Raw genomic sequence first — 47011 nt, 5'->3', positions numbered from 1 at the left:
TTTTTTTGATGCCCAGTCCAAGCCAATGAGCACTGAGAACTTATCTAACGAGTTAGTCATGACAACCTCCTGAATATGAAGTTTGTTATGTATCCTTTACTCGTCGAAAGTAATATGGATGGCGTTCACTGCATGCCCTGAGTATTCGTTATGAGTAAAGTAACTCATTGCATCGAAGGTAAAGCGGTAATCATCTAATGACTTACGTACAATGTTCGTATGCAATGAGCACATAACCTAAGTTATTTTAATTCAAATAAAGTAGGTTGAATGACCATATTACGTACAGAGCGGACCCACAAATTCTATATAGTCTTATACACACAACCTGTGGTCTATCACGCCACCTGGTCGTCGCGCGCTTTGATAGAAACTCGCCCTTCATATCGAACTTTTGTTCTATGCCGCGGCTTGCAAACTGCGATGTGTCTGCCGTACCTTGTGTTGATACTATCGAACATATTCATCAGAGCGGGATCATCCTGGCTGACGGCTAACAAATCTTGTTGCTGATGCTGTGTATCATGTCAATCAACTAAACCAACGCCACATTTATAGTACCGGGTACCCGATTTAAAAGTTGGGGCACGGCCTCAAAAATTGCGCCTAATATGATCTGCGCACCACAGATGGGAACCTAAAACTGATGGTAAACCGACGTCTTAAAGTAACGGGCATTATCGTGGGGCGACGAGGCGGCGAAAATCACCATGCCGGCACAAAAGCTGTTGTGTTCACGCATTTTTCGTGACGCGGTTTCACCGTGTCCGTACAACGCATTATTCAATTCCAAGTGGAGGGGTTACCCGCTTGCAAACGTTGCGTGTACTGTAAATTTCTTTTTTAGCTGGCCTGACAGTATCCCTTTTATAACAGGCCTCTCTCTAAAGCTCTCTAACAGTATTTTCCATCAAAATCGAAAGGTCCTTACGGATTTCCTTTGCCGGCTATTCTGCCAGTTGCCAGGCGTTTTAGTCAGCACACCGTAAAGTGTGTGTTGATATACGTTTGCTAGCCGTCTTCTTTAATATCAAATTTCTTCGCAAATATCTGATCAACCAGACGCTCTGGCAGCATAGTAGGCAGGGTATAATTGATGAGCTTATTCGGTACAGGCGCATAGCGAGCTTTAGGTTTGTCAGCGGTCATCGCCTCATAAACGACATCGGCGATATCTTCAGTCTCGAGTCCGTCCTCGCCTCCTTCTATCATCACGTCCAGGAAGGTTTTCAGTGAGTCTTTCCACGCGCTGTCTTTATATTGCTCTGCAGCATTTGCTTCTTTTGCTTTTTTCCAAATAGGCGTTTTAACGCTCCCCGGGCCAATTGAAATTGAATCTATACCGTACACCATCAACTCACGACGCAAACTGTCTGTGATGCTTTCCATAGCGTGTTTGCTGGCGGTATAAGCACCCAGAAACGGTGATGGCAGTTCACCACCGACACTGGTTATGTTGACAATGCGTCCGGGATCGCCGTTAAGGCTTTCATCTGTACCTAAAAGGGGGAGAAAGGCCTGCGCCATACGCAGTCCGCCAAATGCATTTACTTCAAAATGCTGGATAAATTCGTCGATATCTTGCAAAGCCAGCGGTCCGAGTTTGGCAATCCCGGCATTATTAACGAGTCCGCCAAGCGTTTGTCCTGCCAGTTTTTCAGTGACAAAGTCTACCGCAGCGCTAATTTGCTCCGGCTTTGATACATCCAGAAAAACGGGCTGTATCTGAGATTCTTTCTCAGTAAGGCTTTTGGCATCGTCCTCGTTGCGCACGCCGGCAAATACTAGCCATCCTTCCCGCGCAAACTTGATGGATATGGATTCGCCGAGTCCTGAAGAGGCGCCTGTGATGATAATGGATTTCATATGACCGTTCCTTAATCAAGGAGTTGAATTTAATTCAGATATTCAGAGATTTGCAATGAGCAGGTAAATTGCCAGGAGGGCTTCTGCACTGAAATAGCCCCAGCTTTTTTCGGAGCCGGCATTGTTGAACAAAATCCCGGTAATTCGGCCAGCTGCGGCGCCGGCATAGAGAAAACCGACCATCGCAAAGGCTGCCGGGAGGGATAAAAATAATGCCCCGAGACCGGCTCCGACAAATAAAGCGCCGTTGGCCGCCCGGATTTCGGTATAGCCCATGTTGCTGCCGTCAGGTTTGAGACCAAGTTTTTTCATGGTAAAGCCGGGAGCGAGGAATCCTACCAGTCCGAGGGCTATAGTAAGCACCATTGCAATAATGTTGAGCGTGTCGATCATGATTTCCCCAAAGTAGTTATCTAGTTGATGTAAAAGGTCTGCCAGACTCCCGGAGATCTGAAGTTGTACCACGCTTCAGTGCAACGCAATCACGGAATGCACGGAGTCAGGCTTGATTGAGTAAACGCTGTTGATAAAACGCAGACATCATTGTTACTGCAATTTTCCCCGGCAAGATTATTCAGGAAGGTCACAAGAGGGGGCTGGAGGGTTAAATATGTTTAATAGGGACATTTGGTCAGTATGACAGAGTGCGTCGGAAGAGACTTTAAGCCTCTTGCCAGTGCCGATAGCCGACCTGGCAGCTTCGGCATAGATATCCGATTGACCAGGGGCATCAGCGAATTTTATTCAGCCTGAGAAAACGATAACGCCATGTCAGCACAATGCCAGTGACCAGGCCGGTTAGCAGCAGCTCACCCATACGGATTTATCGTATGAAATCTAGTATGCACTACAAGTGACGGTAACCATCATCCTGTGTCTCGGGTTCAGTATATTCTTCATGTTTGCTAATTTAGACCCCTTAGCGGAGAAACAGAATAGAACATTTTTGGCATTTTCGAGGGAAGGTTTAAATGTGTGCTTTACATACACAGCTACCGTTCAAGAAGTGAGATGTCACCGGCAGCTGCGGGCACCAAACAGACTGTGAGTTAATGTCTGAGCTTAATCCAATTTATCAGCAACGATTCAGCGAGCAATAATCTATCGAGAGCCGGTTGGAGAGCCCGGCCTTCGCCGGGATGACGGTAACAATTAACCCAACTGCGTCTTACCCTAAGACAACCTCACCTTCGCGAGTTTGACGGCAATGACACTAAGTCGACCTCACTTAAAGAACGAGTAGAAAAACTTTTGCCTTGCCCTTGGGGAGCTGCACGATGCACGCTGGCATAGCGGTTGTCTCTACAACGCTCGTCTGTCTCAATAGTTGCTGTTTTTTGGAAGAGTTCACCACTGAAGTCAGTAATCAATGATAAACAAGCCATTTGCAATCGACCTGCTGGCCTCGGAGATGTCTGGGTGGCACAAATGCAGTTGGCCATGCGCAATGGCGAACTCATCGTGTATGCTGCTTTTCGAAAGTTAACTGGCCCTTTCGATAATCAGTGAAAGTAGTGATACGCTATTTGTACCGTCTCGGCAGCGACAAAATGACGCCTTTCTGACACAGGCACCTATTGCCCTACCAAAAACAAAAATGCGTTATGCCAGGCAGTCAGATGTAGCTGCTAGTCCCCTGGCAGACCGCTGATGTCAAATCCATTTATCTATACCAACAACTCGTTAGTTCAGAAGATATGCGAATCTGGCCGGTTACAGGAAAACGCGCTTTGTGTAATGGGAGAAACGAATTGCAGATGCCGGGGCACCGGCCAATATGGTTCACCCTATTAGCATCTGGTTAGGTGGGGCAATAGTGAACCAGAAGCTGCCCGCGCGGCAAGTCTCATTCCGGGTCGGTTTCAGTCGCATTTTTTTGATGAACATCAGTCTACCAATGTTGTCCTAAGGTTGATGTATTGGCGGATGGGGCACTTTTAAGCCTTGATGTCGACATGGCAACTTGAAAGCCTGCCCTCTTGAACGGTCGCTATTCCTTACTGTTTAACACCCTCCCCGTAACGCTAATTAGTGCTGGCGTGTTATACGCTGTAGTGGTGGTGCTTACCGTCCATGTCGGGTATTCGAGAAATCACACCTCACCCGGTAATTTTGCAACTTATGAAACACACTTTTTCGTCCTCTATTAAAAATAAAAACGCTCAATTTTTAACCGCTAACTGTTGGTTTTTTTTACACTTTTTCTATTTTAACATTTCTTATTTAATATTTTACTTTAAAAATCAAGAACTTGTATAAATGGCGCGCAGATTGCTTTTTTGAATAAAAAACCATCAATAATTACATAGTGTTAATACGCTACCCGCGACAATCATGATTTGAGGTTTGCACCTGCATTCTAAACAAATCTTCGTAGTTGGTTTTTCGTTTCTCGTAGCTGGAAACTGAAATTTGCTAAACGTAATTCACTTACGTCGGCATATTCAACAAGGTGAACAAAAATCACCAGAAAATCCAAAAGGGAGAGAAGATGAAGTTTAATAAAATTCTCACTGGCATGGCGCTCTCAGGTGCCATGATAAGCTGTGTTTTTGCAGCTCCCAGTAACATCATTCAGGTAGACAAAAGCAAGTTTTCTGACGCGGGACCTGCACCAGCAGTAGCCCAATCTCACAATCTCTATATTATTCAGATGCGCGGCGCTCCGGCAATTGCAAAAGCATCTGAACTTGGAGAGTTGGTACCAAGTAACCCTTCAGCGAGCAAATTTGGTAACCAGTACAACCCCACTTCACCTAAGATTTCTGCATACATAAACGCTGTAAAACAAAACCAGCAAAAAGTAGCATCCGATATTGGTAATATCAATATCATCCATAGCTACTCACATGCTTACAATGGCTTTTCAGCCCGTTTAACGGACAGTCAGGTCAACGCCCTTAAAAACCATCCCGATGTTGCAAACGTGTTTAAGGACGAACTTCACCAGCCGGCAACGGCGAACACGCCGGAATTCCTTGGTCTTACCGGCCCAGGAGGTCAGCATACCCTGGGTATAAAGGGTGAAAACGTTATCGTGGGGATCCTTGATTCAGGCATTTGGCCTGAAAACCCGTCGTTTAGTGAAGACTCTCAGGTCCCTGAGCTTTCATACGCTCCCCCTCCTGAGCGCTGGGATGGCGCCTGTGATGAAGGTAGCGTCGGTGAGTTTGTTAATGCCGACGGTGTGGTTGTCTATAATGACGAAACCGCGCCTGCAGATAGTTTTGAGTGTAACAATAAACTTATTGGTGCTCGCTATTTCGGTGCCACCTTCTCTAGTGTCTACGAGATCCAATTCCCACTTGGTGAATTTGCTTCGCCCCGTGATGCTGATGGTCACGGAAGCCACACGGCATCTACTGCCGCGGGTAACCAGGGCGTTACCGCTACGCTTGCGGGAGTGGAGGTAGGAACCGTTTCTGGCATGGCGCCTCGCGCACGGATTGCCGCTTATAAAGTGTGCTGGAACGCCAATTATGTTAGCCCAGACGGTGCCCAGGAGCGCGGCTGTTTCTTTGGTGACAGCATGGCCGCCATCGACCAGGCAGTCGTTGACGGTGTCGATGTTCTTAACTACTCCATCGGTAACAGCAACGCGATAAATTCGCCTGTCTATAACGCAGCACTTCGTGCAGCGGATGCAGGTGTCTTTTTCTCTGCTTCTGCCGGTAACAGTGGTCCAGGACCGGACACTGCCGGTAACATTGCGCCATGGGTTACCACAGTCGCTGCCTCCACTTATGACGGTGAATCTGCATTGGTGGGAACAGAACTTGAGGTAAACACTGGTATCTTAGCTGGTCAGACGTTGTTCTCTATCCCCGCCGACATCGGCGCAGCCATTCCTGAAGAAGGCTTTTCTGGTGATTTGGGTCTGGCTGAGCCACGTCTTGCATGTGAACCGCTTACCACTGATCTAACAGGTCAGATTGCGCTAATCGAACGTGGTGTTTGTCCATTTGTTGATAAATTCGACAATGCAGTCGCTGCCGGCGCTACCGGGGTTGTTGTTTACACTGATGATCGCACACCTATTGCTATGGGCGGAGATGACAGCTTCGATATTCCGGGCGTTATGATTACTCGCGCTGATGGCCTGGAGCTGGTTGACAGTGTGAATAACGGCCCAACCAATATCACCATGACGACTACTTCTGCCTCTGGAACGGCGACAGAGGTAGGCAACATCATGGCAGGCTTTTCTTCACGCGGCCCGAACCCGCAGACCAACGATATCATTAAGCCTGATATCACAGCCCCAGGGGTAAGGATCCTTGCGGCAACCAGCTCCAATCAGTTGGAGTTTGGCGGAAACGTAGATGGCGAGTCATACGCGTACCTACAGGGTACATCAATGTCCAGTCCACATATTGCCGGTCTAGCTGCACTGTTCGCCGGGCAGTATCCGGATTGGACACCGGCTCAGATAAAATCGGCTCTTATGACAGCTGCGCGCCAGAACATCGTGAAAGAAGACGGTGTGACGCCTGCTGATCCGTTCGATTTTGGTGGTGGTCACGCTGATCCGGTTCCGGCAATGAACCCAGGACTTACCTACAATGCAGAGCTAGGCGATTACTTGGCCTTCCTGTGTGGTCAGGGCGAGTCAGGTCTGGTCGAAACGCTGAGTGAGCAAACCTGTAGCGAACTTGAGGCTTCTGGCTTTTCTACCGATGCAAGCCAGTTGAATTACCCTTCAATTGCTATTGGTGAGCTTTCAGGAACCGAAACTATCTACCGTACCGTCACCGATGTGACAGGTGCAGGTGGTGCCTATTCGTTCAGCATTGATGCACCTGAAGGTGTAGAAGTATCCGCAACGGCTATCGATAGCGACGGCAACGCGATTGGCGACGGCATGCTGGAAGTGCCTGCAAATGGAACCGCGGCCTATGCACTTACGTTTACTACTACTGATGATACGATACCTGAACAATGGGCATTTGGCGCATTAACGCTGGAAGGTAACAATGGTATTAACGTGCGCAGCCCAATTGCCGTGCTCCCTCTTCGTGAAGCAACCATTGATGTACCTGAATCGCTGTCTCTGCAATTGAGACGTGGTCGTGCACCAATCTATGTACAAACCTTCTACACTGGTGATTTCTCGGTAGACTATCAGGGTCTGACCCCTGCCGCAGGATTAGCCGGTACAGCAATTTCACAACCCGGCGCGTTTAATTTTAACGCAAATCTGGCGACATCAACCTTCCTAACCATAGATGAAGGTACATCGCTGATGAGGTTTACATTAACAGACGACCTGGTGAGTGCAGAAGGTGCAAATATTGACCTTTACCTCTACCGCTGTGTTGATTTTAGTTGTAACCCTGTAACGTCCTCAACCGGCCCAACGTCAAATGAAGACATCACCGTAGTCAACCCTGTACCGAACGATCCGAATGATCCAGGCGCGTTATATATCCTTTTTGCGCAAGGTGTGGATACATTAGGTGCACCTTCTGTCGACTACACATCGCTGGTATGGATCGTTGATCAGAAAGAAAGTACAACCCGCGTGAGCGCATCACCCCGAGCCATCGCTAATCGTTACCAGAATGTTTACCTTCTATCCAGAGGGTTGGACCCTGACCAGCTGTATATGGGCACCATGACATTTTATGACAACTCAGGCGAATCACAGGGTACAACCATACTGGAAGTTCAACCTTAAACAACGAAGCCGGGGAACACGCGCCTGTGCTCCCCGTTAGTTTTATAAAAAAAAAGGAAGTATAATATGCAAGTTTTTAAGAAAATGTGTATCAAAGCGGTTATTGGCTTGGGCGTGCTGTTCACAACATCATTCAGCGCAAACGCAGCGCTGATTTCGCAAGACGTTCTTGACGTTTTCACTGGTGACAAACTCGGTTCCGTTACCGTCAGACTGAATAACAATTTATTCGATACAGGTCTGGTCAGCAGCGCCTTTGGTGATGATGTGGAGGTTGTCGACTTTGAGTTAGGCGATCTATACTCATGGGGCGATGAGCTGGATGTTATTTTTGCCGATGTAGATATTGATACCAATGATCTGTCTGCCGGTATCCAGTTCCTGAACCTGGATTCCAATGACGTGGGCTTTGGTCCTTTCACCTGGGGCTACCAAATGAACTATGAGGCGTTTTTTGGTGATGGATTCCTGGATATTTTTCAGGTTAGTGATGGCACTCTCGTCGACTTCTACACTATCACACTCGGTCAGGCAACCGTGGTTCCTGCTCCCGCCACCATGGGGTTAATGATACTTGCAGCAGGCGCGATATTTATTCGACGCAGACGTCTGGTTTAAGCAAACGAGTCTTTTTAAAAAACCCGGTTCGCCGGGTTTTTCTTTTAGTACCACAGGATAAAAAAACCTGCTCTTCAATATGCTGTTAGTACATCCTGTTGGATTGACATGTCTTCGAACGTTGTACAGTGCACTAGCCTTTTCACCCAACGGACCTTCACAAAAGCTAATAGTTATTGCGGAACTACGGCGGAAAAGTATCGATCAGATTATGTATGTTGGTAGCTGGAGACGAAAAGGTGTATTAATCGATTAATTTATCTTTGGAAGATAACGGACGGCACCGTGTTGCAGACAACAGTGTTGAAAGTAAAAGACCACAAAGCGATCAATGCTGATAAATGGACTTGCGCTTTCGGTGAAGCTGTATTACTGACAAATAAAAACTACCGCCCGCTGCCTTCCGTTTCCTAATGCTTGTCTATAGTTTGATTCCCAGAGCAATAACGTACTTGTCCTGATGTCTAATTTGGACCAGCACCTCTGCAAGGCGTAGTGTCGCAACTCGTTACTCTAGATTTTTATTGGATGGTGGAAACGTTCAATGTAACCGAAGATGACTGTGAACTAGCTGTTGCGTTGGATAGTTTTTTTATTTTAACTAATCATTTTTGAACAACGAGAATGAGCGCACAGCTAGTATCTTTAATGAAAATGGGTGATCTTTTAATTGCTCGCTCGACGGTTTGAATTATAAAATATAGCGGCCTGTGTTATCCGCTCATCAACCGCATCGTTTACGCAGTTATAAAGCTGTAAAATATCTGGTGGACCAGGGTTTTGCCACCCGAGACAATGTTTTTATTGTAAACATCTGATTATGAAAATTAATTTTGCAAGCTTAAATACGATAACAAAGTTTTGAAGTTTCTGCTCAGGCACAAATGGTATTACAGAAATGCGCAGACTCAGTAACTCTTCCTTTTGCTAAATACCAAATTATTAATGTGAATGGATGACACCAACAAAGATATTGTTGCCACGTTATCGAGAAACTAAAGTCTTAAAAATAAAAGGGCCTACCGGCCCTTTTATAAAGAATCGTGTACCAATTAACCTTGGTATCGACGGGCCCAGAACAGGCCAGCTAGCATGATTAGCACGATGCCAAACGTCGACGGTTCAGCAACATTGGCCGATACCGCTGTCGCGTTCAGCGTGTAATCAAAAGCGCCTAAGCTGAAACCTTCATTACCGCCCACTGCCAGCGTGTAAAAACCACTTCCTACTATGCCTGCGTCGAGTTCATTATTCCCCGCCCCAGGCAGGAATGAATCGGTCCCGGTGAGGTATGTCAGACTTTCACCGGCAAAGTCAAAAAAATCAGCGCCGTTATTAAACAGAAATCCAGGATCCATCATAATTTCGCCCGCATATAAACTCATGCCCATGGATGTAAAAGCGGTATTCAGAGAAAAACTGAGATCCGTATCGGAGGACAGCTCAAAGGTATAAAAATCAATGGCTGACGTATCCCCGCTCAGCCAACCACTTTCACTACTTAGAATACCCGAAGCTGACCCCGGTACGCTTAATGACATTATTGCGGCATTTGCCTGAACCGCTACCAATAGTGACGCTAATAAAACTAATACTTTCATAACTATTCCTTATATCTCGGGGCAACAATACGGCCCAATATTGTTTTAACGATGATAAATCATCTTATAGTGCGCCGTTTTCCCATGGCCCAGTAATCGCGAAGGTTACGCCCGGAGACTGAATATTGACGAACAACCAGCGGCCGTAAAAACACGCCCCACACCATTCCCGGCTGGTGAAGCTGCGACGGTTAGAACCATCAGAAGAATCTCCAACATTGTCGGTGAAACCTGAAGCAACCCCTGGGTATACTTCATCGATAACAGCAAGGTCGCCCTGATCCAGGAAGATACGGTTTTCGCAAAATGTGAAGGTTTCGCCGCTTTGGGTCAGACCAACTAACCGTTTAGGATCGGAGCCGCCATCTTCACACATTAAAATGCTACCCCTGGGACTTACTGCGATATTGTCTGGGCCATCAACCTGCGATGTGCTGGTTGACTCAAAGACAACTTTAAGTTGCTGACGGCGTGGATCAAAACAAAAGATTTGACCCAGATTTGCCGCGCCGCCAGATGTGGAGACAAAGTAAATTTTTCCATCGTCATACCAGCAGCCTTCGCCCCGCTCGATGATGGCTGCATTAGTAGCCTGATCAAAGCAGCTTTCATTAAAAGCATCAGGCTCAGGAACTTCTTGCCAGGTCACATCGTACGTGGTGCCTTCAACCAGACCGCCGCGCAGGTCAAGACGAGGAGTATCATTGAGCACCATGGCGTAGAGTGTGCCACCTGATTTGAGATTTCCCCACCCACCAGCTGGTTCAAATTTATAGAATGCAGAACTACCGCGATCTTCCGTCATATAGACAATACTGGTTGCAGGATCGACGGCGACCGCTTCATGTGTGAAGCGACCCATTTCACGAATAGGGATACCGTCTGAAACGCCAAAACCTGGCACTTCAAAAATATAACCATGGGGGATATCCTGCGCATACATATAGGTTTCTTCACATGAAAGCCAGGTGCTCCACGGAGTAGGACCGCCCGCACAATTGCGGATCGTGCCGCCCAGGCTGTTGTAAGAAGACAGAAACTTACCGTTAACCACATCAAACAACACGTTCGTTGTTCCACCATATTGCGCAGGATTGTAAACACCACGTCCCCGCAAGGGTTCACATTTATGTCCTTCCCCTTCGCTAAGCTCGTGGTTGCGTACCAGACAAATCACGTTTTGCTTTGCTGCAACAACGGCCATACCATCGTGATCAGTGGGGGTTGGTGTGCGATCGGACTGAATCTGTCCGGTCCAGCCATATGAGGTATATTCAAAACCTTCAGGCAGTGCCAGTAGCTCTAGACCTGTTGCTTTGCACGCTTTCGTCGTAAGCGGACCGTAACTGGAGGAAAATGGTAGTGTTGCGCCTTTGGCAGATAAGGAAGCCAGTGCTGTACTGGCAGCGACAACAGAGCCGCCTTTAACAAAATCGCGGCGGTTGACCGCCGGCTGAACAGCATTAATTTCGTTTGAATCTTTAGACATTTCTTTCACCTGTTTAATTCGTTTTTAGTGGTTGGAACCCTGTACCTCCAGGGACGCCTTCCCGGTCTTGCTAACTACTAAACTAAGGTGAAAAAATGACAGTTAGTCGTCATTTTATTGACGATTAAGCGAACAAAATATGACAGTTTTCTGAACAAAAAATTCAAGGTAACCATACATATATATTATTAGTGAGAAATCATCAAACAGCAGCCGTTTCGTTTTTTGCGGCGCGTTTTTCTGTAAGCGAAACGAGATAAATGGAGACTTCATAGAGCAAAATAATTGGCATACCAAGCGCAATTTGCGATATTAAATCCGGTGGCGTGATAAACGCAGCGAATAAAAAAATTATCACTATTGCGTGACGTCGGTAGTGTTTGAGCGTGTGTGATGTCAATAAGCCCGTTTTCGCCAAAACGAGGACCAAAACAGGTAGTTCGAAACTCAGTCCAAAAGCAAGAATAAGTTTAATCACCAATGACAGGTATTCGCTGACTTTGGCTTCCAGTTCGACCCGAATGACTTCATTGCCACCAGCGGTCTCAAAACTCATAAAAAACTGCCAGGCCATCGGCATGACGACGTAAAATGCCAGCGCCGCGCCCGCAGTGAAAAGCACTGGTGTCATCACAAAAAGCGGCATAAAACTTTTTTTTTCCTGCTCATACATTCCGGGTGCAAGAAAACGCCACACCTGAATAAGTATAAGCGGAATTGAAAAGAATAACGCCGTGAAAAACGCCAGTTTAAGGTAGGTAAGAAACGCCTCCTGTAACCCGGTATATATCATTCTTCGCTGGTTTTGAGCGCCAAATTGCTCCAGTAATGGCTGTTGCAAAAAGTGATAGATGTCGGTAGAAAAATAATAGCCCAGCGCAAACACCGATATAAAAAAAGCAAGACAATAAAGCAGACGAGTGCGTAACTCGATAAGATGTGTCAGCAGGGGGGCTGAGGAATTATCAATCTGCTCTTCATTCATGCCCGCTTTCCTTTTGTATTTCCGTTTTTGGTTTTGCTTCCTCTGCCTGTCGCCTGGCGTTATCAATTTTAGCTTTACGCTCGGCGTGCTGCTCTGCGCTCATCGATCCGGGCCGGAAATCAGCAGGCAAATTTCTGATATCTTCAGGCAGAAAAGCGCGCCAGCTTTCATCACCAGGCTGGGCTTTGCCGGACACAATATTCACTTCTTTGGTCAGCTGATTCATACCGCCCTGTAAATCGGCGTAAGTTTTCTTCATCTTCCTTATGAAGCGCCCAAACATTTGAAAAAATTCGGGCAGATCTTTAGGTCCGATGATGATGAGCGCCAGTACGCCAACGAAAAAAAGTTCGACCCAGCTCAAATCAAGCATTTTTCTGCTCTGCTGTGACATCTTGCTCAGATGCTGTCTGCTCGCCTGATTTGTGCTCGATTTTTTGCTCTGTAGAAGATTGCGATGAAGTATCAGATTTTTCATCCTGCAGCCCCTGTTTAAAGGAGCGAATCCCAGACGCAACATCCCCCATTAGAGCAGGGATCCTGCCTCGCCCAAATAACAGAATAACAATAAGTAAAACCAGCATTACTTGCCACATACTAAGACCCATACCTGGCCTCCGAATTTGATGTTGTATTCATAGTGGGAGCTAAATATGACTGAACCATGACGATTAAATGAACAATTCGTTAGCGTTTAATTGGCGTGTCGTTCAAACTCGCCGGATTGCTGTATTTGGGTTCTTTAAAAATCAGATTCGGTTGGACAAAAAGCGACAAAAGGTATTGTTTTAAAGCATCCAAAATTCATATGCGCCACTGTCTTATTCTTCGGGGCCAACATATCGGTATAGCGCGCAAGCCCCGCCACAGCAGTTGTATTATTAAAGGTTTTTTGTGACCATTAGAGGACAAAGTGGCATGGCCAAACCTCGCCGAATATTGGCTTTGTTGCAAGGAAATGTGTACCTTATTACCAGTGAGTGATGCACAAAGTAACCAAATAATTCATGACATCGTTAAAAGTTTCTAAACGCTTTGTTATTGCCGGAATATGTGTTGTTAGTTTGGTTTCCTGTACGGGTAAAACGCCTTCTTCAACAACGTCTACTCCGTCGCGCGCGCAGCCCACTGAATTAGTCATCAGTAAAGCAGACTACGAGCAGGCCATGTACGGATTCTGGCTTGGCCAAAGCATTGCGAACTGGACGGGACTGGTAACCGAAATGGATAAGGTTGGCAACGTAGGGCCAATCAAAACCGGCGCATTTTACACCTCAGATGACTGGGGCCAACCCGATACGCCAAGTATCTGGGGCCAAGGTGTACCCAGCGATTTGTCCAAAACTATCGATTTTGTGTTTGCCGAGGACGATGAACCCTGGGGCTCTGACGACGACACCGATATTGAGTATATGTACCAGACACTTCTTGCTGAGCATCAGGCTACACAGCTTAGTGCCCGACAGATTCGCGATGGTTGGCTTAGGCATATATATTCAAGCAAGGAGATTACCCCTTATGGTAAAGACCCAGAAGGTAATTATGAGAATTATCTGTGGGTATCTAATCAGACTGCTTATGATTTAATGCTGGAGGGTGTGCTGCCTCCGTCAACCGGTCTGCCGGAAAATAACCCTCATTACGATATGATCGACGCACAGCTGACCACGGAAATTTTTGGCTTTTTTGCCCCAGGCAGACCGGATCTAGCCCTAACAATGGCAGATCTCCCTATACGTACTGTCGCTTATGGCGAAGCTGCCTCTATCGCTGAGTTCTATGTAGTTATGTACTCGCTGGCTGCTAATTTTATCGGGCAGCACGTAGGTAAATCAGACATTGTGTGGATGGCGAACACCGCCAGATCTTATCTTCCGGATGCAGAATATCCAGCTAAGATGTACGATTTTGTGTTGCGTCACTATCAGCAGGGTTATACGTGGGAAGAAACCCGCGATGCGGTTTACCAACACTACCAGGTTGAGGAGCGGGACGGATACACTATGACGTCCAGAAATTTATACTGTAACGGTTGTTTTGCAGCCGGAATTAATTTTGCGTCCAGTCTGGTCAGCCTGTTTTACGGTGAAGGTGACTATAAGGAAACCGTTAAAATAGCGACCTTAGCAGGTTGGGACTCGGACAACCCAGCTGCTACGTGGGGAGGGATGTTGGGCTTTATACTGGGCAAAGAAGGCTTAGAGGATACTTTCAACCGCTCTTTTTCTACGACATTTAATATCCATCGAACAAGACGTAATTTTGAAAAGGACGGTGTTATACCATTAGCCGATATGGCTGCTACAGGCGTGAAGATCACTGACAGAGTACTAAAAGCCAACCGTATAGCAGGGGCTCAGGCTGATAGCTGGCAGATAAAAAATCCTGTGAATATGCCGCAAAACCACCAGCATTGATTTTAAATCGGTTAAATTTACGGTAATTTTATCAATTAGTCTGAGGTTAGTCGTAACGAACAGCCAAATTGATTAATATCAAAAGCCAGTCCTTGCCTGTATCGAGGCTGGCCGATGAATACGCTTAAACCGGGGCGTAAAGAACCTGTGTTTCAGCGTAGCGCATTGCACTGGGCTGACTAGGTAAGCTGGCCTATCAGGCAGAAACAATACTGTGCAAGATGTTTGCAAAGAAATTCGACGCATATGCATCATTCTTGTTTTACCGACAACGCTACCGGCTGGCTATAACGCCAACCGATATTGTTGGTACTCCTGTCTTCAGGTGTTCATTTTTTCAACCTGTTCTTCTACGGGCTTTCCGTTATCATTAAACTTTGCAATCTCAGCACCGGATGACTTCCATTCCTCGCGCTCTTCCTCAGTTGCTTTGGGCGAAAACCAATCCATATACGCGTAAAATATTCCTATCAATGGCGCCGTCCAGCATGCAAATGCCAGGGGGATATACAGTAAGTTTTCTAAATTATCTCCCGAAATTCCCAGCCCCAGCGCGGATATAACAAATGCCCCGCCGGCATTCCAGGGGATCAGGGGAGACATTAAGGTTCCGCCTTCCTCAACAGCCCGAGACAAGTTCAGCGTAGAATAACCCATGCCGCGGTAGACAGGAGAGAACATCCGTCCCGGTAACGCAACTGATAAGTATGGGTCGCCCGCCACCAGGTTGGTTGAAAACGCCGTTCCCACTGCAGCTATCTGTGTACCCGCAAATGTTTTTGCTTTGCTTTTTATCGAATTGATTATACTTTTCAGACACCCTGTGGTTTCTAATGCCCCACCAAAGGCAAGGGCAATAAATACCAGCGATATGGTCCACATCATGGATTGAATACCACCACGATTAAGCAAACTGTCTATCTCGCTTATGCCCGTTTCGATGGAGTAGCCATTGTTGGCATAATCAAAGACAGACTGCAGGCTCTGTCCCTGCGCAATCATTGCGTATGCGCCCCCTACCACAACACCTACAAATAGCGAGGGTAATGGCGGCAGCTTCCTAAGCGCCAGCCCCATGACCACAAGCGCCGGTAGTAACGCCCATAATGAAATATCAAAATTGGTTTCTAACGTGGTAGTGATACCTTCTATTTTTTCAAAAGACACACTTTGTGTATCAATAACAAAATAGCCCACGCCCAGATAAACAAAAAACGCAATTAACATGGCCGGAATAGTGGTGGCCATCATATTTTTAATGTGAGAAAACACGTCTGTTCCGGTCACCGCGGGGGCGAGATTAGTCGTATCAGACAATGGCGATACCTTATCACCGAAAAACGCACCAGAGACCACCGCACCGGCCGTCCAGTACATGGGGATGTCAAACCCTCCGCCAATGCCCATTAGCGCCAGGCCGACTGTACCAACACTTCCCCAGCTTGTCCCGAGCGACACTGCTACCACTGCACATATAACCATTGCTGCAGCCAGGAAAATCTCAGGGGATAATGTTTTCAACCCAAAGTAAATAATGGTCGGCACAGTCCCGCTCGCAATCCAGGTGCCGATAATCATGCCTACCACAATAAGGACACTTACAGCCGGTAACGCCACATGGATGACTTTGAAAATACCTTCCCGAACCTCTTCCCATTTAAGTCCAAGGTAAATACCCACAAAGCTTGCCAACGCAACGCCAATGGCAAGAGGAATATGGGGCTCGAATACGCCAAAATAGAATATCTGTGTCCCGAGTATAATAAGTGTCAGAACAACAGGCGTTAGTGCAAGTGATAGGCTTGGTGTCGCGTGCTGTTCGTCTTTCATATTACTTCCTTATCGTTGAAACTGATTATTTTTGTTATCGCCGTGCTTAAAAAAGCATGCCTTGAACAGGCGCCATCAAATTATTGATTATCCGTATAAAGTCATATGTACGGGTCTGGTAACGGAATAGATTGAGAAAAAAAGCGACGCGGCAGGTAAATGAGCTTTTCACGCTGTCTGAATAATAGTGACTTTGCAGATAGCTGCCTCTGGTGCGCGTTTATTGCGGCAATCTGATAGGAGGCTGGGATAGATAATCAAGGATCGCCGTTGCAGCTGACCATTTGTCGCTCACTACGGCTTGTTAGTTTGCCCGAAGGGCCCAGACCAATGGGCTGGATCATAAAATTACATTTATCAATATCGCCACCGATATGTTGTCATCAAAATGTCAGGCATCTTTGATAGAGTGGTAAGTTCTGCTTTGTATCGTTAAAAGATGCATTTTCTAATCTCTGGAAGGTCAGCACACTATGCTATTTCGCGCCCTGGTTATCGTCTTCAGTCTGTATCCTGCCTGCTCAGTCTGGGCTACGGATATCATTGCGCATCGGGGAGCATCAGGCTATTTGCCTGAGCATACACTGGAAGCTGCCACACTAGCCTTTGCCCAGTTTCCCGACTACATAGAACAGGATGTTGTGTTAGCCGCCGATGATACCCCTATTGTGTTGCATGATATTCATCTGGAAACCGTTACCAATGTCGAGCAGGTTTTCCCCAACAGGGCGCGTGCAGACGGTCGCTTCTATGTGCGGGACTTTACGCTGGCTGAGCTGCGAAAATTGCAGGTCCATGAGCGCCAGACAAAGGAACATGCCGACGTATTTGCGCACCGGTATTCAGGGTCGACAGCACATTTTACGATAGCCACTTTAGCTGAACATATTGAACTGATACGAGAGCTTAATGCCGCCTACAATCGAAAAACTGGCATGTATATCGAAATTAAATCGCCCCGCTGGCACAACAAGGAAGGTGCTGATATTTCAAACATCGTTCTGCAGACGATTAACCAGGAAGGCTTAACAGCGCCAGATTCACGGCTGGTTTTGCAGTGTTTTGACTTTGCCGAGATCAAGCGTATTCGGCAGCAATTGAATTATAAGGGAACACTGATTCAGTTAGTGGGCCTGAACAGTTGGCAGGAGTCTCAGACTGATTATGACTGGCTTCTCAGTGAGCCGGGACTGGACGCGCTGGCCACAGTAGCAGATGGGATTGGGCCCTGGATCCCGCAAATGTTTGATAAACCTGAGGCAGCGAAGGGACTGGGTGAGGTGCGTGAGTGGGTCAGACAGGCCCAGACCAGAAAATTACTGTTGCATCCCTACACATTTCGCACTGATGCGTTACCTAACGGGATTAGTAGCCAGCAATTACTGCAGCGGCTTTTCAACGATGCCAATGTCGATGGAATTTTCACCGACCAGGTGCCACCGGTGAAAGCCTATCTGGAACATAACCGCTAGCTTTTAGATAACCGCACCACTACCCGACGGTTCAGCGCCCTGCTATCGCTGTTTTTATTCGACGCGATATGACGCTTTTCACCATGGCCGGTAAGCTCAATGCGGTCATCTGATACTCCAAGCGCCGTCAAATAGTCTTTTACATAACCGGCGCGCTCGATAGACAGTTGTTCGTTATTCCAGCGTCCGCCGTAGCTGTCGGTATAACCATCTAACAGAACCAACTCAAGGTTGCTGTCTTCCTTAAGATATTCCCCTATCATTTGAAGACGCTTTTCAGCATAGCTGGTCAGTTCTGTACTGTTTTTTTCATAAGACAGCACAGTGTATGCAATATCATCGAAGCTGTAAGGCAAAAGCTGAGAAACACAATTGACGAACTTTTGATAGGTACCCGAAAAATTACTGGCATTGAGCGCCACCGCCACTTTGTCGTAGCGGTTGTACCAATCTTTATAATAAATCGTTGGCCAATAGCCTTTTTCCAGCTCGCTTAACATGGTCCAGGCGGCTTCTTCCGGTAAATCGCCATTGTACTGTTTGCGCAGTTGCATATTGGCGATTTCGCGTGCACTCTGCCCAGGCATCCACTTAGGAGGCACTGAGTAGACCGCCGCAATACCAAACTTTTTAGGGAGTAATGCCATCTCCATCTCAAATTCCATATTCAGATGTTTCGATGCCACACTGGTAAATGTTGCTTTACCGTAGCCGGGTACCGCATGGGATAATTCACACTGTAACCGGTTTTGCTTGTCCATAAGCCAGTCAGAAGATTCTACTGCCGCTGCATACTGGCGCATGGCAGCGTTACTGCCAAATGCACTGAGTAAACCAAGTCCAAGTAGAATCTTATTTTTCAATCGCATGCCTGTACCATCTGAATAGGTTTCAACTGTCTATAACAATATCGTCAGATTGAACAAAAAGTTTAGCATACAATCCGCACCGCTCTGGTGACTTTATGCCCGGCATGGCGTATGGCTGCAGACAGGGCTGGATATGCAGGTTGATTACTGAGATAATTTTCTTTTATAGCTTACGTTTTCCTTTATCTGGAATAACGCGTCAAAAGAGGTTCTATGGCCGACGAAACTCCCACCCTGTCTACCCGCTTCAGAGGTTACTTTCCGGTTGTGATTGATGTGGAAACCGCAGGGTTCAATGCGGGTACCGACGCATTACTCGAGCTTGCCGCGGTGACGCTGAAAATGGACGCGCAGGGCGTGCTGCATCCGGATCAAACTTACCATACCCATGTCACGCCGTTTGAAGGGGCTAATCTTGAGCCAGCTGCCCTTGAGTTCAATGGCATAGATCCCACCTGCGCATTACGCGCAGATATCGCAGAAACAGAGGCGATGAAAGGTTTATGTAAAATGATTCGTAAAGCCCAAAAAGCAGCAAATTGTCAGCGCTCTGTCATTGTGGCCCATAATGCCAGTTTCGATCAGAGTTTTGTTAATGCTGCGCTGGCCAGAAGCCAGATCAAACGTCCCCCTTTTCACCCGTTTGTGTCTTTTGATACAACATCGTTGGCCGGTTTAGCCCTGGGTCAGACTGTTTTGGTGAAAGCCTGTCAGGCGGCTGGAATCGCTTTTGATCAAAAAGAAGCACATAGCGCACTCTATGATGCCGCTCGTACTGCTGAGCTCTTTTGCTATATTGTAAATCGTTACCAATCACTCGGTGGCTGGCCCTTGACGCCACCTGCTGATTAAGCTTGCGGCCCGACTGCTGGGAAGTAGGGGTAAATGCTGTACACGGCAGGGTTATTGTCCGGATGGGGTGTTGAGGTTACAGCATGTTTTTATACCTGTGACTCATGATCTTTGCCCTCTAAAGATCATCGCAGTTTATTTTCCATACAAAACAACTTCTATAAAATCAAACACTTTTCTTCCAAACAAGAATTTTTATCATCCGCCCTCTTGATCCAAACGTAAATGGCAACTATTATCATTTGCAGTGATTTTTAGGGGATTCAGTCGATGTACGTATGCATGTGCTATGGTGTTACCGATAAAGCAATTCAGCGCGCGGTTGAGACTCACGGTGTTGGTAATCTTCGTGAGTTGCGAGATGTGATGGAGGTAGGCAGCCAGTGTGGCAGATGTATAACAATGACCCAGGAAATTATAGACGCTACCATCGTTGATGAGTCTCTGTTTAAAGAAGTCTGTTAATCGTAATATCAATCATATCATTGCTTAGCCATAGCCTGACCGCACATTTTTAAAAAACAATCGCTAAATTTGCATAGTAAAAACCGCCATTAATGCCTCCAGGCGATGTTGGTGGATATTTTGCTCCCACTTGTTCCCGATAAGGATTTAGTTCAGGCCGGGTATCGAGGATATTCTCTGCCCCCACTGAAAATGTCAGCAGTTCAGTCATCATCCAGGAAATTTCCACATCCAGTGTGGTTACCGCGCCAGAGTAAATATCAAAACCAGCTGCGGCATCCAGATGATCTTCGTAAAAACGCCCAAAGTAGTTTGCCCGCCACAAGCCAGTGAACGTCTCCCAGTGATGCTTAACCGTTAACGTTGCCCGGTGCGCTGGCAGATTATCTTCCAGCATTCTGATTCGCGCCGGTGTCAGGTTTGCCTGAAGCAAGCGCTCGCCCGCTTCTGTGACTACCGGATATAAAGATACCCTCTCTACCTGCGTGTCGGTCCAGTTATACGCCAGGTTGATATTGTGAGTGAATGGCCCGGAAGCCACCTCGTAATGCGCGACAACATCAATTCCCTGTGTGTGAGTGTCAAAATCATTAGTAAAATATTTTGCGGCAGCGTACTGTGATGCATCGTCCTGGCCAAGCGCAAGTAAAGCGATACGATCTGCCTCCGTGAGTGTAATCGCAGAAGTGGTACTGATGCGATTTCTTAAATCGATGTTGAAATAATCCAGCGTCAGATAGAAGGTATCATCGAAAAATGCAACCGCCCCTAAACTGTAATTCACCGATTGTTCCGGTTTTAGGGCATTGGCGCCTAACTGTATCGAAATAGGATGCGTAGGCGGCAGCGTCGCCTGATCTTCCAATCCACTGGCTGCATAAGCGGTGGTTACATTAATTACATTACTCTGCCCTACTGTCGGGGCTTTGAAACCTGTACTGATTGAGCTACGCAGAGCCAGTTGGCGGTTAAGCGGCAGACGTAAGGTTAATTTTCCGTCCAGTGTAGAGCCAAAATCGGAAAAGTGTTCGGCGCGCACTGCAATGCCGGTTTCCAGCGCTGCAATCTGCGTCTCGGCATCTAAATAAAATGCCCAGTTGTGTCGACTCCAATGCCCCGCCGATGCCGGCTGATAGCCGGGGAAACCATTGGAGCCAATACTAAACCCCTGAGATAAACCTGTATCTGGATTAAAAGCATAAGGACCAGCCTGCCATGACTGGGCATCTCCGGCCCGCTGATGATAAGTTTCTCGTCGCCATTCCAGGCCCATGCCCAGATTAATGTCAGCAATCTGGTCGGAGGGTACCTGCAGGACTTTGGTAATATCCAGATTAACCGTCCGCTCTACCTGCGCTACCCCGCCCGGGTTAAACTCAGTAGGGCTGTCCGGCCCCAGCGAAGGGTTGATGGTTTCAGACAATGAATAATCAATAGTGGAGTAGCCTACACCTGCACTAATATCGTAGCTCCAGTGGGAATCTGTCTCACCTTTCATACCCAAAAAAAACGCTGCGTCGTCAATGGTGCCTCCGAAGCGAGGGGTAAATCCGCCAGGATACTGCTCGTTAAACGCAAAACAGTTCTGACCAACGTCAGTCTGATCGTCGGCAATTTGTTGATAGTCTGGCTGGCTCAAGACATTTGGCGTCTCAATAAAAATTGTGGGGCATTCTATTCCATGGTTCAGACCATCCAGATCAGCTACCAGTAGCTGTCGCCCCTGCTCGGTAGGCCGGCTGAATACTCCATCGCGCAGATGGGGATTGCGATAGAAAAACCCACCTTCTATTTCACGGGTTGCAGCATTTGCAAAGGCGTACAACGTTTTGTTTCCGCGCAACGGATAACCAAAATTGCCGGCCAGCTTCACATCATGATTGACCGCCAGCGTACCCCACACCTGCGCGGGCTCCTCAATAAATGGGTTGCCAGCTGCTGTCAATGTACTGGCATCATGTCGCTGCACAGTACGCGAGGTAGCTTGTTGCTGACTGTACTCAGCGGTAAGATTAGCAAAACCGTCGTCTCCTAACGGTAGACCGATATTTCCATGAAGCTGTATCAGTTGCCCGTCTGACTCAAAATATTCACCGGCTTTCACTGACACACTGCCCCCCTGCGCCTCGTCTTTAAGCACAAAATTAATGACTCCGGCAATGGCATCCGAGCCGTATTGCGCTGCCGCGCCATCCCTTAGCACCTCCACCTGCTGCATCGCACTTGCAGGAAGCACAGAGATATCGGGGCCCTGAGCGCCGTCAGACAGCCCACCGCCTAAAAATGTAATGACAGCAGAGCGGTGACGGCGCTTGCCGTTAAGTAACAACAATGTGTGATCAGCAGCCATCCCTCGCAGATTGGCTGGCCTTACCAGACTGGTGGCATCATTAATGGGCTGATCATTAACATTCAAAGAAGGCACCGCCGCAGCAAGCACGTCTAACAGGTTGGCCCCGGCCTGGGCCCGAAAGGCACTTTGCGTAATGATATCCAGCGGTACTGCTGACGACGTCACGCTGCGCGGTGCGTTTCGAGAACCAACAACAGCAATACGTTCGAGTCCAAAAGCCAGTGGTGCTGGCTCATCATCTTTATCGTCAGTATCGGCGGTAGGCGGCGTCACCAGTTCACTGACATGCCTGACGGTATAGGTGCCGGTGGGATCGATATGGACAGTAAGGTCTGTACCTGCTAAAAGCGCCTGCAAACCGTTCTGTAAGGAAAAGTTACCATGCAAAGAATTCGTACTAAATTGCTGAACCAAATCGTAGTCAAACAACAACGTAGTATCAGCCTGTTTGGCAAACTCAGTCAGGGCTTCATCAGCTGACCGCGCCGATATAGAAAAGTCATACGTGGGTTGCGCTGCTATGCTTTCGTTAGCAAAACTAAGCAATAAAAGTAAAACCAGGATCCCCGTAGTACGCGGTAAATCATTCATTGAGGTTGAGCAGGCCCGATAGAAACTGTCATATCAGTTCAACAATTACAGGCAAATAATTCAACATGCACGGTAGACTGTGGCCTGAGTAATGGCAGATTGCATAGTTATTGTAACAATAACGTCATACTGGCACATATATTCAGCAAAAAAAATATACTTATGGCGGGGGACTTACATTCATTACCCCGCCTGCCCATCATCCCCTGACTGATACAGCTGGATGACAAGTCCTTCGGCACGCTTGTGGCTGATATCAAAGCTATTGCGAAGAGCCGCCAACAAACCACTTATATCACCAACTTTGAAATAGCCGGCTACACGTTTCCCCCGAAGATTTTCATCCATAATTTCAAAGGTAACCGGTGTGTAGCGACCAATCTCTTTCAACGCCGCTTCCAGGGGCTCGCCGGTGAATACAATCATCCCCTCTTGCCACGCCAGATCCTGTTGCATAACATCCGCATTTAATCTGCGTCGCTCACTAATTTCGCCTTTTACATTCGCTTTTTCACCGGACACCAGCAATTGTTTGTCAGCACTGACGTCTGGATTAATAAGTGCAGTAGCGTCGCTACTAAGTGTGGCATCAGATAACTCGCGGACCAAGACTTTTCCTTCCGTCACCACTAACTCAAAGCCGTCTTGTTCCGTCAGCTGCATATTGAAGGCAGTGCCGATGGCTGTCACGGTATTTGCCCCGGCCTCAACAATAAAGGGTCTGTAATAATCGTGGGCAACTGTAAAGTGCGCTTCCCCCTGTTTGAGCACAACCCGCCGGATAGCTCCACTGAAATCAGTTTCGACTACTGTATTAGTATTTAACTGTACCAGGGTGCCGTCCGCCAGCTTTATATCACGCTGTTCTCCTATCGCCGTCGCTACACGCTGGGCCACATGAGTACCGCTGGGTTCGGGACTGTTTAACCATGGCACCAGCCCAAGCAGCATAAAGCACAACGCTGTTACTATCACAGATGCGGCGATACCATGTCGATACCGGTAAAGGCCAAGACGCTGTTTCTGTGGTAGCACCGGTTGTTGTACCGGCGCCACTTCCTGCAACTTGCCAAGTACGCTCATATCATCCCACAGGCTGGCAAGCTCAAACAAAATACGACGATGACCCTGGCTACTGTTAAGCCAGTCCTGAAATGCCTGCTCTTCCTCGCCAGATAGCCCCCTATCAATTCGGCTAACCCATACAGACGCTTGCTCATAGATATCGTCTTTACTGGTGAAGTGACTGATATTGCTCATTGACTTCGAACATCCTGGCTTGATTTAGTATCCACGTCACCACCGACGTCTTCATTAAGCGCAGCCATATACTTAGTACACATCAACAGGCCTTTTGCGACATGCTTTTCAACTGTGCTTTGACTAAGCCCTAACAGCTCTGCAATTTCTTTTTGCTTCATACCGTAAATTTTTTTCAGTAAAAAGACACGTTTCACATCTGAAGAGAGTGTATCAGTAGCACGGCAAAACTGTAGAAACCGCTCTTTGCTCTCAACATTTTTTTCCAGCGTATGGCCCACCAGCTCATAGGGTAAGGCGTCCATATTTTCGATAGGATCATTCAGGATGCTTGCAGCACTGGTAACATGATTGAGGGCCAGGTTACGCACGGTACGCAACATATAAGTTCGCTGATACTCAATGTTGTGATCCAGTTGTGCTTCATAACTTTTCACAAAAGCTTCCTGAACAATGTCCTCAATATCGTCCTTACTTACAATCGCACTGACCGCACGCATAAGTTTGCTACGATATTTCATAAATGTGTCAGCAAGAGTATTTTTATCGGACATTCGTCGAGTAGTAAATAATGGTTGCGCCAGCCTGTTTTATATAGTGCAGCAGGCCGGCCTGGTTGTCATCTGTTTAACAAACAAAACCCGTAAGCAAATGTAAAGGGGCTGCCGCCCCTAATCATTAAAACGTATAAATTGCCCGGGCGTAATAGAACCCACCGTTGATGCCAATGGGTGATGTAACAGGGTACGCTGCGCCTGCCACCTCATTATCATACAACGTATTTTCATCAGGGTATTCATCCAGCGCATTCTTTGCGCCGACTACCAGCTGAATAGTTTCACCGATAAAGTAACCCACTTCTAAATCAAGGGTAATTTCACTGCTGATATCTTCGATTGGCAAGGCTGAATCCAAATGGTCCTCGTAAATGCTGCCAAAATAGTTCAGGCGAGCCAGCACACGCCAGTCTCCATTCATATGATTAGCCGTCAGGCTCCAGCGTGAAGAGGGCAAGTTGTCCTCTAACATACGAATCCGTTCCTGGGATATATTATCGGATGCTTCATCCACTTCTGTAGACGTCCAGTTGTACGCCAGAGAGTAACGGGTATCACCTCCAAACATCTCCTGACTGTAATTGGCAACCACATCCACCCCTTCGGTCGTCGTATCAAAATCATTAGTAAAGAAACTAACCTCTGAGAAGCTTGAAGCGTCACTAACGCCCTGAGCGAGCAGTTCCGCAATATCTTCATCCGTAAGCTTGATACCCGAAGTAGTACTGATACGGTCTGTAAGCTCGATATTGTAGTAGTCAATGGTCATAAACAGACCATTATCAAAATTCGCTACCAATCCGAAACTGATACTTTCAGATTCTTCAGGCGTCAGCACCGTGCCACCCTTTTGTACTGAAATAGGATCGGTCGGTGGCAGCGTAGCCCGGTCAATCAACTCGCCGTCCGTGCCAAACGCCGTGGTCACATTACGAACGTTTGTCTGACCAATCGTTGGCGCCTTGAAACCTGTGGAAAATGCGCCACGCAGAGCAATCGCGTCTGTCAACTGCCAACGAGCAGAGATCTTACCCTTAGTCGTGTCACCAAAATCAGAAAAGTCTTCATAGCGTACCGCACCTGCCACCAGGAAGTTGTCAGTCAGATACATCTCCGCATCCAGATAAAAGGCAATGTTGTGTCGCGACGCCTCTCCCTGACTTCTGGCTGAAAGACCCGGAAATCCATTTGAGCCGATACCAAATCCTTGTGAAGCAAGCGGTCCTATTTCATAAGACGCAGTATCACCAGCGAAGCTTTCATAGCTTTCATGGCGGTATTGAAAGCCCCCAGCCAGAAACAATGGATCGGCCATGCCAATATCAACAGGTTTAGTCAGGCCTAAGTCGAAGGTTTGCTCAGACTGTGTGTATCGTCCTGGCTTAAACGAGGTCGGCGTGACAGGCCCCAAAGACGGATTAACCGTATTAGAGATGGCGAAGTCCACCTCGTTCTGGCCCAGATTGATGCTGACATCGTAGCCGACTTCATTAGCCAGTTCCCCTTTGGTGCCAAAGACCAATGACATGTCAGTGATGGTGCCACCAAATCTGGGCGTAAAGCCGCCAGGGAAAAGTTCGTTAAAGGCAAAACAATTGGCTCCGACGGCGGTGCTATTGTCGGCTATCAGGCCATAGTCCGCATCATCCAGCACGTTGCCATCACTGATACGTACAGTAGGACATTCAACACCACTACCTACGCCATCCAGATCGCCTACTAGCAACAAGGGCGTACCATCTGCATCTACACCTCCGTCATTAACACCGCCGCGGGTGTGCGGATTGCGATAATAGAAGCCACCTTCTACTTCACGCTCCGCATAATTTCCGAACATATATGCCTGGGCAGAATTACTCAGTTCCAACCCCAGGTTTGCAAATAGTTTAATATCATCTTTAATCTCCGGGTTTCCCCAGATTTGGGCCGGGTTTGCCACAAAAGTATTTCCGGCATCAATCAGCGCGGCGGCATCGTCTCGCTGGACACTCCGCGATGTCGGATCGGCGGTGCGGTACTCACCACTTAGATTAATAAAACCATTATCACTTAGGGGCAGGCCAATATTACCCGCCACCTGCATCATGTCGCCATCACCTTCGTAATAAGAGCCGTAGCGCGCCTCCGCCACACCGCCTTCGTCGTTATCTTTTAAAACAAAGTTAACCACACCGGCAATAGCATCAGAGCCGTATTGCGCCGCTGCTCCGTCACGCAAAACTTCAACTTGCTTGAGTGCTCCTGCGGGAATAACAGAGATATCGGGGCCCTGGGCGCCGTCAGATAGCCCGCCACCTAAAAACGTTATAACAGCCGAGCGATGGCGACGTTTACCGTTCACCAGTACCAGAGTATGATCGGATGCCATACCACGAAGGTTGGCTGGCCTCACCAGCGTTGAGGCATCATTAATAGGTTGTTCATTAACGTTAAAGGAAGGCACTACAGTTTGCAGCATCGATACCATATCAGTAGAGCCCTGATTTTTAAATTCCTCTTCGGATATGATGTCGATGGGCACGGGTGATGCCCCTACCGAGCGAGGTGCCGCACGAGTACCAACAACGGCAATTTTTTCTACATCATCCGCTGCTTCCTGTTCAGTCTGTGCAGACTGTTCCTGGGCAACCGCGGTATTAAAAGCAAGTAATGAGAGAGCAGCAGACGCTGCAAAGATACTACGCAAATGTTTGGTGAGTGGTGTCAACGATGTTTTCATAATTTCCCCGGAAAAATCTATTTTTCTCACTGCACCTCTGACAGGCATTATTATTATTTTTAGGTGCAATAAGCGTGTTTTAACTTGTCATAACAGTCGACACAGCACAGCTGTGTCTATGCGGTTATAAACAGTAAACAACCGGATAACAAACAAAATAAGACAAAATATATATTTATTTTTTGGGCGTAGAGGATTTCATTTTCTGAGATGTCTGAATAAGTATCGGCAGGTATTTTTTATGTCGGTTTTAAGGTGATTCTCCCGTTTTTCACTGCATTAAAAACCCGGCTTAGGCCGGGTTCTTTTTAAGCAATTATTCGCTTTTCTGTTTCTCTGCAGCTTCTTTGATTATTGGCTGCAACTCATTTTGCTGAAACATTTCGATGATGATATCGCAACCGCCTATCAACTCGCCATCTACCCATAATTGAGGGAAGGTCGGCCAGTTGGCATATTTCGGCAATTCCGCCCGGATGTCCGGATTTTGCAAAATATCGACATACGCAAATTGCTCACCACATGACATTAATGCCTGGGAGGCCTGCGCTGAAAAGCCACAGCTGGGTAATTTAGGTGACCCCTTCATATATAGAAGAATAGGGTTCTCTGCAATTTGTTCTTTAATTTTGTCAACGGTTGATTCTGTGTTTGTGCTTTCCATCGAGACCTCACTTTCGCTCATGTTTACCCTGCTATATGGGCATGACTGGCTATTCTTTCAAGGCGATAATAATAGCATGCTTGTCTGGGTATATAACAGGGGCGCAACAGTGGTAACTTTTTATGAAAACACGGCCACGGGGTGATCTCAAAGTCGCTGTCGGGGCTATCAGAACACATATCAGATAAATAACCCATGCACCACTGGCAGGTTTTTTGACTCTGAAATTGTAAAAATCCTTAAACCTGTCATTGGGTTATCAAAATTTGTCCTTATATTTTGGTTAGCTAAGACCGTTGCAGGTTGGTGAGATGAGTCGCTTCAGGCTTCATCTGCTGACCGGCAAACATTATCACCAACATGGAGACTCGTAATGGCTTTTGAATTACCAGCATTACCTTATGAAAAAAACGCCCTGGAACCACATATTTCTGCAGAAACGCTGGAATATCACTATGGTAAGCATCACGCGACCTATGTATCTAAGCTGAATGGCCTGGTAGAAGGCACAGAAAACGAGAATAAGAGCCTTGAAGAGATCATCAAATCTTCTGATGGCGGGTTGTTTAATAACGCAGCGCAGGTATGGAACCACACATTTTACTGGAATGGCTTAAGCCCTAATGGCGGTGGCGAGCCTTCTGGCGAACTGGCAGACGCAATCAAGGCAAAATGGGGTTCATTTGATGACTTCAAAGCTGCATTTAACGATAAAGCGACTGGTAACTTTGGCTCAGGCTGGACCTGGCTGGTCAAAAAATCGGATGGCGCACTGGATATCGTAAATACTGATGATGCAGAAACCCCGATTTCTGGCAATGAATTTACACCATTGCTGACTGCTGATGTTTGGGAACACGCTTACTACATTGACTACCGTAATGCGCGTCCAAAATATCTTGAAAACTTCTGGGCTGTAGTAAACTGGAACTTTGTCGCGGACAATTTTGCAAAGTAAACGCAGTTCGTAATTAGACGCAAAGCCCGCCCTGAAGCGGGCTTTTTTATGCCTGTAAATTGTCACGCATACAGATAATTACCGACTAACCCGACGACAAAAAGTTCAGTTTTTAAATAGAACATTTCCCACGTCATTATCGTTAAATAAAATCAAAAAAAATGCCCATTCCCGAAATACCGACTAAGCTAATTATATGGGGAGCCGTTTTCTGACTTAGAGGTACTCATGGGTATTTTCGAACACTACCAGCAACGCTATGAAGAGAGGCAGCAGGAAGAATTCACTATTCAGGAATTCCTGAACATCTGCAAAAATGATCCAATGGCTTACGCCAATTCCGCAGAACGTCTATTGCAGGCTATCGGTGAGCCTGAAATGATCGATACATCTAAAGATCCCGCTCTGAGCCGCCTTTTCTCCAACCGGGTTATTGCTAGATATCCAGCTTTTAGCGAGTTTTATGGCATGGAAGATGCCATCGAACAAATTGTCTCTTACCTTCGACATGCTGCCCAGGGGTTGGAAGAGAAAAAACAAATATTGTATTTACTTGGCCCTGTTGGCGGGGGCAAGTCATCGTTAGCAGAAAGACTTAAAGAGCTGATGCAAAATGTGCCAATTTATATGCTAAAAGGCTCACCGGTTAACGACCACCCCTTCTGTCTGTTCGATATTAACGAAGATGGCAATCTCCTTGAACAGGAATATGGCGTACCTAAACGCTATTTGAAAACCATCATGTCGCCGTGGGTGAGAAAACGGCTCCATGAAGCCCGGGGTGATATCAGCCAGTTCAGCGTGGTTCGGGTTTACCCGTCTATACTTGACCAGATTGCCATAGCGAAGACCGAACCAGGTGATGAAAATAATCAGGATATTTCCTCATTGGTGGGCAAAGTCGATATCCGGCGTCTGGAGCAGTATGCGCAAAACGATCCTGATGCGTACAGTTACTCCGGTTCCCTGTGCAAAGCCAATCAGGGCCTGATGGAATTTGTCGAGATGTTTAAAGCACCTATTAAGGTGTTACATCCTTTGCTGACCGCCACTCAGGAGGGAAATTATAACCCTACTGAAGGTTTCTCTGCCCTGCCCTTTGACGGTTTGATTCTGGCTCATTCTAATGAGTCTGAATGGCAGACATTCAGAAATAACAAAAATAACGAAGCCTTTCTGGACCGCGTATATATTGTAAAAGTTCCCTATTGCCTGCGCGTCACAGAGGAGATGAAAATATACCGAAAATTACTCGATCACAGCGAACTGAGTGGTGCGCCCTGTGCGCCTGATACGCTTGAGTGTCTGGCCCAGTTTACGGTCTTATCGCGGCTTAAAACGCCGGAAAACTCGAGCATCTACTCAAAAATGCGCGTTTACGATGGTGAAAGCCTCAAAGATACAGACCCGAAAGCGAAATCCTATCAGGAATATCGTGACTATGCCGGGGTCGATGAGGGGATGGAAGGCTTATCTACCCGATTTGCATTTAAAATACTCTCCCGGGTTTTCAATTTTGATCATCAGGAAGTCGCTGCTAATCCGGTTCATCTGTTTTATGTACTTGAACGTCAGATTGAGCGTGAGCAATATCCGCAGGAAATCGCAGATCGTTACCATGAATTTCTTAAAGGCTACCTGATTCCCAAATATGTTGAGTTCATTGGCAAGGAAATTCAAACTGCCTATTTAGAGTCTTATTCCGAATACGGACAAAACTTGTTTGATCGCTATGTGACCTATGCCGATTTCTGGATTCAAGACCAGGAATACCGTGATCCGGAAACCGGTCAGTTGTTTGACCGTGAATCACTCAATGCTGAGCTTGAAAAAACCGAAAAACCTGCAGGCATCAGTAATCCTAAAGATTTTCGCAATGAAATTGTCAATTTTGTTCTGCGAGCCCGAGCCAATAATTCAGGCAAAAACCCCGCCTGGACCAGCTATGAAAAATTACGCACAGTAATTGAGAAGAAAATGTTCTCCAACACTGAAGATTTGTTGCCCGTCATTTCTTTCAATACCAAAGGTTCAACGGATGATAAGAAAAAACATGATGATTTTGTTAACCGCATGACAGAGAAAGGGTACACGCAGAAGCAGGTTCGTCTGCTTTGCGAATGGTATTTAAGAGTGCGTAAAGCGTCTTAACCAGATGTTCTTTGTGTGCAGTCAGAGTAGGTGCTTATGGCGCATTTTATAGATCGGCGATTAAACAGCAAAGGGAAGAGCACTATCAATCGTCAACGCTTTCTGCGTCGGTATAAACAGCAGATAAAGAAAGCCGTGTCCGATGCAGTGGGTCAGCGTTCTGTCACTGATCTGGAAAGTGGTGAACAAGTCAGCATTCCCACCCGGGATATTTCCGAACCGGTCTTTCATACCGGTAAAGGTGGCCAACGCGAGGCTGTGCATCCTGGCAATGATCAGTTTGTTACCGGTGATCGCATCGATCGCCCGCCCCAGGGTCAGGGTGGCCCGGGTGATGGCGAAGCCAGTAACCAGGGCGAGGGACAGGATGACTTTGTTTTTTCTATTTCTAAAGACGAATACCTGGACCTGCTATTCGACGACCTGGCCTTACCAAATCTGCAAAAAAATCAGTTTGATAAAGTCATCGACTACGAAACATATCGGGCTGGATATCAGACCGACGGGGTGCCGAGTAATCTGGACATTGTGCGCTCGCTTAAAGGTTCTGTATCAAGGCGCATCGCGCTAACCGGTAAAGATAAACGGCGATTGCGGGAGTTAGAAGAAGAACTGAGGGCGCTGAAAGCCGATAAACACGAAAATACGCTGGCCATTCTTGAACTGGAAAGTGAGATTAACGCGTTAAAGGCCAAAATTGCCAAAGTGCCCTTCATTGATACCTTTGATTTGCGGTTTAAAAACTATGACAAACGTCCGGTTCCCACCAGCAAAGCGGTAATGTTTTGTCTGATGGATGTGTCTGGGTCCATGGATCAGACCACCAAGGATATGGCGAAACGATTCTATATCCTGTTGTATCTTTTCCTGACCCGAACCTACGAAAATGTAGAAGTGGTCTACATCCGTCATCATACGCAAGCGAAAGAAGTTGATGAACATGAGTTTTTCTACTCCCAGGAAACAGGCGGCACCATAGTATCCAGCGCGCTTCGACTAATGGATGAAATAGTGGCGCAGCGATACAGAGACGCTAACTGGAATATTTACGCTGCCCAGGCATCTGACGGCGATAACTGGGCTGATGATTCGCCCTTTTGCAAAGATTTATTACTCAATAGTCTGTTGCCGGTAACCCGCTACTTTGCCTATATCGAAATTACTGAAAGACAGCATCAGAGTCTGTGGCGAGAATATCAAACAGTAGAAGCTGCGACTGATAACTTTGTCTGTAAGCATGTGCAATCAGTATCTGATATTTATCCAGTCTTTCGTGAGCTGTTCGCCCGCTCCGAACAAACAGCGCAGTCAGGAGGCTGATATGGCAGCGAGCACTGCATCAGACATCAAGCGATTAAGTGATGGTCCGGACTGGACCTTCGATTTGCTGGGCGAGTATGAGCATCATATCGACAGAATTGCGAAAAATTTTCGGTTGGATATTTATCCCAATCAGATTGAAGTGATTACCGCAGAACAAATGATGGATGCCTATGCCAGTATCGGTATGCCTCTTAATTACAGTCACTGGTCGTTTGGCAAAAAATTCATTCAGACAGAGCAACAGTATCGTCGTGGGCAGATGGGTCTGGCCTATGAAATTGTCATCAACTCCAATCCCTGTATTGCTTATCTCATGGAAGAAAACACTATGACCATGCAGGCGTTGGTCATGGCGCACGCATGTTACGGCCATAATTCCTTTTTCAAAGGTAATTATTTGTTTAAAACCTGGACCGATGCAGATTCGATTATCGATTATCTCGTGTTTGCCAAAAACTATATTGCCAAATGTGAACAAAAGCATGGTGAAAAAGATGTCGAGGACATTCTTGACTCCTGTCATGCGTTGATGAACTTTGGCGTGGACCGTTACAAACGGCCCCAGAAAATTTCTCTTCAGGAAGAAAGAAATCGGCAAAAACAGCGTGAGAAATATCTGCAATCGCAAGTGAACGAGCTATGGCGAACGGTGCCTGACAATAAGAGTCGGGCTACACCCCAGTTGGTTCGCTTTCCTAGTGAGCCACAGGAAAATCTGCTTTATTTTATCGAAAAAAATGCACCGTTACTTGAACCCTGGCAAAGGGAGCTGGTTCGTATTGTCAGAAAAGTCTCGCAGTATTTTTATCCACAGAAACAAACCCAGGTTATGAATGAAGGATGGGCGTGTTTCTGGCACTATCACATTTTAACGCAACTGTATGATGAAGGGCTGGTCAGCGACCGGTTTATGATGGAGTTTTTACACAGCCACACCAGCGTTGTGATGCAACCTGAATACAACAGCCCGCACTATTCAGGCATTAATCCCTATGCGTTAGGCTTCAATATGTTTATGGATATAAAACGGGTATGCCAGAATCCTACTGAAGAAGATCGTTATTATTTACCATCCATCGCAGGTCAGGACTGGCTGGACACCGTGCACTTTGCCATGCAGAATTTTAAGGATGAAAGCTTTATTAGTCAGTTTTTGTCACCCAAGCTAATCCGCGATTTTAAATTATTTGCGGTGGAGGATGATGAGCGTAATCCCTTTATTCGCGTCAGCGCCATTCACGATGAACCCGGCTATCAGGCGATTAAAGAAAAGTTATCCGCGCAATATAATCTGAGCAACAATGAACCAAATATTCAGGTATATAATGTAGATGTTCGTGGCGACCGTACGTTAACACTTCGTTACGTGCCGCAAAACGGCATTCCATTAGCAGCTTCTAAGGATGAGGTCATGCGCCACCTGCACAGGTTATGGAAATTTGACGTACGTTTAGAGCAGCAAAGCGCGGATGGCGAGATTGAGATTATTGCGAAATGCGGCAACAAAACCCGGGGCGCTTAGCCACCAATGACGGTTGCCAGTCACTGTGGAGTGTCATTGCATACCACAGCAAGGTGCGTTCCCTTAGCACTCATATGCAATCGACTGGCGCCGTGCTGGCAATACCTTGATATATCAAGCCAGGACCGCCACAAGGGAGTATTAGCGTCTTCCGACGGCTGTGGCCGTAAAATGTCGCTATCGGTCATCTCAGCTACCACCGGTTCGCGAAAATCCCAGGCCAGGATTTCATTACCTACTGCTGTAATGGCTTTAGCGCCTGGGGTCCAGGCCATGTAATAAGCATCGTCAGGAAGTGTAACCAGTAAACTGGATTGCTGAGTTTTCGGGTCAAAGCTCATCAACGTCCAGGGCTGACTGGCAGGATCCGGGTTCTTGGTATAGCTGTATAGACCGGTTTCAGGAATCGGCCACAGACTCGGTCCGATATTCCGATCCAACACCAAAGGCTTAGTATCGGTACTGATTTTCTGTAAGGTATGAGGCTTGCCCAGAACAAACGCCAGTGCTTCGTCACGATTCATCCATACATAGTAGCCAACCGGCTCAGCCTCACTGAATTTGTGCCCTTGCCCTTCATCATAAATCCAAAGCCACTGTTTACCGTTATCGTCCACCCGAACAGTGGAAAAACCACTACCGTGAGGTAATGGCGTAGGAGAGTATTCTGAATCAGCAGTGTAGGTAATATTACGATGGTAATGATTGACCAGGTTATAGGTCATGATATCCGTTTGCGAGGCTTTACCTGCACTGAAACTTTGGGTGTAATACAATCGTTGTCCGCCATCAAAAAAATGTGGCTGGTTGGTGTAAGCCCGGGTGTCGGTAATCTTCCTGGCCTGCTCGATAAACGGCTTGTCATTTTCGTAACTCAGGCTGAACAACCATAAATTGGATGCGGCATAACTTGGCGCGCTGGCACTAACAAGCAATAAGCTAACAAGTATTTTGAACATAGAATTTATCATGAGCGCCTCGCAGGTTATCAGGGCGTACTGACCTGGCTATCGTCCATTTGTTTTGGCCGCACTAACAATAGCACCAGCGCTCCGGCCAGACAACTTAGGGCAGCAAGAGCAAATGCGGTATAACTGTTGGTTCCCTGCGCCCATATCTGGCCTGCGCCATAATTACCAAGGGCGCCGCCGGCACCAAATGCGATACCAATATATAAGGCCTGCCCCCGCCCGTGAAAGCGGCCTGGCAGATATTGATGAATAAAGTGGACAGAAGTGGCGTGGTTCAGACCAAAACTCAAAGCGTGTATGAGCTGAGTCGTCATTACAATCCAGGGTGAATCTGCCCAGGCAGCCAGCGCGTACCATCGAAAAGCAGTTAATAATAAACACCCCATCAACAACGTCCACACCCCAAATTGACGAATGAGACGGCTTGCGATCAAAAATATCCCAATTTCTGCCAACACGCCCAGTGCTATTAACAAACCTGTTTCCTGACCCGAGTACTGAAGATCGCGCATGTATAATGCAAAAAAACCATAATACGGGCCGAAACTTATTTGCAGTAATATGGCACTGAGCATAAAAACAATAAACGGTCGCTGGCCGGCGAATCGCCACAAGTTACCGGTTTCTTCGCGGGAGTGTTGCTGCAGAGCCGGCTGATGCAAAAATAACGCACTGATAAACAACAGACACAGTACACCTAAACTGACATAAACCGGTAATTCGCTGGAGGTCAGATCCAAGCCTTTGCCGACGCCGACAGTTAGTAGGATAAAGCCCACACTGCCCCACAGCCTGACCTGACCGTAAGGGGTCTTTCCTGGCGCCACAGCCTGCATAGTAATGACTTCAAGCTGTGGCAATACCGCTGTCCAGAACATCATCATCAGACCAAACGCCAGTGTCAGGCCCCAGAAGCTGGAAACAAAAAATACCAGCAAAAAACACAAGGCACTTAAAAAACATCCCAGCCGAAGAATCTGTAACGCCTTTCCACTTCGATCAGCAAGCCCTGCCCAGATTGACGGACCGATTATGCGTGACAGAGTAATTACGGCAAATAAATTACCAATGTCAGAAGAGGTAAACCCGCGCCCGTCAAGAAAAATCCCCAGATATGGCACCAATACACCAAGCTGACCAAAATAGAGGAAATACGTGAGGGCGAGAAGTACAAGGTTGGTGCGGGAATGAGCACGGCCCAGTCCCGTAGTGTGATCAGCGGTCACCGACTAACGCCGGGCAATAATGTCAGGCGTCATACTCCCGGACAACGGGTTCTGCGCCCGGTGGCGCAGGCAATGGTCCATCAGAGTTAGTGCCAGCATGGCTTCGGCGATAGGGACCGCCCTAATGCCAACACAGGGGTCATGGCGCCCTTTGGTAATAACATCAATTTCATTGCCGTCGACATCAATGGTTTTACCCGGCACAGAAATGCTTGAAGTAGGTTTAAGCGCCATATGCACAACAACATCCTGACCACTGGATATACCGCCCAGTACGCCTCCTGCATGGTTAGAAGCAAAGCCATTGGGCGTCAATGGATCACGGTGCTCGCTGCCTTTTTGCTCAATCACATCAAAGCCATCGCCAATTTCCACGCCTTTCACCGCATTAATTCCCATCATTGCACCAGCAATATCGGCATCGAGGCGGTCAAATACCGGTTCGCCCCACCCTGTGGGCATATTGGAAGCCACTACTGAAACTTTAGCACCTATGGAGTCGCCACTTTTCTTGAGCTCCCGCATATATGTATCCAGTGCATCCAGTTTTGTTTTGTCCGGGCAAAAAAATGGATTTGTGTTGGTGACTGACTTATCGATCTGTTCTACTTTAATGGGGCCTAACTGAGATAGGTAGCCATGAATATCAATGCCAAATTCTTGCTTGAGGTACTTTTTCGCAATCGCACCAGCTGCTACGCGTATGGCAGTTTCCCGCGCAGAGGAACGGCCGCCGCCACGGTAGTCACGCACACCGTATTTCTGTTGATAGGTATAATCTGCATGCCCCGGCCTGAAGCGATCTTTAATCGTTGAATAGTCCTGGCTGCGCTGATCTTTATTTTTGATAAGCAAGCCGATGCTGGTTCCGGTGGTTTTGCCCTCAAACACGCCGGAAAGGATCTGTACCTCATCATCTTCCCGACGAGCCGTAGTATACCGGGAGGTACCCGGCTTACGCCGGTCTAAATCAGTTTGTAAATCACTTTCATCCAGCGGCATTCCTGGCGGGCATCCGTCAACTACGCCGCCGATGGCAATGCCATGACTTTCACCAAAGGTTGTGACGGTGAACAGTTTTCCAAAGCTATTTCCTGACATCTGTTATTCCCCGTCCTGCTCGTTCCAATATGCGACCAGCGCTTCTTTTTGTACTGCAAATATCCCGTTCCCACCATGTTCAAATGTCAGCCATTCGACAGCAAGGCCGGGAAAACGTGTTGCCATATGCACTTCACTATTACCAACTTCAACAAACATCCATGCGCCGTCATTCAGATGTTCGGTGCCTTTTTTGAGTAATGTCTCCACCAAATCAAGCCCATCGTCACCAGCGGCCAGCGCCAACTCAGGCTCATGCTGATACTCTTCCGGCAAATCACTCATATCCTGCGCATCCACATATGGCGGGTTAGATACGATTAGATCGTACGACTGACCCTGCAGGCTACTGAATAAATCTGACTCTATGGGATAAACTCTGTCGCTTAATTGATGCTGCTGAATGTTTTCATCCGCCACAGCAAGGGCGTCGCTGGATATATCCACAGCATCTACCTGGGCGTCTTCAAATGCATAAGCCAGAGCAATAGCGATACAGCCACCACCGGTGCACATATCTAAAATGGTATTCGGTGCGCTAACCAGGTGACCAGAAAAGCGCTTCTGAATTAATTCTGCGAACGGAGAGCGTGGAATAAGCACGCGTTCGTCCACATAAAAAGGCAGACCACAAAACCAGGCCTCATGCGTGATATAAGGTAGTGGCATACGTGTCTGCACCCGTTTTAAAACAAGTTCAGAAACTTTTTCTCTTTCGCTGGTAGTCAGCCGGGCAGCAAATAGTCCCTCTCCGGTTTGCGCCAGCATACCAGGCGGCAGATGCAATCCGTACAAGACCAGGGAAACCGCCTCATCCCATGGATTATCAGTGCCGTGGCCAAAATAAAGCTCTGCGTCATTAAACCGGCTGACGGCCCAACGAACCATATCCAGTACAGTATGCAAATCGTTGATGGCTTCATCGAGATAAATCTTGTCGGTCATGCTGCCCCAGGTACATCCATTAGATTAAAACTGGTATCATACCCAAAGAAACGCTGCGCGCCCATGCCTAATTTACATGGTCAGACCGTCAACCTGCTATCCACATCCGGAGACTGCGCTGAGGAATAGTCTATGAGTAAAAACAAGCCGGAATCACCGGATTCTCAGAACGAGGATTTTGGTTTATTTCGCGAGGTTTTCGGCACGGTGAAGCCGCTCAGGCAAGATAAGGTCGTGCCTGAGCGACAGGAAAAACTGAAAGCAAAATTACAGGCTCGGCCTAAAAGCACGTTACAGGAGCGCCAGAGAACCGCTTCATTTGCGTTTTCAGATTTGTATCAGGCGGCACTTCCGCAAAGTGGTCCAATGCGTTTTTGTCGGGCAGATGTCGCTACCCACCGACTCAAACAGCTGCGCAGAGGGGATTATTCACCGGAACTTATCCTGGATATGCACGGGTTGAATCGCGAGGCCGCTAAACAAGAGCTCAGCGCGCTTTTACACACCGCCCATAAACAGCTCATTGATTGTGTTGCTGTTGTACACGGTATTGGGTCAGGCGTATTGAAAACGGCGCTTCCCCATCTTTTGATTCAACACCCGCATGTCATGGCCTTTCATCAGGCACCATTAGAATACGGTGGTCATGGCGCCCTATTGGTATTAGTAGAGACGGCCGAACCGGACTTTAATCCTTTTTCCTAACGTTGCCGGTTTATTCATCTTCTCGGGTGTTGTGAATGATCAGGTAGGTGTAATAAGCCATCAGGGCAATGATAAGCCCGATGCCCAACAATGAGCCCCATACAACCGGATCGTTAAACATAGAAATAAGCATAGTGTTCTCCTGCTGATTATCAGGTAAAGAGTATGCATCACATGCTGTGGGCAAATACTGATCAGAATCAATAAATAGGCCGGTTATGATCTTTTGTTAAAAAATATATGGAAGTAAAAAAGCGGGCTGTCTGAATAAGAAAGTCGAATTGCCGACATTACCAGTTAGAGCAATCATCCGTTTAAAAAGTAAAACATGAGTAAATTCATGCGATTGCAAAAAAACGCGGTCATTAAGCCGAACTTTTATTGCAAATAATTCTCATTTACACTAATCTACAAATGCCTGTTCGGCGTTAGGTGATTAACGGTCTTGGCTTAACGTCGGTGTTGGACGGGTGTGTGGTGCGCCCGTCCAACCATTTTTAAGAAAATAGCTTCCAGAACCAGCTTTTATCCAACTCTTCCTGACAGGTTTTCAACTGGGTTGCGTAACGTAAAGATCGTGATTTCACCTTCGCCGCAACTTTTTTCAGCCACGGTTTACGGTTATAGGATTTTCTGCGATAACCGCCCCAGCCCTCATGGTAATTCAGATACTGACCATAGGCGTCCCATTTGGACGTACCATTGATGCGGTAGGATTTATAAATAAACCATCCCATGAAGTCCATGGCATCGTCAAAGTCATCGCGATCTGCCCAGCTATTACCGGTTTCTTTGACATAATCAGCCCAGGTCATCGTTTTCGCCTGAGAATAACCATACGCTGAGCTTACCCGCCCCCACGGTATAAGCCCGAAGAAGACATAATCTTTAGGTGGCAGCGCATCGTGCCTGAATGAGCTTTCCTGATACATCATTGCCATTGGCACATGCAGAGGAACACCCCACTTATCCCTGGTATCAACCGCTGCGTCATACCAGTCTTCTTTTTCAAAAAAAATGTCGCAAAGATTACTGGCATTTTTAGGCGGCGCAGTCGCACAACCGGTTAATAAGAAAGGTAAAAAGGCTAATTGCCAAAAAAAACCATTAACACGTTTGAACTTTTTCAACATCGGGTGTCCAAATTAATGTTCTAGCAAAATGTGTGTTTCCCTGGAACGCTTTGACGCCTGACACCTTGTCAGGCGTTTTTTTATGCCTGTTCCATGTTGTAATAATCTTTAATAAAGCTTTCAAAGTCTTGCGTATCTTCGCTTTCCACCTGCTTTTGCGCTTTATGTGAGGCAGTGGCCAGGTCAGCAAAGTCATTTTCCTGATGGTGAGTATAGGCAAAGTTCTTATAGGTGTCTGCGTATTCTTTAGCGAGCAATAAGCCCAACGCAGAATTATCTGCATCATCAGCCAGCAGACTATCCAGAATCTGCCCCGAAGGGGTTTTCGCGGGATCGCAGAAACAGGCCCACTGCGTGGCAATGGCTTCTGAATAGCGCGATGTATTATTCGCCTTGTCCAGTAATGCAGCCACTTCGGTAAATTTATCGAACAAACTTTTAGCCCAGTCATGCATCGCCACTGGTTCACCGTCTACATGTAACGACAAACCGGGTTTGCGCCCTTCGAGCACGACGGCATCCATATTTTCTCTGGCTTCGGCGATACTTTGTGGCGTCAACTGGGCACTTGGCATTAGCAGGCAGGTCAGCAAATATACATCCAGAAAGTCCATTTGACTCTGAGATACACCTAACGCAGAGAATGGGTTCAAATCCAGCGCTCTGACCTCGATATAGCTGATACCTCTTTTAACCAGAGCATCAGTAGGTTTTTCAAGTGGCAGTGTTGGCTGCTTGGGACGGATTGGCGAATAGAGCTCATTCTCAATCTGCAGAATGTTATGACTAAGCTGCTGCCAGTTCCCATCTTCGCCGGCGGAAAATTTAGAAAAGCGAGTGGAGGGAGTTTGCATCGCCTCACGCAGCAATTTCACATAATTGTCGAGTTCGTTGTAACAAATCTGCAGGGCCGACTGCTCAGCGTTGGTGTAACCGAGATCGCTCATTCTCAGACATGTCGCGTGCGGCAGATAAAAGGTGCCCTTGCCCACTTTTTCAAACGACATGTTGTGTGACTTATTATTCAAAAAAGAGCTGCATAGCGCTGGTGATGCACCAAACAGATAAGGAATCAGCCAGCAGGTCCGGCGATAATTTCGTATTAGCGACAGATAATCCCGTGCTACCTGTTCCTGGTCATGCGCTTCTTTATGAAGCGCAGCCCAATGCATCCAAAAACTATCAGAAAAAGAAAAGTTGTAATGCACGCCTGCTATAGCCTGCATCATGCTGCCATAGCGATTTTTGAGCCCCACCCGGTAAACGCGCTTCATTTTACCAACATTCGACTCACCGAAATTGGCAATGGGAATACTGTCTTCATCTTCAATAAAGCATGGCATGCTCATGGGCCACAACAACTCACCATCAATGTTGTTTGCAACATATTTATGAATATCCTGCAGCTGCTCAAGCGTCGTTGCACTATGTAACGCAGGCGGGGTTATGAACTCAAGAAGTGATTCTGAAAAGTCCGTGGTGATGGTTTCATGGGTAAGCGCTGAACCTAATGCTTCCGGGTGCGCTTTTTGCGATAACGCGCCGTCTTTTTCAATTCTCAGCGCTTCGCGTTCTACACCTCGACGGCTTTGCGCCAGACTTTTTATAAAAGTACTGCTATGCAGCGCTTCCAGCCGCTGTTCAAAATTCAGTTGCGTCACAGTCAAATCTTTGTCCGGTTTTGATAAGGCCTTTCTTAATGAGGAAAGGCCTGAGAATTTCAATTGTTAGTACCGGTTTATACGACGAATCGCAAAATTACGGTGTTAACTCGCGTTGGGTTTTCTGCTCCAGAGACAACTCAATGACAGGAAACCCTAAAGTGAACAATTGTTCCAGAATTTTCTGCTTATCGCCAACTACAATTATCTGCATATCCTCAACAATCAGCTGCTCTTTGGCTAATGCATTGAGTTGTTCAGCATCAATATTCTTTATGATATCCAATTGCTGCTGGCGATAATCGTCCGGTAAATCATAAGCCTGGAGCTGGCTCAGGAACCGGGCTTTACTGGATGGCGTTTCATATTTTAACGCATCGCTTAGTGTATAAGCGTTACGCATAAACGTCACTTCTTCAGGTTTAACACCTTCACTGGCAAACTGACGAATTTCATTAAGCATCTCTTCTATACCTTTAGCGGTAAACTCGCCATTAAGATCAGCAGAGGCGTCAAACCATCCCAGCGTTTTTCCACCAATAAAGGCGGTAGACGCGCCATAGGTATATCCCTTGTCTTCCCGCAAGTTCAGGTTTATGCGACTGTTAAAGGCTCCTCCCAGCGGAAAGTTCATGAGGTTGGACTTAAAATAAGTCTCTGTGGCATCGAACTTTGGCCCGCGCTTGACGATATGTACCACCGATTGTACCGCCCCCGGTTTATCCACCAGATAGGTATGGGTTTTGGTATATTGTGGAAATGAACCGAACTCTGGAATGGCATAATCCTGAGATTCCCATTGCTTTAAAAACGTTGTTGTCTGGCTAAAAGCATTGGCGGAAAGATCACTGACCACGACAGCGTGAGCGTGATCTGGCGTATAATAGTTGTTGTAATAGGCCTTAATGTCCTGCAATGTGATATTTTGAAGTGTCGCCAGAGTTCCTTCCTCAGGCAGACTCAACCGGCTGTCCTTGCCAAATAAGATCCAGTCACGGGCGCGGGTCGCCAACGATGACGGGTTTTTGAGCTGCTGCTGCATACTTTGTAGTACGCGGGCTTTCATGCGCTCAAAGTCCTGCTCCAGAAAAGCTGGGTGAAACAGCTTCTCCTCCAGTAATGCCATGGTCTGATCAATATTTTTGGTTAACGAGGACACCATCACCTGAGTATATCTGCCGCGGGAACTGAACTGGATTGAACTGCCCAGCTTAGCCAGTTCGTTAGCAATGGACTCATTTGAGTATTGTTGCGTAGATTCGTTCATCATCAGCGCGGTAAGGTAGGCAGTACCCGCCTTGTCTTCAGGATCCAGTAGCATCCCGCCTTCCATATTTAACGTAAACGTGACGGTAGGTGTTTCAGAGCTTGTAACGCCAAGTAAAGGGATAGTGTCTGCTAAAGTGCTTTCCCAGTAATCGGGAACCTCTACCACCGGTGCAGGGCCGGCCGGCGGCACGTTGTTTCTGTCAATACTCTCGCTTATCTGTAAGGGAGCTACCGGCTTCGCAGGCTCGCTGCTCGGGATCTGGCGCTCGGGTAAAGTGAAGTTTTGTTCTTTTACCGCAAGTTGTGCCTGTCCCTGAGGAACCACACTGAGTATAACGCCGTGGCCATGTTTGATGTATTTTCTATAGACGCGCATGACGTCGCTGGCGGTAACGGCGTTGTAACGTTCGATATCCTCGCGCACCAAATCTGGTTTTCCACTAAACGTTTCGCCGGCAGCAAGTTTGCTGACTTTCCCAGCAACACTTTGCAGACCAAAAACGGTGGATGACTCTATAGATGCTTTGACCCTGGCCAGATCGTCGGGTTTCACTCCCCGGGCTTCAAACTCTTCTAATGTTTGGACCACTACATTTCTGAGTTTAGCTAAGTCAGGTGTACTCGCCGGATTAGCCAACGCAAAAAGCTGAAATTCACAGGCCAGTTCCCGACACGGGTGGTTAACGGCAGTTTGTACGGCTTGCCCGTTTTTTACCAGATTTTTGTACAATAACGATGTTTTGCCGCCACCTAAAATATCGGCAAGAACATCCAAGGGTGCTTCGTCCGGATGTCTGGCATAAACGGTGGGATAGGTAACCTGTAACAGGGGCAGGTGCACGTTATCTTCCAGGGTGATATAACGATCCTCCTCCAACGTCACAGGCTGTGGTTCGGGTTTTGCTACTTCCGGTCCTGCGGGTATTCCGCCAAAGTAGTTCTCCACCCACTGTTTGGTCTGGGCAATATCAATATCACCACCAATAGTTAACACAGCATTGTTAGGGCCGTACCAGCGTTTAAAAAATGCTTTAAGGTCGTCTACGTTGACGCGGTCTAAATCCTCCACATAACCGATTGGCTGCCAGGAATAAGGATGCCCGGAAGGATAGAGAGCCTCCGCGGTGCGCTCATTTCGCAAACCATAAGGCTGGTTATCAACCCGCTGTGCCCGTTCATTTTTCACCGTCTCTCGCTGATTTTCAAATTTGGTCTGATTTACCGCTTGCAGCAAATAGCCCATCCGGTCGGATTCCAGCCAGAGTACCTTTTCCAATTGATTAGCAGGAACGGTTTGGTAGTAATTTGTGCGGTCGCTGTTAGTGCTGCCGTTCAGGTTACCCCCTGCCTCAGTTATGATTTTAAAATGCTGTTCGTCGGCGACATGTTCAGATCCCTGAAACATCATATGCTCAAAAAAGTGGGCAAAGCCGGATTTGCCAATATCTTCGCGTGATGACCCCACATGGTACGTCATATCCACGTGAACCAGCGGATCGGATTTATCCTGATGCAGGATAACCGTCAGGCCATTATCCAGGGTGTATTTTTTGTAGTCGATAGCAAGTTTATCGGAAGCTTGGGTCGGGCCCGCTTCAGACGCATTTTCTGTACTCTGTTTGGCCTGTTGGCATCCTGCCAGCACTCCAAGTACCGTACTGGTAATAAAAATAGTTTTAACGATGCGTTTTAACATCACACCTTTCCTTTTCGTAAAGACCTGACTTTTTAATCAGAAACTATCAATTAGCTTACTGACGTTTTTAACGGTTTGACAGACTATCAAATTTTGACGCAGATAACTCCTGTACTGTTGAGTCAGGTTGTATCAATTTGTGAATGGTTAGCCTACAATTTATTGTCTGACTACCAGGGATTTTACGATGAATAACAATCGCCTTGTTATAGACCTTGATTTTGGGGTCTCCCAGCTAAGTGGTAATCGCGCACTATATGTGTCCTTATTACAAAAACTCGCGGCTGAATATCAGGACTTACCGGTTCGACTGGATCACGCGCTGGCTGAAAACCGGTGGGAAGATGTGCGCATCATGGTGCATACGCTTAAAGGCGTGGCGGGAAATATGGGTTGTAACCTGTTACATGTGGAAGCGCATAATTACGAGCAGGCGATTAAAGAAAGCCACACCGTACCAGCCAGTCATCACACATTTGTAGATGCTCTGTCGCAGACAATAACCGCGATTAATGCTCTGGCGACAGAAACAAATGCTTCGCCCGATACATCTCAACAGCGAGAGGCATTTATCACTGCACTGAGCCAACATGAGTTCATTCCCGAAGAACAGCTGGACAAATGGCTCAATGAGCTGGCGATTCCTGCCTCGCAGCACGAAACTATTCGCGATGCCATTGACGAACTTGATTATGAGATTGCACTGGAGTTGGTAAAAACACACAGTGACTGAAATTCCTATTCTCTTTACCCACAATGACTTTTATGTGGTGGCGAAACCTGCTGGTGTTACTATGCACGATGCAGAGCTGGGCATCATCACTCTGTTGCGCAGACAACTTGGCGAGCAGCAATTATTTCTGTGTCACCGGCTGGATGACGGCACTTCAGGCTGCCTTTTGATTGCCCGAAATGCCGTAGCCGCAGCCACCTTGTCTGAATTGTTTGCTCAGCACCACATACAAAAGTTTTACATCGCGCTGGGGGCTGGTAAGCCACGCCAAAAGCAAGGTACGATAATCGGCGATATGAAAAACCGTCGCCGGGGTCAGCATATACTGCTAAAAACCCGGGAAAACCCGGCCATAACCCAGTTTTTCAGTCAGAGTATCTTGCCGGGTATCCGCGGTTTTATCCTTCGCCCTCTTACCGGCAAAACACATCAGATACGGGTAGCGTTAAAAAGTCTCGGTAGCCCGGTGCTGGGCGATACCTTATATGGTAAAGAACACTCCGACAGGCTGTATTTGCATGCCTGGCGGCTCTGTTTTGACTATCAGAAGCAGAGTATTGCTGTCACCTGTCCATTCTATACGGGAGTGCATTTTTTCAGCCGGGAATGCCAGATGTGGTTGACAAAGAACTCGCAGCCAGAACAGATACACTGGCCGACCGGTAAACTTCCCAAAAGCATGTTGCAGGAGTTGTAATGTCTCACCACTTGAAAGGGCGAGTACAAATTGTGGGCAGCGGCGCCATCGGCTCATTAATTGCTGCTGGCGCACAGCGCAACAATATTCCTTACAGCCTCGCCCCCCGGCGCCCGGAACAGCTCACGCAGAGGCTGACATCCTATAGTGGTCAACGCCTGTTGCTTGCCGATAATTTAAGCCAGGCAGAAGCACTGGGCCCAACAGATTTGCTGGTTATGCCCTTAAAAGTGCATCAGCTGGAAGACGCTGCCAGGCAGTGGCAGGACAGGCTGGATCAGGCAACCCCCGTATTATTGGTACATAACGGTATGGGGGGCCTGGAAAGCGTGCGTCGCCATCTTCCCTATCAGCCGGTTTATCAGGCTACAACCAGTCATGGAGTATACAAGCCCACCTTACAGGAAGCTCGTCATAGTGGGTTCGGGCGCACTATTTTTGGCGAAGCGCCGGACAATGTTAATCTTAACGACACGCAGCTGCAGATTGTTTTTGAAACCATCAGCCGATGTCTGCAGCCTGTTACCTGGCACCCTGATATCACCGAAGCACTGTGGTTGAAACTTGTGGTTAATGCGGTTATCAACCCGCTGACAAGCTTGCATGACGTGCCTAATGGGGCGCTGGCTGAGCAT

Annotated in this window: 38 protein-coding genes (1 of these 38 running past the window's edge); 14 read left to right on the top strand and 24 right to left on the bottom strand. The window is 47.2% G+C overall.

All coding sequences use genetic code 11. The features are described 5' to 3' along the window. Positions 1–247 precede the first annotated feature (247 nt). The 4 genes from F458_RS21215 to F458_RS0116960 all read right to left on the bottom strand — a co-directional run bounded on the left by F458_RS21215 (position 248) and on the right by F458_RS0116960 (position 2259). Entirely contained in the window at positions 248–385 is a 138-nt protein-coding gene (locus F458_RS21215; RefSeq protein ID WP_083928659.1) for a hypothetical protein, read from the bottom strand. A 252-nt stretch (positions 386–637) separates the two neighbouring features. Next, the gene (locus tag F458_RS20775; protein ID WP_156824284.1) at positions 638–793 is read right to left on the bottom strand and encodes a hypothetical protein; all 156 of its coding nucleotides are present in this window, start codon (positions 791–793) and stop codon (positions 638–640) included. 218 nt (positions 794–1011) lie between these two features. Beyond that, positions 1012–1866: an SDR family oxidoreductase gene (locus F458_RS0116965; RefSeq protein ID WP_018984637.1), complete on the bottom strand. Its 855-nt coding sequence runs from the start codon at positions 1864–1866 to the stop codon at positions 1012–1014. A gap of 42 nt (positions 1867–1908) precedes the next feature. Continuing rightward, entirely contained in the window at positions 1909–2259 is a 351-nt protein-coding gene (locus tag F458_RS0116960; protein WP_018984636.1) for a DUF4345 family protein, read from the bottom strand. Positions 2260–4357: 2098 nt separating this feature from the next. On the opposite strand from F458_RS0116960, the gene F458_RS0116950 reads away from it, so the two are divergent. Together F458_RS0116950 and F458_RS0116945 are read left to right on the top strand one after the other, a co-directional pair. Continuing rightward, on the top strand, positions 4358–7543 hold the full coding sequence (locus F458_RS0116950) for a S8 family serine peptidase (RefSeq protein ID WP_018984634.1): 3186 nt from the start codon (positions 4358–4360) through the stop codon (positions 7541–7543). A 66-nt stretch (positions 7544–7609) separates the two neighbouring features. Then, complete coding sequence (locus tag F458_RS0116945; protein WP_018984633.1) at positions 7610–8161, top strand: PEP-CTERM sorting domain-containing protein; 552 nt, start codon at positions 7610–7612, stop codon at positions 8159–8161. Between the two features lie 1052 nt (positions 8162–9213). Here F458_RS0116945 and F458_RS0116940 read toward each other — a convergent pair. The 5 genes from F458_RS0116940 to F458_RS0116920 all read right to left on the bottom strand — a co-directional run bounded on the left by F458_RS0116940 (position 9214) and on the right by F458_RS0116920 (position 12844). Then, positions 9214–9762: a hypothetical protein gene (locus F458_RS0116940; protein WP_018984632.1), complete on the bottom strand. Its 549-nt coding sequence runs from the start codon at positions 9760–9762 to the stop codon at positions 9214–9216. 64 nt (positions 9763–9826) lie between these two features. After that, positions 9827–11251, bottom strand: a complete 1425-nt coding sequence (locus F458_RS0116935; protein ID WP_018984631.1) for an alkaline phosphatase PhoX — start codon at positions 11249–11251, stop codon at positions 9827–9829. A gap of 202 nt (positions 11252–11453) precedes the next feature. Continuing rightward, complete coding sequence (gene tatC, locus F458_RS19795; protein WP_018984630.1) at positions 11454–12236, bottom strand: twin-arginine translocase subunit TatC; 783 nt, start codon at positions 12234–12236, stop codon at positions 11454–11456. Beyond that, the gene (locus F458_RS0116925) at positions 12229–12609 is read right to left on the bottom strand and encodes a twin-arginine translocase TatA/TatE family subunit (protein ID WP_018984629.1); all 381 of its coding nucleotides are present in this window, start codon (positions 12607–12609) and stop codon (positions 12229–12231) included. The genes tatC and F458_RS0116925 overlap by 8 nt, the downstream gene beginning before the upstream one ends. Next, on the bottom strand, positions 12602–12844 hold the full coding sequence (locus tag F458_RS0116920) for a twin-arginine translocase TatA/TatE family subunit (RefSeq protein WP_026294756.1): 243 nt from the start codon (positions 12842–12844) through the stop codon (positions 12602–12604). The genes F458_RS0116925 and F458_RS0116920 overlap by 8 nt, the downstream gene beginning before the upstream one ends. 399 nt (positions 12845–13243) lie before the next feature. Between F458_RS0116920 and F458_RS0116915 the strand changes: the two genes are divergently transcribed. After that, positions 13244–14653, top strand: a complete 1410-nt coding sequence (locus F458_RS0116915; protein ID WP_018984627.1) for an ADP-ribosylglycohydrolase family protein — start codon at positions 13244–13246, stop codon at positions 14651–14653. Between the two features lie 321 nt (positions 14654–14974). On the opposite strand, the gene nhaC is transcribed toward F458_RS0116915, so the two are convergent. Next, entirely contained in the window at positions 14975–16483 is a 1509-nt protein-coding gene (gene nhaC, locus F458_RS0116910) for a Na+/H+ antiporter NhaC (protein WP_018984626.1), read from the bottom strand. A gap of 473 nt (positions 16484–16956) precedes the next feature. On the opposite strand from nhaC, the gene glpQ reads away from it, so the two are divergent. Continuing rightward, complete coding sequence (gene glpQ / locus F458_RS0116905; protein WP_018984625.1) at positions 16957–17955, top strand: glycerophosphodiester phosphodiesterase; 999 nt, start codon at positions 16957–16959, stop codon at positions 17953–17955. Here glpQ and F458_RS0116900 read toward each other — a convergent pair. Beyond that, positions 17952–18824, bottom strand: a complete 873-nt coding sequence (locus F458_RS0116900; protein WP_018984624.1) for a flagellar protein MotY — start codon at positions 18822–18824, stop codon at positions 17952–17954. The genes glpQ and F458_RS0116900 overlap by 4 nt on opposite strands. 213 nt (positions 18825–19037) lie before the next feature. Between F458_RS0116900 and rnt the strand changes: the two genes are divergently transcribed. Together rnt and F458_RS0116890 are read left to right on the top strand one after the other, a co-directional pair. After that, the gene (gene rnt / locus F458_RS0116895) at positions 19038–19676 is read left to right on the top strand and encodes a ribonuclease T (RefSeq protein WP_018984623.1); all 639 of its coding nucleotides are present in this window, start codon (positions 19038–19040) and stop codon (positions 19674–19676) included. 270 nt (positions 19677–19946) lie between these two features. Further along, positions 19947–20141 (top strand): (2Fe-2S)-binding protein, encoded by a 195-nt coding sequence (locus F458_RS0116890; protein ID WP_026294755.1) that lies wholly within the window; start codon positions 19947–19949, stop codon positions 20139–20141. A 49-nt stretch (positions 20142–20190) separates the two neighbouring features. Here the strand turns inward: F458_RS0116890 and F458_RS0116885 are convergent, their stop codons facing one another. The 5 genes from F458_RS0116885 to F458_RS0116865 all read right to left on the bottom strand — a co-directional run bounded on the left by F458_RS0116885 (position 20191) and on the right by F458_RS0116865 (position 28306). Continuing rightward, positions 20191–23085: a TonB-dependent receptor gene (locus F458_RS0116885; RefSeq protein ID WP_018984621.1), complete on the bottom strand. Its 2895-nt coding sequence runs from the start codon at positions 23083–23085 to the stop codon at positions 20191–20193. Between the two features lie 183 nt (positions 23086–23268). Further along, positions 23269–24345 (bottom strand): FecR family protein, encoded by a 1077-nt coding sequence (locus tag F458_RS0116880; RefSeq protein WP_018984620.1) that lies wholly within the window; start codon positions 24343–24345, stop codon positions 23269–23271. Then, on the bottom strand, positions 24342–24899 hold the full coding sequence (locus tag F458_RS19790; protein ID WP_018984619.1) for an RNA polymerase sigma factor: 558 nt from the start codon (positions 24897–24899) through the stop codon (positions 24342–24344). The genes F458_RS0116880 and F458_RS19790 overlap by 4 nt, the downstream gene beginning before the upstream one ends. A gap of 124 nt (positions 24900–25023) precedes the next feature. Next, positions 25024–27621, bottom strand: a complete 2598-nt coding sequence (locus tag F458_RS0116870) for a TonB-dependent receptor plug domain-containing protein (RefSeq protein ID WP_018984618.1) — start codon at positions 27619–27621, stop codon at positions 25024–25026. 316 nt (positions 27622–27937) lie between these two features. Then, the gene (locus F458_RS0116865) at positions 27938–28306 is read right to left on the bottom strand and encodes a Grx4 family monothiol glutaredoxin (protein WP_018984617.1); all 369 of its coding nucleotides are present in this window, start codon (positions 28304–28306) and stop codon (positions 27938–27940) included. Between the two features lie 352 nt (positions 28307–28658). Here F458_RS0116865 and F458_RS0116860 point away from each other — a divergent pair, with 352 nt between their 5' ends. From F458_RS0116860 to F458_RS0116845, 4 genes are all read left to right on the top strand, one after another. After that, positions 28659–29243: a superoxide dismutase gene (locus F458_RS0116860; protein WP_018984616.1), complete on the top strand. Its 585-nt coding sequence runs from the start codon at positions 28659–28661 to the stop codon at positions 29241–29243. A 228-nt stretch (positions 29244–29471) separates the two neighbouring features. Then, the gene (locus tag F458_RS0116855; RefSeq protein ID WP_018984615.1) at positions 29472–31394 is read left to right on the top strand and encodes a PrkA family serine protein kinase; all 1923 of its coding nucleotides are present in this window, start codon (positions 29472–29474) and stop codon (positions 31392–31394) included. A gap of 36 nt (positions 31395–31430) precedes the next feature. After that, complete coding sequence (locus F458_RS0116850) at positions 31431–32714, top strand: YeaH/YhbH family protein (protein WP_018984614.1); 1284 nt, start codon at positions 31431–31433, stop codon at positions 32712–32714. A gap of 1 nt (position 32715) precedes the next feature. Next, the gene (locus F458_RS0116845; protein WP_018984613.1) at positions 32716–34239 is read left to right on the top strand and encodes a SpoVR family protein; all 1524 of its coding nucleotides are present in this window, start codon (positions 32716–32718) and stop codon (positions 34237–34239) included. Between the two features lie 20 nt (positions 34240–34259). Here F458_RS0116845 and F458_RS0116840 read toward each other — a convergent pair whose 3' ends face one another. Genes F458_RS0116840 through prmB form a run of 4 tightly spaced genes read right to left on the bottom strand, consistent with a single transcriptional unit; the run spans position 34260 to position 38482 of the window. Further along, positions 34260–35198, bottom strand: coding sequence for a hypothetical protein (locus tag F458_RS0116840; protein WP_156824283.1), 939 nt, complete (start codon positions 35196–35198; stop codon positions 34260–34262). A 29-nt stretch (positions 35199–35227) separates the two neighbouring features. Then, a complete protein-coding gene (locus F458_RS0116835; protein WP_018984611.1) occupies positions 35228–36436 on the bottom strand; it encodes an MFS transporter in 1209 nt (402 codons plus the stop codon). A 3-nt stretch (positions 36437–36439) separates the two neighbouring features. Next, the gene (aroC, locus tag F458_RS0116830; RefSeq protein ID WP_018984610.1) at positions 36440–37537 is read right to left on the bottom strand and encodes a chorismate synthase; all 1098 of its coding nucleotides are present in this window, start codon (positions 37535–37537) and stop codon (positions 36440–36442) included. A gap of 3 nt (positions 37538–37540) precedes the next feature. Further along, positions 37541–38482: a 50S ribosomal protein L3 N(5)-glutamine methyltransferase gene (gene prmB / locus F458_RS0116825; RefSeq protein ID WP_018984609.1), complete on the bottom strand. Its 942-nt coding sequence runs from the start codon at positions 38480–38482 to the stop codon at positions 37541–37543. A gap of 132 nt (positions 38483–38614) precedes the next feature. Here prmB and smrB point away from each other — a divergent pair, with 132 nt between their 5' ends. Then, positions 38615–39187, top strand: a complete 573-nt coding sequence (smrB, locus tag F458_RS0116820) for an endonuclease SmrB (RefSeq protein ID WP_018984608.1) — start codon at positions 38615–38617, stop codon at positions 39185–39187. Between the two features lie 10 nt (positions 39188–39197). Here smrB and F458_RS21170 read toward each other — a convergent pair whose 3' ends face one another. The 4 genes from F458_RS21170 to F458_RS0116800 form a co-directional block, all read right to left on the bottom strand. Continuing rightward, positions 39198–39320 carry a hypothetical protein gene (locus F458_RS21170; RefSeq protein ID WP_018984607.1) on the bottom strand — a complete coding sequence of 41 codons (123 nt, stop codon included), beginning with the start codon at positions 39318–39320 and terminating at the stop codon, positions 39198–39200. Positions 39321–39684: 364 nt separating this feature from the next. Next, a complete protein-coding gene (locus tag F458_RS0116810; protein ID WP_018984606.1) occupies positions 39685–40320 on the bottom strand; it encodes a transglycosylase SLT domain-containing protein in 636 nt (211 codons plus the stop codon). Between the two features lie 80 nt (positions 40321–40400). Next, positions 40401–41987: a glutamate--cysteine ligase gene (gene gshA, locus F458_RS0116805; protein WP_026294753.1), complete on the bottom strand. Its 1587-nt coding sequence runs from the start codon at positions 41985–41987 to the stop codon at positions 40401–40403. 91 nt (positions 41988–42078) lie between these two features. After that, positions 42079–44946 carry a M16 family metallopeptidase gene (locus F458_RS0116800; RefSeq protein ID WP_018984604.1) on the bottom strand — a complete coding sequence of 956 codons (2868 nt, stop codon included), beginning with the start codon at positions 44944–44946 and terminating at the stop codon, positions 42079–42081. A 187-nt stretch (positions 44947–45133) separates the two neighbouring features. Here F458_RS0116800 and F458_RS0116795 point away from each other — a divergent pair, with 187 nt between their 5' ends. The 3 genes in view from F458_RS0116795 to F458_RS0116785 are tightly spaced (each overlapping or abutting the next) and all read left to right on the top strand, a layout consistent with a single transcriptional unit that may run on beyond the window. Continuing rightward, positions 45134–45679, top strand: a complete 546-nt coding sequence (locus F458_RS0116795; protein ID WP_018984603.1) for an Hpt domain-containing protein — start codon at positions 45134–45136, stop codon at positions 45677–45679. After that, positions 45672–46376, top strand: coding sequence for a TIGR01621 family pseudouridine synthase (locus tag F458_RS0116790; protein ID WP_018984602.1), 705 nt, complete (start codon positions 45672–45674; stop codon positions 46374–46376). Before F458_RS0116795 ends, F458_RS0116790 begins: the two co-directional genes overlap by 8 nt. Then, positions 46376–47011: the 5' portion of a ketopantoate reductase family protein gene (locus F458_RS0116785; protein ID WP_018984601.1), read on the top strand. 288 nt of this gene lie beyond the right edge of the window; the window shows 636 of its 924 coding nt (coding positions 1–636); the start codon lies at positions 46376–46378; the stop codon falls past the right edge of the window. Before F458_RS0116790 ends, F458_RS0116785 begins: the two co-directional genes overlap by 1 nt.

It is taken from the genome of Salinimonas chungwhensis DSM 16280 (assembly GCF_000378185.1).
GTDB classification, from domain to species: Bacteria; Pseudomonadota; Gammaproteobacteria; order Enterobacterales; family Alteromonadaceae; genus Alteromonas; species Alteromonas chungwhensis.
The sequence above is the reverse complement of the archived record's forward strand: the minus strand, read 5'-3'. Positions and strand labels throughout refer to the sequence as shown.

Bases quoted from the DNA above. Each gene is read 5' to 3' on its own strand.
- F458_RS21215 (WP_083928659.1), bottom strand. From the start codon at position 385: ATGAAGGGCGAGTTTCTATCAAAGCGCGCGACGACCAGGTGGCGTGAT.
- F458_RS0116965 (WP_018984637.1), bottom strand. From the start codon at position 1,866: ATGAAATCCATTATCATCACAGGCGCCTCTTCAGGACTCGGCGAATCC.
- F458_RS0116960 (WP_018984636.1), bottom strand. From the start codon at position 2,259: ATGATCGACACGCTCAACATTATTGCAATGGTGCTTACTATAGCCCTC.
- F458_RS0116950 (WP_018984634.1), top strand. From the start codon at position 4,358: ATGAAGTTTAATAAAATTCTCACTGGCATGGCGCTCTCAGGTGCCATG.
- F458_RS0116945 (WP_018984633.1), top strand. From the start codon at position 7,610: ATGCAAGTTTTTAAGAAAATGTGTATCAAAGCGGTTATTGGCTTGGGC.
- F458_RS0116940 (WP_018984632.1), bottom strand. From the start codon at position 9,762: ATGAAAGTATTAGTTTTATTAGCGTCACTATTGGTAGCGGTTCAGGCA.
- F458_RS0116935 (WP_018984631.1), bottom strand. From the start codon at position 11,251: ATGTCTAAAGATTCAAACGAAATTAATGCTGTTCAGCCGGCGGTCAAC.
- tatC (WP_018984630.1), bottom strand. From the start codon at position 12,236: ATGAATGAAGAGCAGATTGATAATTCCTCAGCCCCCCTGCTGACACAT.
- F458_RS0116925 (WP_018984629.1), bottom strand. From the start codon at position 12,609: ATGCTTGATTTGAGCTGGGTCGAACTTTTTTTCGTTGGCGTACTGGCG.
- F458_RS0116920 (WP_026294756.1), bottom strand. From the start codon at position 12,844: ATGGGTCTTAGTATGTGGCAAGTAATGCTGGTTTTACTTATTGTTATT.
- F458_RS0116915 (WP_018984627.1), top strand. From the start codon at position 13,244: ATGACATCGTTAAAAGTTTCTAAACGCTTTGTTATTGCCGGAATATGT.
- nhaC (WP_018984626.1), bottom strand. From the start codon at position 16,483: ATGAAAGACGAACAGCACGCGACACCAAGCCTATCACTTGCACTAACG.
- glpQ (WP_018984625.1), top strand. From the start codon at position 16,957: ATGCTATTTCGCGCCCTGGTTATCGTCTTCAGTCTGTATCCTGCCTGC.
- F458_RS0116900 (WP_018984624.1), bottom strand. From the start codon at position 18,824: ATGCGATTGAAAAATAAGATTCTACTTGGACTTGGTTTACTCAGTGCA.
- rnt (WP_018984623.1), top strand. From the start codon at position 19,038: ATGGCCGACGAAACTCCCACCCTGTCTACCCGCTTCAGAGGTTACTTT.
- F458_RS0116890 (WP_026294755.1), top strand. From the start codon at position 19,947: ATGTACGTATGCATGTGCTATGGTGTTACCGATAAAGCAATTCAGCGC.
- F458_RS0116885 (WP_018984621.1), bottom strand. From the start codon at position 23,085: ATGAATGATTTACCGCGTACTACGGGGATCCTGGTTTTACTTTTATTG.
- F458_RS0116880 (WP_018984620.1), bottom strand. From the start codon at position 24,345: ATGAGCAATATCAGTCACTTCACCAGTAAAGACGATATCTATGAGCAA.
- F458_RS19790 (WP_018984619.1), bottom strand. From the start codon at position 24,899: ATGTCCGATAAAAATACTCTTGCTGACACATTTATGAAATATCGTAGC.
- F458_RS0116870 (WP_018984618.1), bottom strand. From the start codon at position 27,621: ATGAAAACATCGTTGACACCACTCACCAAACATTTGCGTAGTATCTTT.
- F458_RS0116865 (WP_018984617.1), bottom strand. From the start codon at position 28,306: ATGAGCGAAAGTGAGGTCTCGATGGAAAGCACAAACACAGAATCAACC.
- F458_RS0116860 (WP_018984616.1), top strand. From the start codon at position 28,659: ATGGCTTTTGAATTACCAGCATTACCTTATGAAAAAAACGCCCTGGAA.
- F458_RS0116855 (WP_018984615.1), top strand. From the start codon at position 29,472: ATGGGTATTTTCGAACACTACCAGCAACGCTATGAAGAGAGGCAGCAG.
- F458_RS0116850 (WP_018984614.1), top strand. From the start codon at position 31,431: ATGGCGCATTTTATAGATCGGCGATTAAACAGCAAAGGGAAGAGCACT.
- F458_RS0116845 (WP_018984613.1), top strand. From the start codon at position 32,716: ATGGCAGCGAGCACTGCATCAGACATCAAGCGATTAAGTGATGGTCCG.
- F458_RS0116840 (WP_156824283.1), bottom strand. From the start codon at position 35,198: ATGTTCAAAATACTTGTTAGCTTATTGCTTGTTAGTGCCAGCGCGCCA.
- aroC (WP_018984610.1), bottom strand. From the start codon at position 37,537: ATGTCAGGAAATAGCTTTGGAAAACTGTTCACCGTCACAACCTTTGGT.
- prmB (WP_018984609.1), bottom strand. From the start codon at position 38,482: ATGACCGACAAGATTTATCTCGATGAAGCCATCAACGATTTGCATACT.
- smrB (WP_018984608.1), top strand. From the start codon at position 38,615: ATGAGTAAAAACAAGCCGGAATCACCGGATTCTCAGAACGAGGATTTT.
- F458_RS21170 (WP_018984607.1), bottom strand. From the start codon at position 39,320: ATGCTTATTTCTATGTTTAACGATCCGGTTGTATGGGGCTCATTGTTG.
- F458_RS0116810 (WP_018984606.1), bottom strand. From the start codon at position 40,320: ATGTTGAAAAAGTTCAAACGTGTTAATGGTTTTTTTTGGCAATTAGCC.
- F458_RS0116800 (WP_018984604.1), bottom strand. From the start codon at position 44,946: ATGTTAAAACGCATCGTTAAAACTATTTTTATTACCAGTACGGTACTT.
- F458_RS0116795 (WP_018984603.1), top strand. From the start codon at position 45,134: ATGAATAACAATCGCCTTGTTATAGACCTTGATTTTGGGGTCTCCCAG.